43 protein-coding genes, 2 pseudogenes and 1 riboswitch are annotated in these 47,976 nt (G+C 73.1%); of the genes and pseudogenes, 27 read left to right on the top strand and 18 right to left on the bottom strand.

Annotated features, from left to right (window positions below; genetic code table 11):
* Window positions 1–144 precede the first annotated feature (144 nt).
* Genes ACZ6TV_RS33920 through mmsA form a run of 3 tightly spaced genes read right to left on the bottom strand, consistent with a single transcriptional unit; the run spans window position 145 to window position 4,173 of the window.
* The gene (locus tag ACZ6TV_RS33920) at window positions 145–1,254 is read right to left on the bottom strand and encodes a substrate-binding domain-containing protein (RefSeq protein ID WP_465301676.1); all 1,110 of its coding nucleotides are present in this window, start codon (window positions 1,252–1,254) and stop codon (window positions 145–147) included.
* A 55-nt stretch (window positions 1,255–1,309) separates the two neighbouring features.
* A complete protein-coding gene (gene mmsB, locus ACZ6TV_RS33915) occupies window positions 1,310–2,608 on the bottom strand; it encodes a multiple monosaccharide ABC transporter permease (RefSeq protein WP_465301674.1) in 1,299 nt (432 codons plus the stop codon).
* Window positions 2,605–4,173 carry a multiple monosaccharide ABC transporter ATP-binding protein gene (gene mmsA / locus ACZ6TV_RS33910; protein WP_465301672.1) on the bottom strand — a complete coding sequence of 523 codons (1,569 nt, stop codon included), beginning with the start codon at window positions 4,171–4,173 and terminating at the stop codon, window positions 2,605–2,607. Before mmsA ends, mmsB begins: the two co-directional genes overlap by 4 nt.
* 293 nt (window positions 4,174–4,466) lie before the next feature.
* Here mmsA and ACZ6TV_RS33905 point away from each other — a divergent pair, with 293 nt between their 5' ends.
* Window positions 4,467–5,774, top strand: a complete 1,308-nt coding sequence (locus ACZ6TV_RS33905) for an ROK family transcriptional regulator (RefSeq protein WP_465301670.1) — start codon at window positions 4,467–4,469, stop codon at window positions 5,772–5,774.
* Between the two features lie 4 nt (window positions 5,775–5,778).
* Complete coding sequence (locus ACZ6TV_RS33900; protein ID WP_465301668.1) at window positions 5,779–7,473, top strand: magnesium and cobalt transport protein CorA; 1,695 nt, start codon at window positions 5,779–5,781, stop codon at window positions 7,471–7,473.
* Between the two features lie 131 nt (window positions 7,474–7,604).
* Here ACZ6TV_RS33900 and ACZ6TV_RS33895 read toward each other — a convergent pair whose 3' ends face one another.
* Entirely contained in the window at window positions 7,605–8,426 is an 822-nt protein-coding gene (locus ACZ6TV_RS33895; protein WP_465301666.1) for an ABC transporter permease, read from the bottom strand.
* On the bottom strand, window positions 8,423–9,271 hold the full coding sequence (locus ACZ6TV_RS33890) for an ABC transporter ATP-binding protein (protein WP_465301664.1): 849 nt from the start codon (window positions 9,269–9,271) through the stop codon (window positions 8,423–8,425). Before ACZ6TV_RS33890 ends, ACZ6TV_RS33895 begins: the two co-directional genes overlap by 4 nt.
* Before the next feature lie 85 nt (window positions 9,272–9,356).
* Here ACZ6TV_RS33890 and ACZ6TV_RS33885 point away from each other — a divergent pair, with 85 nt between their 5' ends.
* The 5 genes from ACZ6TV_RS33885 to ACZ6TV_RS33865 all read left to right on the top strand — a co-directional run bounded on the left by ACZ6TV_RS33885 (window position 9,357) and on the right by ACZ6TV_RS33865 (window position 13,157).
* Window positions 9,357–10,481 carry a sensor histidine kinase gene (locus ACZ6TV_RS33885; protein WP_465301662.1) on the top strand — a complete coding sequence of 375 codons (1,125 nt, stop codon included), beginning with the start codon at window positions 9,357–9,359 and terminating at the stop codon, window positions 10,479–10,481.
* Complete coding sequence (locus ACZ6TV_RS33880; protein ID WP_465301660.1) at window positions 10,478–11,131, top strand: response regulator transcription factor; 654 nt, start codon at window positions 10,478–10,480, stop codon at window positions 11,129–11,131. Before ACZ6TV_RS33885 ends, ACZ6TV_RS33880 begins: the two co-directional genes overlap by 4 nt.
* Before the next feature lie 133 nt (window positions 11,132–11,264).
* Window positions 11,265–11,960, top strand: coding sequence for an HAD family hydrolase (locus ACZ6TV_RS33875; RefSeq protein WP_465301658.1), 696 nt, complete (start codon window positions 11,265–11,267; stop codon window positions 11,958–11,960).
* Window positions 11,961–12,040: 80 nt separating this feature from the next.
* Entirely contained in the window at window positions 12,041–12,442 is a 402-nt protein-coding gene (locus tag ACZ6TV_RS33870) for a hypothetical protein (protein WP_465301656.1), read from the top strand.
* A 67-nt stretch (window positions 12,443–12,509) separates the two neighbouring features.
* Window positions 12,510–13,157, top strand: coding sequence for a hypothetical protein (locus ACZ6TV_RS33865; RefSeq protein ID WP_465301654.1), 648 nt, complete (start codon window positions 12,510–12,512; stop codon window positions 13,155–13,157).
* Here ACZ6TV_RS33865 and ACZ6TV_RS33860 read toward each other — a convergent pair.
* Entirely contained in the window at window positions 13,144–14,079 is a 936-nt protein-coding gene (locus ACZ6TV_RS33860) for an NADP-dependent oxidoreductase (protein WP_465301652.1), read from the bottom strand. The genes ACZ6TV_RS33865 and ACZ6TV_RS33860 overlap by 14 nt on opposite strands.
* 99 nt (window positions 14,080–14,178) lie before the next feature.
* Here ACZ6TV_RS33860 and ACZ6TV_RS33855 point away from each other — a divergent pair, with 99 nt between their 5' ends.
* Window positions 14,179–15,141 carry a GlxA family transcriptional regulator gene (locus ACZ6TV_RS33855; protein WP_465301650.1) on the top strand — a complete coding sequence of 321 codons (963 nt, stop codon included), beginning with the start codon at window positions 14,179–14,181 and terminating at the stop codon, window positions 15,139–15,141.
* A gap of 39 nt (window positions 15,142–15,180) precedes the next feature.
* Here the strand turns inward: ACZ6TV_RS33855 and ACZ6TV_RS33850 are convergent, their stop codons facing one another.
* Complete coding sequence (locus ACZ6TV_RS33850) at window positions 15,181–16,128, bottom strand: GlxA family transcriptional regulator (RefSeq protein WP_465301648.1); 948 nt, start codon at window positions 16,126–16,128, stop codon at window positions 15,181–15,183.
* A 71-nt stretch (window positions 16,129–16,199) separates the two neighbouring features.
* Between ACZ6TV_RS33850 and ACZ6TV_RS33845 the strand changes: the two genes are divergently transcribed.
* The 5 genes from ACZ6TV_RS33845 to ACZ6TV_RS33825 all read left to right on the top strand — a co-directional run bounded on the left by ACZ6TV_RS33845 (window position 16,200) and on the right by ACZ6TV_RS33825 (window position 20,269).
* Window positions 16,200–16,973: an MBL fold metallo-hydrolase gene (locus ACZ6TV_RS33845; protein ID WP_465301646.1), complete on the top strand. Its 774-nt coding sequence runs from the start codon at window positions 16,200–16,202 to the stop codon at window positions 16,971–16,973.
* Window positions 16,974–16,982: 9 nt separating this feature from the next.
* Window positions 16,983–17,669 (top strand): metallophosphoesterase family protein, encoded by a 687-nt coding sequence (locus tag ACZ6TV_RS33840; protein ID WP_465301644.1) that lies wholly within the window; start codon window positions 16,983–16,985, stop codon window positions 17,667–17,669.
* Between the two features lie 9 nt (window positions 17,670–17,678).
* Window positions 17,679–17,880: riboswitch (cobalamin riboswitch) on the top strand.
* Between the two features lie 36 nt (window positions 17,881–17,916).
* Window positions 17,917–18,537, top strand: coding sequence for a 5,6-dimethylbenzimidazole synthase (gene bluB, locus ACZ6TV_RS33835; protein ID WP_465301642.1), 621 nt, complete (start codon window positions 17,917–17,919; stop codon window positions 18,535–18,537).
* Between the two features lie 167 nt (window positions 18,538–18,704).
* On the top strand, window positions 18,705–19,058 hold the full coding sequence (locus ACZ6TV_RS33830) for a YciI family protein (RefSeq protein WP_465301640.1): 354 nt from the start codon (window positions 18,705–18,707) through the stop codon (window positions 19,056–19,058).
* A 53-nt stretch (window positions 19,059–19,111) separates the two neighbouring features.
* The gene (locus ACZ6TV_RS33825; RefSeq protein WP_465302043.1) at window positions 19,112–20,269 is read left to right on the top strand and encodes an RNA polymerase sigma factor; all 1,158 of its coding nucleotides are present in this window, start codon (window positions 19,112–19,114) and stop codon (window positions 20,267–20,269) included.
* A gap of 282 nt (window positions 20,270–20,551) precedes the next feature.
* Here ACZ6TV_RS33825 and ACZ6TV_RS33820 read toward each other — a convergent pair whose 3' ends face one another.
* The 8 genes from ACZ6TV_RS33820 to ACZ6TV_RS33785 all read right to left on the bottom strand — a co-directional run bounded on the left by ACZ6TV_RS33820 (window position 20,552) and on the right by ACZ6TV_RS33785 (window position 31,348).
* A complete protein-coding gene (locus ACZ6TV_RS33820) occupies window positions 20,552–22,978 on the bottom strand; it encodes a glycoside hydrolase family 2 protein (protein WP_465301638.1) in 2,427 nt (808 codons plus the stop codon).
* 114 nt (window positions 22,979–23,092) lie between these two features.
* Window positions 23,093–24,169, bottom strand: a complete 1,077-nt coding sequence (locus tag ACZ6TV_RS33815; RefSeq protein WP_465301636.1) for a LacI family DNA-binding transcriptional regulator — start codon at window positions 24,167–24,169, stop codon at window positions 23,093–23,095.
* 42 nt (window positions 24,170–24,211) lie between these two features.
* Window positions 24,212–25,483, bottom strand: coding sequence for an LLM class flavin-dependent oxidoreductase (locus ACZ6TV_RS33810; protein WP_465301634.1), 1,272 nt, complete (start codon window positions 25,481–25,483; stop codon window positions 24,212–24,214).
* Complete coding sequence (locus ACZ6TV_RS33805) at window positions 25,480–26,304, bottom strand: LLM class flavin-dependent oxidoreductase (protein ID WP_465301632.1); 825 nt, start codon at window positions 26,302–26,304, stop codon at window positions 25,480–25,482. The genes ACZ6TV_RS33810 and ACZ6TV_RS33805 overlap by 4 nt, the downstream gene beginning before the upstream one ends.
* Entirely contained in the window at window positions 26,304–27,920 is a 1,617-nt protein-coding gene (locus ACZ6TV_RS33800; RefSeq protein ID WP_465301630.1) for a dipeptide ABC transporter ATP-binding protein, read from the bottom strand. The genes ACZ6TV_RS33805 and ACZ6TV_RS33800 overlap by 1 nt, the downstream gene beginning before the upstream one ends.
* 1 nt (window position 27,921) lies before the next feature.
* The gene (locus ACZ6TV_RS33795; protein WP_465301628.1) at window positions 27,922–28,797 is read right to left on the bottom strand and encodes an ABC transporter permease; all 876 of its coding nucleotides are present in this window, start codon (window positions 28,795–28,797) and stop codon (window positions 27,922–27,924) included.
* Window positions 28,798–28,802: 5 nt separating this feature from the next.
* Entirely contained in the window at window positions 28,803–29,723 is a 921-nt protein-coding gene (locus ACZ6TV_RS33790) for an ABC transporter permease (protein ID WP_465301626.1), read from the bottom strand.
* Window positions 29,724–29,725: 2 nt separating this feature from the next.
* On the bottom strand, window positions 29,726–31,348 hold the full coding sequence (locus ACZ6TV_RS33785; RefSeq protein WP_465301624.1) for an ABC transporter substrate-binding protein: 1,623 nt from the start codon (window positions 31,346–31,348) through the stop codon (window positions 29,726–29,728).
* A gap of 208 nt (window positions 31,349–31,556) precedes the next feature.
* On the opposite strand from ACZ6TV_RS33785, the gene ACZ6TV_RS33780 reads away from it, so the two are divergent.
* From ACZ6TV_RS33780 to ACZ6TV_RS33745, 8 genes are read left to right on the top strand one after another with little or no spacing between them, the layout of a single operon-like run.
* The gene (locus tag ACZ6TV_RS33780; protein ID WP_465301622.1) at window positions 31,557–32,399 is read left to right on the top strand and encodes a glutathione S-transferase C-terminal domain-containing protein; all 843 of its coding nucleotides are present in this window, start codon (window positions 31,557–31,559) and stop codon (window positions 32,397–32,399) included.
* Window positions 32,396–33,544 (top strand): LLM class flavin-dependent oxidoreductase, encoded by a 1,149-nt coding sequence (locus ACZ6TV_RS33775; RefSeq protein WP_465301620.1) that lies wholly within the window; start codon window positions 32,396–32,398, stop codon window positions 33,542–33,544. Before ACZ6TV_RS33780 ends, ACZ6TV_RS33775 begins: the two co-directional genes overlap by 4 nt.
* The gene (locus ACZ6TV_RS33770; protein WP_465301618.1) at window positions 33,541–34,875 is read left to right on the top strand and encodes an NtaA/DmoA family FMN-dependent monooxygenase; all 1,335 of its coding nucleotides are present in this window, start codon (window positions 33,541–33,543) and stop codon (window positions 34,873–34,875) included. The genes ACZ6TV_RS33775 and ACZ6TV_RS33770 overlap by 4 nt, the downstream gene beginning before the upstream one ends.
* Window positions 34,868–35,953 carry an LLM class flavin-dependent oxidoreductase gene (locus ACZ6TV_RS33765; RefSeq protein ID WP_465301616.1) on the top strand — a complete coding sequence of 362 codons (1,086 nt, stop codon included), beginning with the start codon at window positions 34,868–34,870 and terminating at the stop codon, window positions 35,951–35,953. The genes ACZ6TV_RS33770 and ACZ6TV_RS33765 overlap by 8 nt, the downstream gene beginning before the upstream one ends.
* Entirely contained in the window at window positions 35,950–36,990 is a 1,041-nt protein-coding gene (locus ACZ6TV_RS33760; RefSeq protein ID WP_465301614.1) for an LLM class flavin-dependent oxidoreductase, read from the top strand. Before ACZ6TV_RS33765 ends, ACZ6TV_RS33760 begins: the two co-directional genes overlap by 4 nt.
* Window positions 36,987–38,129: an LLM class flavin-dependent oxidoreductase gene (locus ACZ6TV_RS33755; protein WP_465301612.1), complete on the top strand. Its 1,143-nt coding sequence runs from the start codon at window positions 36,987–36,989 to the stop codon at window positions 38,127–38,129. Before ACZ6TV_RS33760 ends, ACZ6TV_RS33755 begins: the two co-directional genes overlap by 4 nt.
* Before the next feature lie 33 nt (window positions 38,130–38,162).
* The gene (locus tag ACZ6TV_RS33750; RefSeq protein ID WP_465301610.1) at window positions 38,163–38,495 is read left to right on the top strand and encodes a PadR family transcriptional regulator; all 333 of its coding nucleotides are present in this window, start codon (window positions 38,163–38,165) and stop codon (window positions 38,493–38,495) included.
* Entirely contained in the window at window positions 38,492–39,256 is a 765-nt protein-coding gene (locus ACZ6TV_RS33745; protein ID WP_465301608.1) for a permease prefix domain 1-containing protein, read from the top strand. The genes ACZ6TV_RS33750 and ACZ6TV_RS33745 overlap by 4 nt, the downstream gene beginning before the upstream one ends.
* A gap of 23 nt (window positions 39,257–39,279) precedes the next feature.
* Here the strand turns inward: ACZ6TV_RS33745 and ACZ6TV_RS33740 are convergent, their stop codons facing one another.
* On the bottom strand, window positions 39,280–40,038 hold the full coding sequence (locus ACZ6TV_RS33740; protein WP_465301606.1) for an SDR family NAD(P)-dependent oxidoreductase: 759 nt from the start codon (window positions 40,036–40,038) through the stop codon (window positions 39,280–39,282).
* 59 nt (window positions 40,039–40,097) lie between these two features.
* A complete protein-coding gene (locus tag ACZ6TV_RS33735) occupies window positions 40,098–40,946 on the bottom strand; it encodes an RNA polymerase subunit sigma-70 (RefSeq protein ID WP_465301604.1) in 849 nt (282 codons plus the stop codon).
* Between the two features lie 97 nt (window positions 40,947–41,043).
* Here ACZ6TV_RS33735 and ACZ6TV_RS33730 point away from each other — a divergent pair, with 97 nt between their 5' ends.
* The 5 genes from ACZ6TV_RS33730 (at window position 41,044) to ACZ6TV_RS33710 (ending at window position 46,300) form a co-directional block, all read left to right on the top strand.
* Window positions 41,044–42,171 carry an ROK family transcriptional regulator gene (locus tag ACZ6TV_RS33730; RefSeq protein ID WP_465301602.1) on the top strand — a complete coding sequence of 376 codons (1,128 nt, stop codon included), beginning with the start codon at window positions 41,044–41,046 and terminating at the stop codon, window positions 42,169–42,171.
* Window positions 42,172–42,259: 88 nt separating this feature from the next.
* Window positions 42,260–43,051, top strand: a complete 792-nt coding sequence (locus ACZ6TV_RS33725; RefSeq protein ID WP_465301600.1) for an ABC transporter permease — start codon at window positions 42,260–42,262, stop codon at window positions 43,049–43,051.
* Window positions 43,048–43,830, top strand: coding sequence for an ABC transporter ATP-binding protein (locus ACZ6TV_RS33720; protein WP_465301598.1), 783 nt, complete (start codon window positions 43,048–43,050; stop codon window positions 43,828–43,830). Before ACZ6TV_RS33725 ends, ACZ6TV_RS33720 begins: the two co-directional genes overlap by 4 nt.
* Window positions 43,827–44,828 carry an aliphatic sulfonate ABC transporter substrate-binding protein gene (locus ACZ6TV_RS33715; protein ID WP_465301596.1) on the top strand — a complete coding sequence of 334 codons (1,002 nt, stop codon included), beginning with the start codon at window positions 43,827–43,829 and terminating at the stop codon, window positions 44,826–44,828. Before ACZ6TV_RS33720 ends, ACZ6TV_RS33715 begins: the two co-directional genes overlap by 4 nt.
* Window positions 44,714–46,300 (top strand): sulfatase-like hydrolase/transferase, encoded by a 1,587-nt coding sequence (locus tag ACZ6TV_RS33710; protein WP_465301594.1) that lies wholly within the window; start codon window positions 44,714–44,716, stop codon window positions 46,298–46,300. The genes ACZ6TV_RS33715 and ACZ6TV_RS33710 overlap by 115 nt, the downstream gene beginning before the upstream one ends.
* A 57-nt stretch (window positions 46,301–46,357) precedes the next feature.
* Here ACZ6TV_RS33710 and ACZ6TV_RS33705 read toward each other — a convergent pair.
* Window positions 46,358–46,663: pseudogene (locus ACZ6TV_RS33705) on the bottom strand (IS5/IS1182 family transposase); the annotation flags it as partial.
* Window positions 46,664–47,078: 415 nt separating this feature from the next.
* Here ACZ6TV_RS33705 and ACZ6TV_RS33700 point away from each other — a divergent pair.
* A pseudogene (locus ACZ6TV_RS33700) lies at window positions 47,079–47,796 on the top strand (IS5 family transposase); the annotation flags it as partial.
* Window positions 47,797–47,976 lie beyond the last annotated feature (180 nt).

The following is a 47,976-nucleotide window of genomic DNA, read 5'->3' as shown; positions in this document are numbered from 1 at the left end:
CTCCCCCCCCCTCCCCCCCTCCCCCCCCCCCCCCCCCACCCCCCCCCCTCCCCCCCCCCCCCTCCCCCCCCCCCCCCCCTCTCCCCCCCCCCCCCCCCCCCCCCCCCCCCCCACGACTTCAGGTGCTGTGTTGTGGTGTCGGTCTTACTTGGTGAGCGGCGACAGCTTCGGGTCGTTGGCGTACGCCTCGGCGGCGTTGGCCTTCGTCACGATGACCGGCGCGAGCAGGTACGACGGGATGACCTTGACGCCGTTGTCGTAGGACTTGGTGTCGTTGATGGTCGGCTCGTTACCGGCCTGCAGCGCCTTGACCATGGTGATGGTCTCGGCGACCAGCTTGCGGGTGTCCTTGTTGATCGTGGAGTACTGCTCGCCGGCCATGATCGACTTGACCGACTCGACCTCGGAGTCCTGACCGGTGACGACCGGGACCGGCTTGCTGGCGGCCTTCACCGAGGTGATGATCGCGCGGGCCAGGGTGTCGTTCGGGGAGAGCACACCGTCGAGGGTCTTGCCGGCGCCGTAGGTCGAGGTCAGCAGCGAGTCCATGCGCTGCTGCGCGCCCTCGGCCTTCCAGCCCTGGATCGCGGTCTGCTTGACGTCCGTCTGGCCGGAGCCGACGACGACGTCACCCTTGTCGATGGCCGGCTTGAGCACGTCCATCGCACCCTTGAAGAAGACACCGGCGTTGTTGTCGTCCGGCGAGCCGGAGAACAGCTCGATGGTCCACGGGCCGGTCGGCTTCTTGGCCTTCATGCCGTCCAGCAGGGCCTGACCCTGCAGCTGGCCGACCTTGAAGTTGTCGAAGGCGATGTAGTAGTCCAGGTCCGGCGTCTGGGTGATGAGCCGGTCGTAGGCGATGACCTTGGCGCCGGCGTCCTTGGCCGCCTTGACCTGGGTCGAGAGCTGCGCGGCGTCGGTCGCGCCGATGACGATGACCTTCGCGCCCTTGGTGACCATGGCGGAGATCTGCGCCTGCTGGTCCGCGACGGTGGTCGACGCGCCGGCGTACTGCACGTCGGACTTGAAGCCGGCGTCCTTGAGGCCGTTGGTGAACAGGTCACCGGCGAGCACCCAGTTCTCCGACGTCTTCGACGGCAGCGCGACGCCGATCAGGGAGTCGGCGGCGAAGCCCTTGGCGGGCGTGTTGCTGCCGGTGCCACCGTCACGCTCGGAGTCGCCACAGGCGGCCGAGCTGAGTGCGAGCAGAGCGACCGCGCTGACGGCGAGGCTCCTGGTGAGGAACTTGCGCATGTTTGGCAGTGCCTTTCTTCGGATGGTGGTGCGGGTGTTGGGGCGGGACAGGGTGTCAGCCGGCCACCGGGGTCTTGGCGGCCTCTTGTCCGGTTCCGGCTGGTGCGGACGGACCTCCGGATGACTCCCGGCGGAAGGGTTTGCTCAGCGATCCGATGATCGAGAAGCGACCCTGGCTCTTGTTGTAGACGTCGAACGCGACGGCGGCGAGCAGGAACAGACCCTTGATGATCTGGGTCCAGTCCGCACCGGTGCCGATCAGCTGCAGGCCGTTGGTGAGCAGGGCCATGACCAGACCGCCGACGATCGAGCCGCTGATGGTGCCGAGGCCGCCGGAGACCGCCGCGCCGCCGATGAAGACGGCCGCGATGGCGTCCAGCTCCCAGCTGAGGCCGTCCTGCGGGCCGGAGGCCCCGGAACGGGCCACGAAGATCATGCCGGCCAGTGCGGCGAGGACCGACATGTTCATCATGACGAAGAAGTTGACCCGCTTGAGCTTCACGCCGGACAGCTCCGCGGCGCGGGAGTTGCCGCCGACCGCGTAGATGTAGCGGCCACCGGCCGTGTTGCGGGTGTAGAAGGAGTACGCGAGGACCAGGACGGCCAGGATGATGCCCGAGATCGGGAAGCTGGTGCCCACCCGGCCGCCGGCGAAGCGCAGCGTGGCGAAGACGATCACGCCGAGCATGACGACCAGGCGGATCAGCGACACCCACAACGGCGTCGGGTCGGCGTTCATCGCGAAGCGGACCTGGCGGGCCCGGTACTCGCGGTAGACCACGGCGAGACAGGCGACGAGCCCCAGGATCAACGTCGGATTGTTGTACCCGGTGTTGGGACCGATCTCGCTGAGGTAGCCGGCGCCGATCTTCTTGAAGGCCTCCGGCACCGGCACCGAGTCGGCGTTGCCGATGTACTGGTTGGCGCCGCGGAAGAGCAGCATGCCGGCCAGGGTCACGATGAAGGCGGGCACGCCGATGTAGGCCACCCAGAAGCCGTGCCACGCGCCGACGATCGCGCCGACGCCCAGGCCGAACAGGATCGCCGCCCACCAGGGCAGGTCCCACTCCTTCATGACCTTGGCCACGATGATGCCGACGAAGGCGGCGACCGACCCGACGGACAGGTCGATGTGACCGGCCACGATGACCATCAGCATGCCGATGGCCAGGATCAGGATGTACGAGTACTGGCTGACCACGTTGATGAGGTTGCCGGACTGCAGGGTCAGCCCGTCGGTCCTGATCTGGAAGAACAGGATGGTCGCCAGGAGCGCGAAGATCATCCCGAACTGCCGGGCGTTGGAGGTCGAGCCCCCGAAGAGGTTCTTCTGCAGGTCTTTGAATCGGCTCATGGCGTCGGCATCTTCTTCACACTCGGCGAGGTCTTCGTGGAGGTCATCTGCTTCATGAGGAGTTCGGGGTTGGCGTCGCGGCGGTCGATGTTGCCGGTGATCGTGCCTTCGAACACCGTGTAGATGCGGTCGCACAGACCGATCAGCTCGGGCAGCTCGGACGAGATGACGATGACGCCCTTACCCCGGTCGGCCAGCTGCTGGATGATGCCGTAGATCTCGTACTTGGCGCCCACGTCGATGCCGCGGGTCGGCTCGTCGAGGATCAGCAGGTCCGGGTCGGTGAACATCCACTTCGCCAGGACGACCTTCTGCTGGTTGCCGCCGGAGAGCTTGGTGACGCCCTCGTCGACCGTCGGCGTCTTGACCCGCAGGCTCTTGCGGTACTCCTCCGCGTAGGTGTGCTCCTTGACCTGGTCGAGCACGCCGTTGCGGGAGATCTTGGACAGCTTGGCCGCCACCATCGACGTCTTGATGTCGTCGAGCAGGTTGAGGCCGATCGCCTTGCGGTCCTCGCTGACATACGCCAGGCCCGCCTTGATGGCGTCGGAGACCGACTTGAGCTCGATCTCCTTGCCGTCCTTGAAGATGTGGCCGGACAGCCAGTGCCCGTAGGACCGGCCGAAGATGCTCATCGCGAGCTCCGTGCGGCCGGCGCCCATCAGACCGGCGAAGCCGACGATCTCGCCGCGCCGGACGTTGAAGCTGGAGCCCTTGCACACGAGGCGGTCTGCGGAGATCGGGTGCCGGACCGTCCAGTCGCGGACCTCGAAGAACACCTCGCCGATCTTGGGCGTGTGGTCGGGGAACCGGCTGCTCAGGTCGCGGCCGACCATCCCGCGCACGATGCGGTCCTCGTTGACCCCTTCGCCCTTGACGTCGAGGCTCTCGATGGTCTTGCCGTCGCGCAGGATCGTGATGGTGTCGGCGATCGCCTCGATCTCGTTGAGCTTGTGCGAGATCATGATCGAGGTGATGCCCCGCTCCTTGAAGCCCTTGAGCAGGTCGAGCAGGTGCTGGGAGTCGTTCTCGTTGAGCGCGGCGGTCGGCTCGTCGAGGATCAGCAGCCGCACGTCCTTGGCGAACGCCTTCGCGATCTCGACCAGCTGCTGCTTGCCGACGCCGATGTCCTTGATGAGGGTGTCGGGGTCTTCCTTGAGGCCGACCAGCGCCATCAGCTCATAGGCCTTCTTGTTGGCGGCCTGCCAGTCGATCGCGCCGAACCTGCGGGGCTCGTTGCCGAGGAACAGGTTCTCGGTGATCGACATGCCCGGGACGAGCGCGAGCTCCTGGTGGATGATCACGATCCCGGCGTGCTCGCTGGAGCGGATGTCCGGGAAGCGGACCTCGTTGCCCTGGTAGAAGATGTCGCCGGTGTATGAGCCATATGGGTAGACACCGCTGAGGACCTTCATCAAAGTGGACTTGCCGGCACCGTTCTCGCCGCAGATGGCGTGGATCTCGCCGGCGCGGACCACCAGGTTGACGTCCGACAGAGCTTTGACGCCGGGGAACTCCTTGGTGATCGACCGCATCTCCAGCAAGACCGGAGCGCTGCTCGTCATGTTGCCTCCGGGGGAACGCCAGTTGGCACATTTGTTGTGGCGACCAACTTATTTCAGATCGCAGACTTTGCAAAGCCGCCAGCTGGACTGGTTGGTAACAATCCGGTAATGACGCAGCCTCGCGAGCCACGGTCTCGTGTCAGGGCGGTGAGCTGCGTGTGTCCGAGCGTAAATCAAATTGTTTTACAAAGTCAACGTCCTGGGAGAGGATGTGATGAGCAACTGTGAGAAGGCGGTAACGCGTGCGACAGGTAGGGACCAACCTCCCTAAAGTAGGACAATATAACCGGGCTGTGGTGCTGGATCAGATTCAGCTCGCGGACGGGGTCAGCCGCGTGGAGATCGCACAGCACACCGGGCTCACCCCGCAGACCGTGTCCGGCATCGTCCGGCGGCTGATCGACGAAGGCATCGTCCACGAGGACGGCGCCCGCACGTCCAACGGCGGCAAGCCCCGCACCGTCCTGCGCCTCAACGCCGACGCCGGCCGCGCGGTCGGCCTGCACTTCGACCCGGTCGAGCTGGCCGCGGTCGTCGTCGACCTCCTCGGCCGCCCCCTCGTCACCGCCCGCCGCCCCACCCCGCGCCCCCTCGAGCCCGCGCTCGTCACCGCCGCCATGGCCGAGCTCGTCGACGAGGTCCTCCTGGAGGCGGGCGTCCAGCGCGGCCAGGTCCTCGGCCTCGGCCTCGCCGCTCCCGGCCCCATCGACCAGCACGTCGGCATGGTCATCTCCCCGCCGCAGCTCGCCAACTGGAGCCGCGTGCCGATCAAGGAGATGCTCGCCACCGCCACCGGCCTCGACGTCACCCTCGACAACGACGCCACCGCCGCCGCCGTTGGCGAGCGCTGGGCCGGCGCCGGCCGCGGCGTCGCCAACTTCGCCTACTTCTTCCTCGGCACCGGCGTCGGCGGCGGCCTCGTCCTCGGCCACCAGGTCTTCCGCGGCGGCTCGATGAACGCCGCCGAGTTCGGCCACACCACCGTCGCCGACGACGGTCCCGGCTGCTACTGCGGCAACCGCGGCTGCCTGGAAAGCCTGGTCAACCCACCCGCGATCGTCGCCGCCGCGCACCGGCTCCTCGCCGCCGCCGATCCTGGTCCTGTCGCCGCGGACCCGGTCCTGGCCGCCGGTTCGGGTCACGCCGCCGGTTCGGGTGCCGGCGCCGCGGATGTGCGGCTCGTGGCCGACGCGCGGCTCGGTGGGGCGGGGCCGGGCGAGTCGTCGCTCGCCGCGATGTTCCGGGCCGACCCGTCCACTGTGGACCATCAGGCGGTCTGCCTCGCCGCGGCGGCCGGCGACCCGCTCGCGGCGTCGGTCATCGACGAGGCCGCGGAGCACCTCGCCACCGTCGTCGTCAACGTCGTCAACATCGTCGATGTCGACCTGGTCATCCTCGGCGGCCACGGCATCCGCCACGTCGAGAGCCGCTTCCGCCACGCGGTCGTCCGTGCCCTCGCCACCCGGCCCCTGGCCAGGCACATCCGCGTCGTCGACGTGGCGCTGTCCCCGCTCGGCGTCGACGCCGCCGTCGTCGGTGGTGCCGCGCTGGTCCTGCACTCCACCTTCTCCCCGCAGGTGTCCTCGCTGCTGCAGGCGTGACCGGATGCCCGGCCGCTTCGACCCGCGCACCCTCGCCGCGTACGCGTGGGTCTTCGACCTGGTCGCCGCCGACGACGAGGTGCGGTCCGCCGCACTGCGCCGCCACACGGCACTGCTCTGGCGCCCCAACGAGCCCGGCCCGACCGGCACCCTCGCCGACCCGGTCGACGCGTTCACCGAATGGCAAACCGCCCTCGGCGCCGACGAGCTGCGCGCGCTCGAGCCGTACGCGCTGCTGCTCATGCAATGGCGCCAACGGTTCCCGGCCGAATGGCGGCGCGTCGCCCGCCTCTGGCCGCCGGTGTCCTGGCCTGTCGAGGCCTTCATCCGCCACGGCGCGTCGGCGGCGAGCCGTGCGGCACTGGAGGACCTGGTGCTGGACGCCGTCCACGGCACCGGCGGGGGACGGGGGCTCGTCCGCCTGGCCCGGTTCCTCGACGGCCCGTCGTTGCGCGACCGGCTGCGCGCGGCGGCCGGCTCGGCCGACCTGACCGTCCGGCTGCGCGCGGGGCATCTGCGCTGGCTCGTCGAACATCCCGGCGAGACCCCGACCACCCGGTCGTGGCGCCGCTGGCGACGCACGCACGGCGTCCCCGTCACCCGTCCGCGTCCCGCACCGGAGCTCGCGGCCATGCCGGCCACCGAGGCGGCGGCGGAACTCGCGACCCTGGACACACTGGCCCTGACCGCCGCCTTCGAAGCCCTCGAACCAGCCGTGGCGGCCCGCATCGCGGCGGCCATGCTACCGGCGCCGTCCTCCGCAGCAGCCGTGCCGGCAACGTCCTCCGTGGCGGCCATGCTGCCGGCGTCGTCCTCCCCGGGAGCCGTGACCGCCTCCTCCGCGGGAGCCATGGCGGCGTCTTCCGCGGGAGGTGTGACGCCATCCTCCGCAGGAGCCGTGGCGGCGTCGTCCTCTGCGGGAGCCGTGGCGGCGTTGTCGTCCGTGGGAGCCGTGGCGGCGTTGTCGTCCGTGGGAGCCGTGGCGGCGTTGTCGTCCGTGGGAGCCGTGGCGGCGTTGTCGTCCGTGGGGGCCGTGGCGGCGGCGATGGCGGCGATGGACGCCCGCACGGCGGCGTGGATGTGCAACTCGATGCCGGAGTCTCTGGCCGCCGAGCTGCTCGCGGCCATGCCACCGTCCGCGGCCGCGGACCGGTTCCCCAGGCCGAAACGCGACAAGGTCCTGCTGCTGATGAGCGTCGAGGACGCGGTCGCCCGGCTGTGCGCCATGTCGCCGCTGCGGGCCGCCCAGCAGCTGTGGTGGCGGCCCGCGGACCTCGCCGCGCGGCTGCTGACGGCGATGCCCCCGGACACCGCCGCGGCTGTGCTCGCCCGGGTCCACCGTGGATGGGGGCCTGCGCCGATCCTGGCCGCGCTCCCCACGGGAGCCGCCGCCGACCTCGTGGACAGGATGCCGCCGAGAGACCGGGACCGGGTCCGCTGGATCGTCGAGCGCGAACGGTTCGCCTGCGCCAGCAAAGCCGCTGCCGAAGCCGCCACCCGGGAAGCCGCCGTCGAACTGGCCGCCCGGGATGCCGTGGCCGGACAAGCCGCAGCCGGACGGGTCGTGGCCGGACAATCCGTGGCCGGTGAAGGCACGCCCGAAGCGGCCACCGGTGAAGCCGCCGGTCAAGCGACCACCCATGAAGCCGCCGGGGAAGCGGCCACCGGTGAGGCCGCCGGGCAAGCGACTCCCCGGTGAGGCCACCGACCAGGCGACCCCTCGGTGAAGCCGCCGGCCAAGCGGCCACCGGTGAGGCCGCCGGGCAAGCGACTCCCCGGTGAGGCCGCCGGCCAGGCGACCCACCGGTGAAGTCGTTGCCGGGGGCGGGATCAGGTGACGTCGCGGCGGGTGAGCAGCAGGGCGGCCGAGCCGATGAAGACGGCCGTCCAGGCGACCAGGACCAGCGCGGCCGGGACACCGTCCAGAGTGGACAGTACGCCGGGGGTGCCACCGGCGGCGAACGGGACGGCGCCGGCGGCACCCGCCAGTGAGCCCGCCGCGGTGCCCGGCAGCAGGTCCGCGACCGCGCCGACCGGGGCGAGGACATCGCCGGTGCCGCGCAGCAGGTTCTCCACCGCCAGGGTCCAGACCATCCCCAGGCCCACGGCGAGGGCGGGGCCGCGGGCCAGGACACCGAGCATGACCCCGCAGGCCGTCCACGTCGCGTGCATCAGCAGCGCACTGCCGGCGGCGCGGGCCAGGGACGAGGCCGGCGGGAGGGCGAGGGACTGCGACTCGGCGAGCCCGACGGCGGTCGCGGCGGCGAAGTTCACCGCGAACGTCGCCGCGACCAGGCCGGCGACGAGGACGCCGAGCGCGGCGAGCAGGCCGGCGAGTGCGCGCGGCCGCGACGGCGCCGTGGTCAGGACCGTCTTCCAGGTGCCCCAGCCGTAGCCGCTGCCCGCCGCGACGGCGCCCAGGATCAGCAGGATCGCCCCGCCGAACATCGGCATCCCCTCGACCGTCGTCACCGGTACCCCCGCGGGCAGGAGCCCGGCGAGCAGCGGCGCGTCGTCGCTGACCGCCCGGCTGCCGGTGCGCAACGACAGGTAGTCGAAGACGTAGCCGAACAGGAGGTCCAGGGCGAGGCCCACGCCGAGCAGCACCCACACGACCGGCCACTTCCGCAGCCGCAGCAGCTCCGCGCTCATGCCGCACCGCCGGTCAGGTCGAAGAAGACGTCCTCCAGGGAGCGTTCGGCGGCGCGTACCTCGTACACCAGCACCCCGGCGGTGACGAGGGCCCGCACCAGCGGCGGGGCTTCGGCCGCGCAGCGCACCACGTCGCCCGAGACGGTCGCCGCGGGGTCGAGCGCCGACGCGACGGCCAGCGCCGTGTCCAGGGGTTCGGCCCGCACGCACAGCGTGACCCCGCCGCGGATCGCCGCGACGGTGCTCTCCGCGACCAGCCGGCCCGCGCTGATGACGCCGACCCGGTCGCAGACCTCCTGGACCTCGCCCAGCAGGTGGCTGGACAGCAGCACCGTGCGGCCCTCTGCGGCGAGCTCGCCCAGCAGCCGCCGCATCGCCGCGGACCCGCCCGGGTCGAGGCCGTTGGTGGGCTCGTCGAGGACGAGCAGCTCGGGGTCGCCGAGCAGCGCGGCGGCCACCCCGAGCCGCTGCCGCATGCCGAGGGAGCAGGCCCGCAACGGCGCGGTGCCGTCGAGCCCCACCCGGTCGAGCGCGGCGCCGGCGGCCGCGTCGGGCAGACCCCGGTGCCGGGCCAGGACCCTGAGGTTGTCGCGGCCGCTGAGGTACGGGAAGAGCCCCGGCCCCTCGATCAGCGCTCCGGTGTGCCGGGCCGCGACCGTCGTGGTGCCGGACGTCGGCCGGACCAGGCCGAGGATCATGCGCAGCGTCGTCGTCTTGCCGGCGCCGTTGGGGCCGAGGAAGCCGTACACCTCTCCCTTGTGGACGGTCAGGCTGACGCCGTCGACCACGGCCCGGGTGCCGTAGCGGCGGGTCAGCCGGTCGGTGGAAACCATCGTCTCGCTCATGGGTCGAGCATCGGCGCCGGCGTGCGGTGCCGCGTCAGCGTGCGGTCGGCATCGCACGTACGTAAATCCGCGTATCCTCGCACCGATGTGGTCCAGGGTGTGGCCGGCGCTGCTCATCGCCGGCACCGGTCTCGCCGGCACCGGCGACGCCGGGGAGGGCGAGTTCGGCTGGACCCGCGCCCCCGACCTGGTCGCCTACCTGCTGGTGGTCGCGGCCGCGCTGGCGGCGCTGCCGCTGCGGCGGCTGCCGTCGGTCACCCTCGCCGGGTGCGGTGCCGCGGTCGTCGCCTACCTGGCCGCCGGCTATCCGGTGGGGCCGATCCTCGTCGCGGTGCCCGTCGCCGCCGCCGGGGCGGCCGTGGCGTGGCCCGCCCGGCGGTCGGTCCCGGCCAACGTAGTGCTCGGTCTCGCCGTGTACGTCGCCGGTGGGCTCCGCTTCGGTCTGCCGTACAGCGGCATCGCCGGGACCTGGCCGCTGCTGGTCCTCCTCGCGGTGGCCCTGCCCGCGGCGATCGGCGTGAACGTCCGCACCCGGCGCGACGCCCTCGCGGAGGTGCACGAGGCCACCATGCTGCGCGTCGTCGCCGACGAGCGGACGCGGGTGGCGCACGAGCTGCACGACTCCGTCGGGCACGGCCTCGCCGTCATCGCGATGCAGGCCGGGGTCGCGCTGCACGTCCTGGACCGCGACCACGCCAAGGCGCGGGAGTCCCTGGAGGCGATCCGGGCGACGAGCCGCGAGTCCCTGGAGGCGATGCGGACCGAGCTGGGCCTGCTGCGCGCCGGCGACGGACCGCCGGGCGAGGACGGACCTCTCCGGCCGGCGCCCGGGCTCGCCGACATCCCGTTGCTCGCCCAGCGGATCGGGTCCGGCGGCCTGGTCGTCCACACCGACGTCTGGGTGGGCGAACTGCCGGAGGAGGTGGACGTCGCGGCGTACCGCATCGTGCGCGAGGCGCTCACCAACGTCCTGCGGCACGCGGACGCGGGCGTCGCCCGGGTCAGGGTCGCCCGCGACGGCGACGACCTGCTCGTCCAGGTCACCGACGACGGCAGGGCCACGGGCCCGATCGTCGAGGGCAGCGGGATCGCCGGGATGCGGGCCCGTGCCTCACGTCTCGGCGGCACCCTCGACGTGGCCGTCCTGCCCGGCGGTGGTCTCGAGGTGACGGCGCGTCTGCCCCTGGAGCCGCCGCGGGAGGGCGCGTGATCCGGGTCGTGGTCGCCGACGACCAGGCCCTGATCCGCATGGGCCTGCGGACCCTGCTGGACGGCGAGCAGGACATCGAGGTCGTCGCCGAGGCCGCCGACGGCCGGGAGGCGGTCGCCGCGGCGCGCCTGCACCACCCCGGTGTCGTCCTGCTCGACGTGCGGATGCCGACCCTCGACGGCCTGGCCGCGCTGCGGCAGATCACCGCCGACCCTGCGCTGGCCGCGGTACGGGTCGTCATGCTCACCACGTTCGAGCTCGACGAGTACATCTTCACGGCGCTGCGCGACGGCGCCAGCGGCTTCGTGCTCAAGGACGCCCCGCCGGAGGACCTGCTGCGCGCGGTGCGGGTCGTCGCCGCCGGCGAGTCGCTGCTGTCGCCGTCGGTCACCCGCCGCGTCATCGACCGTTTCGGGGCCACCGCGACCCCGCCGCCGGTGCCGCACCCGCACCTGCACCTGCTCACCGAGCGGGAACGGGAGATCGTCGCGTGGGTCGCCACCGGTCGCTCCAACGACGAGATCGCGGCCGCGCTGGTCGTCAGCCCGGCCACCGTCCGCACCCACGTCGGCCGGGCCATGCTGAAGCTGCACGCCAGGGACCGTGCCCAGCTCGTCGTCTTCGCCGTCCAGTCCGGCCTGCGCATCTGAACCGGCACGCGCGAACCGCGCCGGTCGCGAACTGCCCCGCGGCGAGCGCCCGCACCACCGCGCCGCCGGGCAGGATCTCCACAGCGGCCACGACCGCGCTGCCGGCGAACGGCGGCCGCCGTAGAGTGCGTGGGTGACGTTGCGCGGAGTTCTGCTCGACCTCGACGGGACGTTGCTCGACCATGAGGCCGCGGTGACGAACGCGCTGCGGCGCTGGCTGCCGTCGATCGGCGTCGCTCCGTCGGCCGGGCTCAGGGCGCTGTGGTCGGCGGTACAGGAGCGGCATCTGGCGGACTGGCGGGCCGGGCGGATCACGTTCCAGCAGCAGCGCCGCCGTCGCGTCCGTGACTTCCTCGCCGCGATCGACCGGCCCTGCGACGGCCCCGACGAGGAGCTCGACGCCGTCTTCTCCGGGTTTCTCCGCCTGTACGAACTGTCGTGGACCCCCTACGACGACGCCCTCCCCGCCTTGCGGGCGCTGCGGCGGGCCGGGCTGCGGACCGCGGTGCTGACGAACGGGATCGAGGAGCAGCAGACCGACAAGCTCGCCAGGATCGGCCTGCGCGAGCTTGCCGGCCCGGTGTACACCGCCGAGACCCTGGGCCTGTTCAAGCCCGACCCCGCCGTGTTCGCCGAGGCGTGCCGCCGCTGGGGGCTGCCGCCGGAGTCGGTGGTGAGCGTCGGCGACCGTCACGACCTCGACGTGCTGCCCGCCAGGTCCGCCGGCCTGCACGCCGTCCACCTGGACCGTGACGGGACCGGCCCGGCGGGCGAGACGCACCGCGTCACGTCCCTCGCCGGCCTGCCCGCCGCGCTGCTCGCCCCCTGACGCTCCAGACCCCGGTGCGGGTTGTCCAACGGTGTCCAACGACAGCCTATTGACGGATGTCATATCGACAGAATGCGTCCATGGCGGCGGCGCAGCTGGTACATGATGAGCCCGGATGGAACTATCGGGAGCGGACCCGGCAGGGCGGGGTGCTGCAGCGCACCGGCAGGTTGCGGGCCTGGCGCGAGGACGGCGGGCGGCTGCTGGCGATGCTCACCGTGCACCCGTACTTCGAGGACTACGGATGCACGATCCCGGCGCAGGTGCGGGCGCGGTTCCCGTTCTCGGGGCGGCTCGTCGACGTGGTGTCCTACGAGCCGGGCTGGTGGGGCGGGCGCTGCCGCTACCACATGGCCGACCCGGCGTATGCGGCCGTGCAGCGGTGGAAGTCGGCGGACGCGCGGGCCGTCGCCCGGCGGCTGGGGGCGGGGTTCCTGATCGACGACGAGGCGGACACGACGTTCGGGCAGCTCGGCGCGTGACCGCTGAATGGGCGTAAATTCGGGCAAAGCCGCATGAAGGGCCTGGTGCGCCCGTAGCGTCGGGTTGATGAGGATGGTTCACAGGCTGGCGGCCGGACTGGCCGCCCTCGCGGTGACCGGTGCCCCGGCCCTGACCGCGACCGCCGCACACGCTGCCGCGTCCGAGGATCTCAAGCCGGCGCTGCTCACTCCCGCAGACCTGCCCGAAGGGTTCGTGCCGATCGCCGCTGCGACCGACGACGACGGCGCCGTCAGCATCGGGGGCAACTTCCCGGGATGCCCGTCCCTCGCGCCGGTGACCGGCGACGGGACCGCGTCCGCCGCCGTCACCTACAGCAAGGGTGTCGTCGGGCCGTACCTGACGCAGGCGCTGGTGCACTTCCCGGCCGGCGGCGCCGCGCCCGCGATGGACCGGCTCGCCGAGGCCGTCACCACGTGCAAGTCGTTCAGCCAGGAGCTGGCCGGCATCTCGGTGCGCTTCACGCTCGCCCCGACGCAGGTCCCGGCGACGCTCGGCGAGCGGGCGCTCGGGGTGCGGATGACCGGCGACACCGACTTCGGCATCAAGGTCACCGCCGACATCATCGCGGTCCGGCGCGGCGAGTTCGTGCTGTGGCTCAACGACATGACCGTCGGCGACGCACCCGCCGGCATGATCGCCACCCTGGCAAAACCCGCCGCGGACCGGTGCGCCCAGCGGGTCAAGGGCTGCTGACCGTCAGGACCACCTTCCCGGTGGCGCGGCCCGTGGCGACCCGCGAGTGGGCCGCGGCGACGTCCTCCAGCGGCAGCACCGAGTCGACGACGACCCGCAGCGCGCCTCGCTCGACGAGCTCCGCCAATGACCGCAGGCCCGCGTGGTCGGGCTGCACGATGAGGAACCCGGCCCGGCGGCCCTGCCGCCGGGCCTCGTCCGCCAGGTAGGCCTCGGCGGGCGAGGCCAGGGACACCAGGATCCCGCCGGGCCGCAGCGTGGCGAGGGACCGCGGACCGTACTCGCCGCCGATCGGGTCGAGCACCACGTCCAGGTCGCCGGCGGCGTCCTCGAACCGCTCGGCCGTGTAGTCCAGCACCTCGTCCGCGCCGAGCCCGCGCACCAGATCGTGTTTCGCGGCGCTCGCGGTACCGACGACGTAAGCGCCGCGCGCCTTCGCGATCTGCACCGCGAGGTGCCCCACGCCACCCGCCGCCGCGTGGACCAGGACCCGGTGCCCGGGCCGGACGCCGGCGGTCTCGACGATCGCCTGCCACGCGGTGAGCCCGGCCAGGCCGAGCCCGGCCGCCTCCACGTGCGACAGCCCGGCCGGCTTGCGGGCCAGGTGCCGGGCCGGCGACGTCACGTAGTCCGCGTACGTGCCGGCGGCCTCCGGCAGGCGCGGCATCCCGAACACCTCGTCACCGGGGCGCAGCCACGTCACGCCGAGGCCGACCTCCTCGACGACCCCGGACACGTCCCAGCCGAGCCGGACCGGCGCGCCGAGCAGCCCGCCGGTCGCGCGGTGCCACAGATCGGTCGGGTTGACCCCGGTCGCGTGGACCCGCACGAGGACCTCCGAGGTCCCCGGTGCCGGCCTGTCCACCTCCAGCAGCCGCAGCACCTCGGGCCCGCCGAACACGTCCTGACCGATCGCGCGCATCGCTTCCCCCATCGCTCGTGTTGCCGTCGCGGTCCAGCCTTGCCGTGCCGGGCAGCGCGCACGAGTGGCCGCATCGCCAGTATGTGCAAGGATCTGGCCATGGCAGTGACCCCGGCCGCGCACCGTGTCGTCGTGCTCGCCCTCGACGGCGTGTATCCCTTCGAGCTGAGCATCCCGAGCCGGATCTTCGGCACCGCCGGCCCGCTGTACGACGTGCTGACCTGCAGCCTCGACGGCGCCCCGGTCCGCACCGGCTACGACTTCAGCGTCGGCGTGCGGCACGACGCGTCCGTCGTCGGCACCGCCGACACCCTCGTCGTGCCGCCGTTCGTGTGCGCGCCGGACGGCCGCCGCGACTGGCTGCCCGAGCCCCTGGCCGCCGCGCTGCGCCTGCTGCGGCCCGGGACCCGGATCGTGTCCATCTGCACCGCCTCCTACGTCCTGGCCGCCGCTGGCCTGCTCGACGGGCGCCGGGCGACGACCCACTGGAACGACGCGGAGCACTTCCAGCGCACGTTCCCGGCCGTCGACGTCGACGCGTCGGTGCTGTTCATCGACGACGGCGACGTCCTCACCGCCGCCGGCGCGGCCTCCGGCATCGACGTGTGCCTGCACCTGATCCGCCGCGACCACGGCAGCGCGGTCGCCAACCGGGTCGCCCGGCTCTGCGTCGTGCCGCCGTGGCGGGAGGGCGGGCAGGCGCAGTACATCGACCGCCCGGTGCCGCCGCCGGCGGCCGCGACCACGGCCGCGACCCGGCAGTGGGCCCTGGGCCGCCTCGACCGGCCGATCTCCCTCGCGGAGCTCGCCGGCCACGCGCGGATGAGCGTGCGCACGTTCTCCCGCAGGTTCCGCGAGGAGGTCGGCCTGACGCCGGGACAGTGGCTGACCCGCCAGCGGGTCGAGCACGCCCGGCGCCTCCTGGAGACCACGGACCTGCCGGTCGACCGGGTCGCCGCCGAGGCCGGCTTCGGCACCGCCGCCTCGATGCGCCAGCACCTCGCCGGCACCATCGGTGTCCCGCCGATGGCCTACCGCAACACGTTCCGCGGCACCTCGTGACCGGCACCCGGATCGGGACCGCCGGGCGGCGGGTGACGGTCAGGCGGTGCGGAAGCTCGCCCGGTAGGACTGCGGTGGGACGCCGACGTGCCGCCGGAAATGCGGGCGCAGCGCGACGCCGTCGGTGAAGCCGCAGGCCCGGGCGACCGCGTCGACGTCGAGGTCCGTGGTGGAAAGGATGTGCTGCGCGCGCAGCACCCGCTGCTGCAGCAGCCAGCGCAGCGGCGACGAGCCCGTCGACTCGCGGAAGCGGCGGTCGAACGTGCGCCGGCTCAGGTGCACCGCGGCCGCGAGCCGGTCGACGCCGAGCGTGCCGTCCTCCAGGTGCTCCAGGGCGTGCCGCATCGCGTCGGCCACCGCATCCCCGGCGCGCAGCCGCGGGACCGGCCGCTCGATGAACTGCGCCTGCCCGCCGGAGCGGTGCGGCGCGACGACGAGGGCGCGGGCGGCCGCGTCCGCCACCGCCGGGCCCCGGTCGCGGCGCAGCAGGTGCAGGCACGCGTCGAGACCCGCGGCGCTGCCGGCGCTGGTGACGACCGACCCCTCGTCGACGTAGAGGACGTCCTCGACGACGTCGACGGCCGGGAAGCGGGCCGCGAACGCGGGCAGGTGCTTCCAGTGCGTGGTGGCCCGCCGCCCGTCGAGCAGGCCCGCCTCGGCGAGCACGAACGCGCCCAGGCACAGGCCGACGACGGTGGCGCCCTCGGTGTGCGCGCGGCGCAGCAGGTCGAGGATGCCGGGCGCGACCGGGTCGCCGCCCGGCGGCCGCCACCCGGGCACGACGACGACGCCCGCGGTGTCCAGTTCGGCCAGGTCGTGCGGGGCGGTGATCGCGATGCCCGCGGTCGTCGACAGCGGACCCGGGTGCTCGCCGGCGGTCAGCAGGCGGCAACCGGCGACGCCGAACACCCGCGGCGCGACCGCGACCTCCAGCATCGGCGCGCCGTCGCCGATGAGCACCCCGACCGTCGCAGCGTCCCGAGCCATGGCTTGATCGTATCGGCGGATGGCGTTCCAGCCACTGACCGTCGTGCGCGGGCGCCGCGAGACTGGCCGGCATGACCTTCCAGATCCGCCGGTTCGGCGGCCCGACCGCGGTGTTCACCTACGGCGGCCGCACGTTCATCACCGACCCCACCTTCGATCCGCCCGGCGACTACCCGCTCGGCACGCGCGTGCTGACCAAGACCGCGCCCGCGGCGGGGACCCCGGCCGACGCGGGCGCCGTCGACGTCGTGCTCCTGTCCCACGACCAGCACCCCGACAACCTCGACCACTCCGGCCGGGTTTTCGCGGCGTCGGTACCGGTGGTGCTCAGCACCCCGTCGGCGGCGGCCCGGCTGGGCGCCGGCACCGTCGGGCTCGACCCGTGGACGCACGCCGACCTGCCCCGTCCCGGCGGCCGCCAGGAAGGAGAAGGGCACCGGGGTCGCCCGCGCGGGGACGTCCGGGTCACCGCCGTCCCCGCGCAGCACGGACCCGACGGCACCGAGCACCTCACCGGCCCCGTCACCGGCTTCGTCCTGCAGGCCGAGGACCAGCCGACCGTCTACGTCAGCGGCGACAACGCCTCGCTGCGGGTCGTCGCCGCGATCGCGGAGCGGTTCCCGGTCATCGACGTGGCCGTCCTCTTCGGCGGCAGGGCCCGCACCGCGCTGCTCGGCGACGCTGACCTGACCCTCGGCGCCGCCGGCATGCTCGAGGCGGCCCGGCTCCTCGGCGCCACGACCGTGCTGCCCGTGCACGTCGACAGCTGGGCCCACTTCACCGAGGGCATCGAGGACGTCCGCGCCGTGTTCGGCGCCGCGGGTAGCGCGCACCTGCTGGGGTAACCGGCAGGGGTGCTCATCGCCCACGTCAGCGACCTCCACATCGGGTCGCAGCCGCCGGACCGGTTCGACCGCGTCATCTCGTACCTCGGCGGCCTCCGCGGACCGCTGGACGCCGTGCTCGTCACGGGCGACATCGCCGAGCACGGCGCCGAGGCGGAATACGCGGCGTTCGACCGGCTCCGGCGGCTCGGCGTGCCGGTCCTCGCGCTGCCCGGCAACCACGACGACCCCGCCGCGTTCCGGGTCGACCGCGCCGAGACGGTCGCGGGGGTGCTGTTCGCGCTGTGCGACTCGTCCGTGCCCGGGCGCGCCGAGGGCCGGCTCGGCGACGACACCCTCGAATGGCTCGACGACACGCTCGCGGCGACGGCCGGCACGCCCGCGTTCGTGTGCTGCCACCACCCGCCGGTGCCGGTCGGCAAGCCCTCCGCCGACCGGGTCCGCCAGCTCGGCGCCGGCCGGCTCGCCGGGATCATCGGCCGGCACCCCGGCGTCCTCGCCGTGCTGTGCGGTCACGTCCACAGCGCCGCCGTGAGCACGTTCGCCGGCGTGCCCGTCATCACCGCGCCCGGCGTCGAGTCCACGATGCTGCTGCCGTGGGAGCCCGGGGACCGGCCCGAGCCACCGCCGGCGCTCGCGTTCCACCTCGTCGAGGACGGCCGGCTCACCACCCACTTCCGGACCGTGACGCCGTAAGCTCGCAGGTGGCATGAACTGATGCGAGGTGCCCCGGAAGGGGAGAATCGGGAAGCCGGTGTGAATCCGGCACGGGCCCGCCGCGGTGATCGGGGAGCTGCCGTCCAGGCGCATCCTCGCGGTGCGCGGTCACTGGCCCGAGGGCTGGGAAGGCGGACGGTGCAGGCGTTGATCCGAGAGTCCGAAGACCGGCCTCGCGATCACCGGCCGTCCACCTGGGCGGCCTGAGCAGCGGGAGCCTGCCCTCATGAGCACCGACCTGTACGACGTCGTCCACCGCCGCCGCGACGTGCGCGGCCAGTTCACCGGCGCGCCGATCCCCGGCGACGTCCTCGACCGCGTGCTGAGCGCCGCCCACGCCGCGCCGAGCGTCGGGCTGTCGCAGCCGTGGGACTTCGTCCTCGTCCGCGACCCCGGCGTGCGGGCCGCGTTCCACGAGCACGTCCGGGCCGAGCGGGACACGTTCGCCGCGACCCTCGACGGGCCGGCGGCCGCGACCTTCGCCCGGATCAAGATCGACGGGGTGCTGGAGTCGACGCTGTCGGTGGTCGTCACGTACGACCCCTGCCGCGGCGGGCCCGCGGTGCTCGGACGGCACGCGATCGCCGATGCCGGGCTCTACTCCGTCTGCCTCGCCATCCAGAACCTGTGGCTGGCCGCGACCGCCGAGGAGCTCGGGGTCGGCTGGGTGTCGTTCTACCGCGAGCCGTTCGTGCGGGACCTGCTCGGCATCCCCGACGGGATCCGGCCCGTCGCGTGGCTGTGCCTCGGGCCGGTGACGCACCTGGAGGCGGTGCCCGACCTCGAACGGCACGGCTGGCGGCGCCGGGTCTCCCTCGCGGAGGCGCTGCACCACGACCGCTGGTAGCCGGCGAGCACCGGGCCGGCGCGCTCCGACCGCACACTGGAGAACCGCGCACTGGAGAACCGCGCACTGGAGAGCCGCGCACTGGAGACCGGCGGGCCCACCTGTCGATTTCGGCGCCGCGCCGATCGTCGTCAAGGTAAAAGGACCCCGAGCGAACAGGACGGACCATGGCGAAGTACCTCATCCTCATCTACGGCGACGAGCAGCGCTGGGACGCCGAGACCGAGCAGGAGCGGCACGAGAAGGGCGAGGGCCACCGGGCGTTCGCCGGCACCGCGACCGTGCTCGCCGGGCACGAGCTGGAGTCGTCCTCGACGGCGACCACGCTGCGCGGCGGCCCGATGATCACCGACGGGCCGTTCCTGGAGGCGAAGGAGGCCCTCGGCGGCTTCTACGTCATCGACGCCGCCGACCTGGACGCCGCGATCGCCGTCGCCTCCCTGCTGCCCGAGCTGTCCTCGGGCCACGGCGGCGTCGAGATCCGCCCGATCGTGGACCACGACCGGCCGGAGCACGGGTGACCGCCGGACCACCGGTGGGCATCGCCGAGGTGCACCGTCGCGAGTGGGCCAGGGTGCTCGCCGCGACGGTGCGCGTCACCCGCGACCTCGACCTCGCCGAGGAGTGCGTCCAGGACGCGTTCGCGCGGGCGCTGCACACCTGGCCGGCCACCGGCGTTCCGGACCGGCCCGGCGCGTGGCTCACCACCGTCGCCCGCAACCGGGCGCTCGACGTGCTGCGCCGCGAGTCCGCGCTGCGCCGGGCGCTGCCGCTGCTGGTCACCGAGGACGTGACGCCAGGGCCGGGGGAGGACGACGACCGGCTCCGGCTCATCTTCACCTGCTGCCACCCGGCGCTCTCCCGGGAGGCGCAGGTCGCGTTGACGCTGCGCCTGGTGTGCGGCCTGACGACGGCCGAGGTGGCGCGGGCGTTCCTCGTGCCGGAGCCGACGATGGCGGCCCGCGTCACCCGCGCGAAACGGAAGATCAGCGCGGCCCGCATCCCGTTCCGGGTGCCGTCGCCGGACGACCTGCCGGAGCGCGTCGGTGCCGTCCTCGACGTCATCCACCTCGTCTTCACCACCGGTCACGCCGCGCCGGTCGGCGACACGCTGGTCCGGCAGGACCTGGTCGACGCCGCGATCGCGCTGGCCCGGGTACTGCGGCTGCTCGTCCCGCACGACGCCTCGGCCACGGCCCTGCTGGCGCTGATGCTGCTCGTCGACGCCCGCAGGGAGTCCCGCGCCGCCGGCGGCCGGCTGGTCCTGCTGTCCGAGCAGGACCGCACCCGCTGGGACACCCGGCAGATCCGCGAGGGCACCGACCTGCTGACCGCCGCGCTGCGCCGGCACCCGCCGACCCGCTACGCCGTGGAGGCCGCGCTCGCCGCCGTCCACGCCGAGGCGCCCTCGTGGGAGGCGACCGACTGGCCGCAGATCGTCGCGCTGTACGACGTCCTCCTGCGCCTCTGGCCGTCGCCGGTCGTCTCGCTGAACCGCGCGGTCGCCGTCGGCCTGCGCGACGGGCCGGCGGCGGGCCTGGACGCGCTGGCACCGCTGCTCGGGGTGCCGGAGCTCGCCACGTACGCCTACCTCAGCGCCGTGCGGGCCGACTTCCTGCGGCGGCTGGGCCGGTTCCCGGAGGCCGCCGACGCGTACACCGAGGCCCTGGCGCTCACCGGCAACGACGTGGAGCGCGCGTTCCTGGAGTCCCGTCTCGCCGAGGTGCGCTGAACGGGTTCACCCGCGGGACCACCCTGCGGGGCGCCCGTCGCGGGGTATGTGTGCTGCTCACCCCGCCGACCGGCCGTGAGGAGCACACCATGCCTGTCCGCGACCCGATCCCCCCGCCCGCCGGCCGTCACGCGACCGGGAGGTCGGTGCCGGTCGCCGGCCCCGGTGGCCCGCCGGTCCCACCCGCCCCAGGCGGAACACCGCAGCGGACCGAACGGGCCGAGCGGACTGAGCGGGCCGAGCGGACTGAGCGGACCCAGCCCGGGAGCGGGCCGGAGCGCGTCAGCGGGCGATGAGGTCGTTGGCCGAGCGGAGGACCGGCGCGGTGCGCCAGGCCGGGTCGTCGGCCGGGGGCAGCGCGCCGCCCGTGACGCGCAAGGTCACCGATTCGCCGGGCAGCAGGGTGACGAGCTGCTCGTCGACCGTCGCGGCCGGGTCGAGGCGGTCCGCGAACAGGGCCAGGTCGCGCACGAACGTCCGCGCGGTGACCGAGACCTCGGCGCCGTCCGCGGTGGGGCGGACCACGACGTCCGCCGCCGCGGCCGGGTAGGCGAGGTCGGCGTCCTCGGCGAAGCACCACACCGCGCGGTCCGGGCCGGCGTCGGCGACGATGAGCTCGGCGGCGGCGTCGCCGGCCGTGGTCAGGTCCGCCGGCAGCGGCAGGGTGACCGCGCCGCCGGCGGGGACGTCGACGGTCAGGGTGCTCTTCGCGTGCAGGTCGCCGGTGAAGCTGATCCGGCGCACGTCGACGTGGGCCTGCCACGGCGTCGTGGCGTCGTTGACGGCGACCAGGGCCGGTGCGCCGTCGCGCGGCTGCAGGGTGAGCAGGCGTTCGCCGTACACCCGCCGCAACGCGAACCAGAGCGGCTTGCGCCGGCCGTCGCCGTCGACGGCGGACCACGACGTGACGGGCCAGTTGTCGTTGAGCTGCCACAGGATCGTGCCCATGCACAGCGGGCGCAGCGACCGGAAGTGTTCGATCCCGAACGAGATCGCGCGGGCCTGGTTGAGCTGGGTGGCCCAGTGCCAGTCGTCGAACGACGACGGGGCGGGGAAGTGGCCGGTGAGGCCGCGGGCGAGCTTGCCGTTGCCGTCGCCGGCCTTCTGGTGGTGCAGGACGCCGGGTGACGTGGGCGTCAGCGGGTCGTCGGACACGGCGCGGCGCAGCGTGGCGTAGGCCGGCGGGGCCTGGAAGCCGAACTCGGCGAGGAACCGCGGCCGGTAGGTGGCGTAGTGCCGGTAGTCGTGGGTGTTCCACACGTCCCAGATGTGGGTGGTGCCGTGTGCGGGGTCGTTCGGGTGCACGCCGGCCGTGCCGGAGTAGGGGCTGCCCGGCCAGTACGGGCGGGTCGGGTCCACGGCCCGCACGATCCCCGGCAGGACGTCCAGGTAGTAGCCGGCGCCCCAGGTGCGGCCGTCCAGGGCCGCCTGCCAGTCCCAGTCGTGCCAGCCCCAGATGTTCTCGTTGTTGCCGACCCACATGACCAGGCTCGGGTGCGGCATCAGCCGCTCCACCTGCTCGCGCGCCTCGGCCGCGACCTCGGAGCCCAGCGGCTCCTCCTCCGGGTAGGCGGCGCACGCGAAGAGGAAGTCCTGCCCCACGAGCACGCCGAGCTCGTCGGCGAGGTCGTAGAAGTCGTCGCTCTCGTACCGCCCGCCGCCCCACACCCGCAGGTAGTTGACGCCGGCGTCGACGGCCTGGCCGATCCGGGCCGCGTAACGGTCCCGGTCCACGCGGGTCACGAACGCGTCGTCGGGAATCCAGTTCACGCCGCGGACGAACACCGGGGTGCCGTTGACGACGACGGTGAACGCGGTGCCGTCGGCGTCCGCCGTGGTGTCGAGCTCCACGGTGCGGAACCCGATCCGCCGCTGCCAGAAGTCGCCGCTGGACAGGGAGACGGTCAGGTCGTACAGGGCGGCGTCGCCGTGCCCGCGGGGCCACCACAGCCGCACGTCCGGCACCGTGACGGTCACGACCGTCTCCGTCTCGCCCGCCGCGAGGTCCGCCAGCACCGTCATGCCCGCGACCGACGCCGTCACGGTCAGCGGGTCGTCCGCCGCCCGCTCGACGGTGACGTGCACGTCGACGCGGCCGGTGCCGCCGGTGACGCTCACCTGCGGCCGCACCGACGCGAGCCGGGCCACGGACCAGGACTCCAGGCCGATCGGCTGCCAGATGCCGGCGGTGACGAGGGTCGGGCCCCAGTCCCAGCCGAAGTTCGACGCCATCTTCCGGATGTACTGAAACGGTTCGTCGTAGGCGTTGGGCCGCTCGCCGAGCGCGTCGCGGACGGCGTGGGCGTAGTCGTACGCCGAGTCGAAGCGCACCTCCAGGCGGTTGCCGGTGGGGCGCAGCACCTCGCGCACGTCGAAGCGGTAGCCGCGGTGCATGTTCGCCGTCCGGCCCAGCTCGACACCGTTGAGCGTGACGGTCGCCACCGTGTCGAGGCCGTCGGCGACCAGGTCGACCCGGTCGCCGGTGGCCTCGCCGGCGTCGAACGTCGTCTCGTAGACCCACGGGGTCCGGCCGATCCAGGCCAGGTCCAGCTCGTTGGCGTCCAGGTAGGGGTCGGGGATCAGCCCGGCCGCGAGGAGATCCGTGTGCACGCAGCCCGGCACCGAGGCGGGCACGGACGCCGGCACGGGAGCGTCGGGCGAGGGCGTGCGCAGGGTCCACCCGGAGTGAAGGGGACGCAGGACTGGCATGTGGGGTGCTCCCGTGGTCACGACCGACTGAACCGGATAAGTACGCGAAGCATGACCCTAAGTTGGTGAAGTAAGGAGTGTCAACAGTGGTGCGCTGAAGCGGTTGCGAACGTCTCAGGCGGTGCGGCCGGGGCGCAGCGGCAGGGTCGACTGGCGCGCGGTGAGGGTGCCGGGCGGCAGCGTGACGTGGCTGATCCCGCCGCCGCCGATGGTGACGAGCAGGGCGCGGGCGGCCAGCTCCGCCTGCTGCGCCGGGGTCTGCTGCACGGCGGTGATCGCCGGCACGGTGATCTGGCACAGGTCGGAGTCGTCCCAGGCGACGACCGACACGTCCTGCGGCACCGACAGGCCCATCTCGTGCGCCACCTTCAGCGACGCGGCGGCCATCACGTCGTTGTCGAACACGACGGCGGTCGGCGGCTCGGCGCCGCTCATCAGGTCCCGCATCGCCCGCATGCCGTCGACGGCGCTGTAGTTGGTGTAGACGACGCGATACCGCCCGACGTCGAGCCCCGCGTGCGTCAGCGCCGCGAGATAGGCGGCGTCGCGCTGGCCGGTGTGGAACAGCTCCTCGGTGCCGGCGACGCGGGCGATCGTGCGGTGGCCGAGGGCCCGCAGGTAGCCGACGATGGCGCGGGCGGTGCCGGGCGTGTCGGCGTCGACGGTGCTGCAGCCCTCGAGGCCGGGCCGGCCGCCGATGACCGCGGCGGGCAGGCCGATCTCGACGAGGGCGTCCAGCCGCGGGTCGTCCTTGCGCAGGTCGGTGAGGATGACGCCGTCGACGTGCCGGCCCGCCCACCACTTGCGGTAGACGTCGATGGTGTCCTCGATGCGGTCGACGAGGTGCAGCACGAGGGCGATGTCGTTGCGGTTGAGCTCGGCCTCGACGCCGCTGAGCATCTGCGTGAACCACGAGTCGACGATCATCACCCGTGGCGGGCGGACGAGGACGAGCCCGACCGCGTTGGCGCGGGCGGTGCCGAGCGAGCGGGCGGCGATGTTGGGCGCCCAGCCGAGGTCCCGGGCGGCGGCGAGCACGCGCGCCCGGGTCTGCTCCGACACGCCGGGCCGGTTGTTGAGCGCATAGGAGACGGCGGCCTCGGACACCCCGGCGTGGACGGCGACCTGGCGGATCGTGACCCGCGCCTGCCCGGCCGCCTCCGCGCCGCCGTCCTTCGCTGCTGCGGCCACCTGTGCTCCCTCTCTCAGTGCACTGCACGTGAGGGTACAGGTTTACACGGGCGGCAGGTCCAGGTGCGAGCGGAGCGTGGTGCCCTCGTAGGCGGTGCGGTACACGCCGCGCTCCTGCAGCTGGGGGACGAGCCGGTCCACGATGTCCTCGACGGTGCCGGGCAGCAGTTGCGGCAGGAGGTTGAAGCCGTCGACGGCCCGGTCCCGCGCGTAGCGGGCCCATTCGTCGGCGATCCGGCCGGGTGTGCCGACGAACGTGTTGTGCTTCGGGGTCACCTCGATCACCAGGTCGCGGATCGACAGCCCGCGCTCGGCGGCCAGCGAGCGCCATTCGGCGATCCGTCGCAGCTTGCCGGTGCGCAGCTCGATCGGGATCGTGCCGCGCGAGGGGTCGAGCTCGCCGTCGGCCGGGTCGATGTCCGGCAGCGGACCGTCGGGGTCGTAACCGGAGAGGTCCTTGCCCCAGTACTGCTCCAGGAACGCGATCGCGCGCGGCCCGGTGGTCTGCTCTCGGGTGATCCAGCGGGCCCGGTCCCGCGCCTCCTCCGGGGTGTCGCCGAGCACGACCGACGCGCCCGGCAGGATCCGCAGCGAGTCCTCGGACCGGCCGTACCGCGCCAGGCGGGCCCGCAGGTCGGCGGCGTACGCCACGGCCTTGTCGTAGTCGGTGTTGGCGGAGAAGACGACGTCGGCGTGGCGGGCGGCGAGCTCCCGGCCGCCGTCGGAGTCGCCGGCCTGGAAGAGCACCGGCCGGCCCTGCGGGCTCGGCTCGACCCCGCCGGTGGCGTCGAGGGTCACCAGGTCGGTGTCGCGGATGACGTGCTCGTTGCGCCACAACGCCTTCGCCGTCGCGACGAACTCGGTGGCCCGCTCGTAGCGGCGTTCGTGCGGCAGCCAGCCGCCGTGCCGGAAGTTCTCGCCGGTCCACGCGTTGTCGGTGGTCACGATGTTCCAGCCGGCGCGGCCGCCGGAGACCGCGTCGAGGCTCGCGAGCCGCCGCGCGAGGTCCGCCGGGTAGTTGTAGGTGGTGTTCTGCGTGGCGACGAGCCCGATGTGCGTGGTCTGCGCGGCGAGCGCGGCGAGCTGGGTGATGGCGTCGGGGCGCCCGGCGACGTCGAGGTCGTGGACGGTGCCGCGGTTCTCCCGCACGCGCAGGCCCTCGCCGAGGAAGAACGCGTCGAACAGGCCGCGTTCGAGGGTGCGCACCACGCCGGTGAACGTGTCGATGTGGGTGTGGTCGGCGAAGTCGGGCTCGGTCCACAGCAGGTTGGGACCGACGCCGGTGAAGAAGACGCCGAGGTGCAGCCGGGTCATGAGGTCACCGCGAATCGGTTCAGGGGGCGGGGGAGTCCGAGGGTCTCGCGCAGGGTCGAGCCGTGCGGGCCGGCGGTGACGGCCGGTGGCGCACCGCCGTGGAAGTGCACCCCGTCGACGAGGCCCTCGACGAGGGACGGGTCGAACGACGCGGGCACGTCGGCGAACACGAGCGCCGCCCCGGCCGCGCGGGCCGCGGCGGCCCGCGCGGCGATCACGGCGACGCCGGTGGCCCGGACCAGTGCCACGTCGAGCGCCCCGGTGACCGCCCCGGGCAGGGTGTCGGAGCCGATCACGACGACCTGGCCCTGCGGCGGGCGCGGGGTGATGAGCGGCCCGACGATGGAGAAGCCGGATCCTTCGAAGTCGACGTGGTGCACCTTGTGCGGGTCGAGGAACCGGCCGGTCGCGACGTCGCGGATGATCGCGTCGTCCTCCCAGGAGTCCCAGAGCCGCCGGGCTACCTCGACGACGTCGGCGACCTCGCCGTCGCCGGCTTCCGTCCTGCCGACGGTGGCGAGGTCCCCGGCGGCCGTGGTGGCGCCGACGACCCAGCCTGCCCGGCCCAGCGACGCGTGGTCGAGGGAGGCGAGCTGGGTGGCGAGGTGGAACGGCTCGGTGGTGGTGGCGTGCAGGGTCGGCGCGAGCCCGATCCGGGTGGTGCGGCGGGCCAGGTACGCGGCCCGGACACCGGCCTCGATCCCGGGCCGTCGTGGCGTGTCGGGGAACGTGACGAACGCGTAGCCGGCCCGCTCGGCGTCGAGCACGGCCCGTTCCAGGGCCGCGACGCCGGGCGCGTCGACCTCGGTGGCGAACAGCATCAGTTGGTGCCTCCTTCGGCTCCGGCGGTCAGCGCCGGCAGCGCGGCGAGCAGGGTCCGGGTGTAGGTGTGCTCCGGCCGGGCGAAGACGTCCTCGACCGGGCCGTGCTCGACGACCCGGCCGTCGTGCATGACGAGCACCCGGTCGGCGAGGTGGTGGATGACGCCGAGGTCGTGGGAGATGAACAGCAGCGCGGTGCCGTCGGCGGCGCGCAGGTCCGCGAGCAGGTCGAGGACCTGCGCCTGGACGGACACGTCGAGCGCGGACACCGGCTCGTCGCAGACCAGGACGTCGGGGCGGGGGCCGACGGCGCGGGCGATCGCGACGCGCTGCCGCTGCCCGCCGGAGAGAGCGCGCGGGTGGCGGCGTAGGTGCGCGGCGCTCAGCCCGACCCGTTCGAGGAGCTCGACGACCCGGTCCCGGCGGGCCGCGCCGCGCAGCCGCAGGGGCTCCGCGACGAGCTTCTCCACGGTGTACCGCGGGTCGAACGAGCTCAGCGGGTCCTGCGAGACGACCTGGAGCCTGCGCCGGTCGGGCCGCCGCCGCCGCTCGGGCACGCCGGTCCAGGGCCGGCCGGCCAGGTGGACGCTGCCCCGGTCGGGTTCGAGGAGGCCGAGCGCGATGCGGGCGACGGTGGTCTTGCCGGAGCCGGACTCGCCGACGACGCCGAGGATCTCGCCGCGGGCGAGGGCGAAGCTCACGTCGTCGACGGCGTGCCGAGCGCCGTAGTGCTTGTGCAGTCCTTCGGCGCGCAGCACGATCCGGTCGCGTTCGATGTACGGCGCCGGCAGCGGCTCGCGGGTCGTCGCGCTGAGCCGGTGGCCGCGCGACGCCGCGGTGGGGACGGCGGCGAGGAGCATCCGCGTGTAGTCGTGCTCCGGCGCGGTGAGGATCCGCGCGGTGGGGCCCTGCTCGACGATGACGCCGTCGTGCATGACGATGACCCGGTCGGCGATCCCGGCGACGACGGCGAGGTCGTGGCTGACCAGCAGCAGCGTCGAGCCGGCCGCGCGGCGCTCCGCGAGCAGGCGCAGCAGCTGCGCCTGGACGGTGACGTCGAGCGCGGTGGTCGGTTCGTCGGCGATGAGCAGCGGCGGGTCGGCGGCGATCGCGGACGCGATCAGGGCGCGCTGGCGCAGCCCGCCGGACAGCTGGTGCGGGTACTGCTTCGCGCGGGCCGCGGGCTCCGGGACGTGAACCGCGTCGAGCAGCGCGGTGACCTGGGCGTCCCGGGTGGCGGCGGCGCCGACCCGGTGGGTGCGCAGCACTTCGCCGATCTCCTGGCCGACGGTGTTGAGCGGGTCGAGGGAGACCAGGGCGTCCTGCAGGACCAGCCCGGCGACCCTGCCCCGCAGCCGGCGCCAGTCGCGGTCGGTGTACCGGGTCGTGTCGCGCCCGTCGATGTCCAATGTGGACGCGCTCACGTCCGCGCCGGGGCCCGCGAGGCCGACGAGGCTGCGGGCGGTGACGCTCTTGCCGGATCCGCTCTCCCCGACGATCGCGACGCACTCGCCGCGCCCGATGGTGAAGCTGATCCCGCGCACGGCGTGCACCGGATCGCCGCCCTGGCCGGGGAACGTGACGCGCAGGTCGGTGACCGAGACCAGCGGGGTCATGTCAGCGCCTTCCTTCGAAACGGCGCTGGAGCCGGCGGCCGGCAGCGGTGAGCGCGATGACGGTGACGGTGAGGGTCGCGCCCGGAAGGATCGCGGCCCACCACGCGACGCGCAGGTAGTTGCGGCTCTCGGCGAGCATCGCGCCCCACTCCGGCGACGGCGGTTGCGGCCCCATGCCGAGGAACGACAGCGCTGAGGCGTTGACGATCGCGCTGCCCAGGCCGATCGTGGCGAGGATCGGCAGCGGCCCGAGGACGTTCGGCAGGATGTGCCGCCAGACCAGCCGGGTCCGGGACAGCCCGAAGGTGACGGCCTGCTCCACGTAGCCGGACCGGCGCACGAGCAGCGTCTGGGCGCGCACGATCCGGCCGTACCGTGGCGCGAACGACAACGCGATGGCCATGACGAGACTCGGGGTGCCCGGCTCGGTGAAGGCGATGAACAGCAGCGCCAGCAGCACCTCGGGGAACGCGGACAGCACGTCGAGGGCGCGGCTGAGCACCTCGTCGGCGGCCCGCGGGGCGAGCCCGGCGAGCAGCCCGAGGATCCCGCCGGCGAGCACCGACAGCAGTGTCGCGGCGACGCCGATGCTCAGCGAGTACCGCGCGCCGTGCACGACCCTGGTGAAGACGTCGCGGCCGAGCTGGTCGGTGCCGAACCAGTGCGCCCCGCTCGGCGCCTCCAGGGCGTGGAAGGGGTCGGCCGCCAGCGGGTCGGCGCCGGTGAGCAGGCCGGGCGCGACGGCGGCGACGCCGACGAGCAGCAGCACGACCGCCGCGGCGACCAGCCCCGGCGCGAAGGCCCGCCGTCGTGGGGCCGGCAGGGCCGGGGCGCCGGCGAGCACCGTCGCCGTCTTCTCGGGCAGGGCGATCGACATGCGGGTCAGCCTTTCCGCAGGCGCGGGTCGATGAGCAGGTACGCCAGGTCCGCCGCGGTGCTGAGCACCACGTAGATGGCGGCGGCCAGCATCACCACGGCGAGGACCACGGGGATGTCCTTGTTGCCGACCGCTTCCGTGGCGACCTCGCCGAGGCCGGGCCGGCCGAAGACCCGCTCGACCACGACGGCGGCGCTGAGCAGGAAGCCGATCAGCGTGCCGGCCAGGGTCACCGCGGGCAGCAGCGCGTGGCGCAGGCCGTGCCGCCACAGCAGCGCGAGCCGGGTCAGCCCGCGGGCCCTCGCGGTGACCGCGAACGGCTCGTCGAGCGCCCGTTCGAGCCCTTCGCGGATGACCTGGCTGAGCAGCCCGCCGATCGGCAGCGCGAGCGCGACCGCGGGCAGGACGAGCGCGGACGCGTCCCGGTCGCCGGAGACGGGGAACCAGCCGAGCTGGAAGGAGAAGACGCTCAGCAGCAGGATGCCGATGAGGAACCCGGGCGCGGACACGATGGACATTTCGAGGCCGGAGACGAGGCCGCGGATCCAGCGGGCCCGGCCGGTGGTGAGGATCGCGAGGCCGACCGCGATGACGGCGCTGAACGCCGCCGCGAGGAGGGTCAGCTTCACCGTGGGCCAGACCTGGCTGCCGATGACGTCGACGACGGGCCGTTGCAGCACGTACGAGCGGCCGAAGTCGCCGTGCAGGAGCCGCCACAGGTAGTCGACGTACTGCACGACCGCCGGCCGGTCCAGGCCGAGGTCCCTTGCGATCTGGGCGCGGATCTGCGGCGTGTCGGGGCCGTCGCCGACGAGGGTGTCGACGGTGTCGCCCGGGGCGAGCCGCAGCGCGAGGTAGGCCGCGGAGGCGGCGGCCCAGAGGACCACCGCCCCGCTGCCGAGCCGCCGCAGGATCGGCTTGAGCATGGTTACTTGCCGATCCACACGTTGTAGGCGCTTGCCGGCACGCCCGCCGTCGGCTCGAAGCCCACACCGCCGACCTTCTTCTGCGCCGCGATCTGGTCCGCCGGCGCGTACAGCGGCAGCAGCACCGCCTGCTCGGTGAGCACCTTCTGCACCTTCGCGTACGCCTCCTTGCGCTTGCCCGCGTCGCCGGTGGCGGCCGCCTCGCTGACCAGCTTCTCGAGGTCCGGGTCGGTGAAGCCGTGCCGGTTGATCGGGGCGCCCTTCGGCACGATCAGGTTGATCGCGGCGCCGGCGTCGGTGTCGGCGCGGGAGTTGTCGAAGACCTCGAACTCGTTCTTCGCGATCGCGTCGGCGGCGGTGCCCTGGTCGACGACCTTGACCTGCAGGTCGATGCCCGCGGACTGCTTCACCGCGGCCTGCACGGCCTGGGCGAGGATGTCGCGCTTGTCCCGCACGAACGGCGCCGACAGCACGATCCGCGCCGACAGCCGCCTGCCGTCCTTGGTGCGGTAGCCCTCGCCGTCCCTGGTGCTCCAGCCGGCCTCGTCGAGCAGCCTGTTTGCCTCGGCGGGGTTGTTGCCGTAGGTCTTCTCCACCGACGCCTCGTAGAACGGGCCGGACGGGCTGAGCAGGCTCCAGGCCCGGGTCGCGGTGCCGCGGTAGACGCCCTGCAGCACGGCGTCGACGTCGACGGCGTCGCGGAACGCCTTGCGGACCCGGATGTCGTCGAACGGCGCGTGGGTCAGGTTGAAGTAGAGGTTGTACGCCGTGCCGCTGTTGAGCTGCTTGGCGAAGCGCAGGTTCGGGTCGGCCTTGACCAGTTCCTGTTCGGTGGCGGGCACGCCCTCGATGACGTCGACCTGGCCGGAGGTGAGGGCGCCGACGCGGACGCTGGACTCCTTCAGGAACCGGTAGGTGATCTCGTCGAGGTAGGCGGGGCCCTGGTGGCCGGCGTTGGACGGCGCCCACGCGTAGGCCGGGTTCTTCGTGTAGTGCACCTCCTGGCCCTTCGTGTAGCGGTCCAGGATGAACGGCCCGGTGCCGGCGACGGACGGGCCGCCGGCCTTCAGGTCGGGGCTCTTGAGCGACTTCGGCGACACCTGCGCGCCCTGCGGCGAGGCGAAGAAGTCGAGGATGACGACGTCGGGCTGCTTCAGATGGACGGCGATCGTCCTCGGGTCGACGACCTCGGCGTCCTTGAAGTGCTTCAGCTGGGTCGATGCGACGCCCGGTGCGTAGCCGGCGACGAGCAGCTGGTCGAGGTTCGCCTTGACCACCGACGCGTCGAACTGCTCGCCGTCGTGGAACGTGACGCCGTCGCGCAGCTTGAACGTGTAGGTGAGCCCGTCGGCGGACGCCTCCCACGACGTCGCCAGCCACGGCAGGTAGCCGCCCTTGTCGTCGTGGGTGAGCAGCGCCTCGAAGCTGTTCCACACCAGCAGGCGGGCCTTGGCCTGGGCGTACTGGTGCGGGTTGAAGGTGATGGGCTCGGTCTCGATCGCCCAGGTGAGCTTCCCGCCCTGGACGGGTGCGCCGGTGCCGGCGGCGGCGTCCTCGGCGGCGGCACCGTTGCAGCCGCCGAGCAGTAGGGCCGCGACGGCTAGGGACGCAAGGTATCTACGCATGGGACATCCTCGAAAGATGGCGTGCGACGGGGAGGGGTGCGCCACGGGCTGTCAGCGGCGTCTTGTCGGGTCAGTGCAGCAGTGGCTGTGCGTGACTGTCAACGGTCGATGGGCAGTCCTGTCGGCCATGTCACGTAGCCCTGGATAAATTCCTAGTATCCACGTAGGATTGGTCGGCTATCGAGCTCCGGATCGACGGAGGACCACCATGTCGAAACTGCCCCGCTCAAGCCGTCTGGCCAGCCCGGTCGACACCACGGCGCACGGCGTGTACCGCATTCCCCAAGCCCCTGACGACCCCCGCCCGTTGTACCGCTTCAGCGATCACGTGGCCGACGACCCCCAGTCGGGGCGCTACCACGTCTACGCCGGGTGGTTCTGCCCATGGTCGCAGCGAGTGACGATCGCCCATGCGCTCGCGGGTCTCCACGACGTCGTCACCGTCTCCTACGTCGACAACGCGCGCGACGGCCGCGGCTGGGCGTTCCGGGAGCGGCACGGGCCCGACCCGGTCAACGGGTTCACGCTGCTGCGGCAGGCGTACGAGGCGACCGAGGAGGACTTCGACGGCCACGTGTCGGTGCCGACTCTGTGGGACCGAGCCACGGCGAGGGTGGTCAGCAACGACTTCAAGGGCATCGGCATCGACTTCGCCACCCGCTTCCGGCACGTGGCGACCCCGGTGCTGGACGCCTACCCGCAGGCGCACCGCGAGGAGATCGAGCAGCTCGACGCGTGGCTCGGCCCGGCCGTCAACCGCGGCGCGCCGGACAGCACCGCGTTCCTGGACGCGCTCGGCACCCTCGACGAGCGGCTCGCCACCAGGCGGTACCTGCTCGGGCCGGCGATCACCGAGGCGGACATCCGGCTGTACGTCACCCTCGTGCGGTACGGCGCCGGGCTCGCCGACTTCCCGCACCTGTGGGACTACGCCCGGGACCTCTACACCGTGCCCGCGTTCCGGGACACCACCGACTTCTCCGCGTTCTCCGCACCCGTGGTCCTCGACTGGGACGCCCCGGCGCACCGGACCGAAGGGATCCCGGCATGAGCGGGCAGCTCAACCTGGCGGTGGCGCTGGACGGGGCCGGGTGGCATCCGGCCGCCTGGCGCGACCCGTCGGCCCGCCCCGGCGAGCTGTTCTCCCCGGCGTACTGGCTGGACCTGGTCGGGCTCGCCGAGCGCGGCAAGCTCGACTTCGTCACCATCGAGGACTCCCTCGGCCTGCAGTCCGGCCGCTTCGACGGCCTCGACGGGCGCGCCGACCACGTCAAGGGCCGCCTCGACGCGTTGCTCATCGCCGCGCGGGTCGCCCCGGTCACCACCCACATCGGGCTGGTGCCGACGGTGACCGTCACGCACACCGAGCCGTTCCACGTCTCCACCCAGCTCGCCACCCTCGACCACCTGAGCACCGGCCGGGCCGGCTGGCGCGCCCAGGTGTCCGGCCGGGCCGGCGAGGCCGCGCACTTCGGCCACCGCACGTTCCCGCCGCTGGACGTCAACGACCTCGGCGGACCCGCCGCGCAGGCGTTCATCGCGGAGCTGTTCGCCGAGGCCGCCGACCACATCGAGGTCGTCCGGCGGCTCTGGGACAGCTGGGAGGACGACGCCGAGATCCGCGACGTCGCCACCGGCCGGTTCATCGACCGCGACAAGCTGCACCACATCGACTTCACCGGCAAGCACTTCAGCGTCAAGGGCCCGTCGATCACGCCCCGCCCGCCGCAGGGCCGGCCGGTCGTCACCGCGCTCACCCACACGCCGCTGGGATACGGGCTCGGCGCCGACCTCCTCTACGTGACCCCGGCCTCGGCGGCGGAGGCCGCCGAGCTCGCCGCGGCCGTCCGCCCGGCACGGGTGTTCGCCGACATCGTCGTGTTCCTCGACCCGGACCGCAAGGCCCGCCTCGACGAGCTGGACGGTGCGCCGTACACCAGCGACGCCCACGTCTACGTCGGTGCCGCCGCCGGACTGGCCGAGCTGCTGCTCTCCTGGCACGAGGCCGGCATCGACGGCTTCCGGCTGCGCCCCGGCGTCCTGCCGGCCGACCTGACGGCCGTCGTCGACGAGGTGCTGCCGCTGCTGCGGGCCGCGGGCGCGTTCCGCACCGACTACACCGGCACGACCCTGCGCGGCCATCTCGGCCTGCCCGCCGCGCGGAACCGGTACGCCCGGACGGAGATCAGCGCATGACCAGGAAGAAGCAGGTCGTCCTCGCGGCGCACTTCCCGGGCGTCAACAACACCACCGTGTGGAGCGACCCGGCCGCCGGCAGCCAGATCGCGTTCGAGTCGTTCCGCCGCTTCGCGCAGACCGCCGAACGCGGCAGGTTCGACTTCTTCTTCCTCGCCGAAGGGCTCCGGCTGCGCGAGCAGCGCGGCCGCATCCACGACCTCGACGTCGTCGGGCGACCCGACGCGCTCACCGTCCTCGCGGGGCTCGCCGCCGTCACCACCCACCTGGGGCTGACCGGCACCGTCAACGCCACCTTCAACGAGCCGTACGAGCTGGCCCGCAAGCTCGCCTCGCTGGACCACCTGTCGGGCGGCCGGGCCGGCTGGAACGTCGTCACCTCCTCGGACGCCTTCACCGGCGAGAACTTCCGCCGCGGCGGCTACCTCGACCGCGCCGACCGCTACACCCGCGCCGCCGAGGTGCTGCACACCGCCCGCGAGCTGTGGGACACGTGGCCCGCCGGGGAGGTCGTCGCGGATCCCGTCGCGGGGGTCTTCGCGCGTACCGGCGACCCCGGCGCATTCGTCCACAGTGGACAACACGTCGGCATCGAGGGCCACTTCACCGTGCCGCGGTCGCCGCAGGGGCGGCCGCTCATCATCCAGGCCGGCGACTCCGGCCCAGGGCGCGAGTTCGCCGCCCGCGACGCCGACGCCATCTTCTCCCGGCACGGCACCCTGGAGGCGGGCAAAGCGTTCTACGCCGACGTCAAAGGGCGGATGGCCCGCCACGGCCGGCACCCCGACGAGCTGAAGATCCTGCCCGCCAGCACGTTCGTGCTCGGCTCCTCGCCGGCCGACGCGGACGAGAAGGCACGGGTCGTGCGCCGCCAGCAGGTCAGCCCGCAGACCGCGATCCTGCTGCTGGAGCAGCTGTGGAACAAGGACCTCAGCGACCACGACCCCGACGGCCCGCTGCCCGTCTTCGACCCGGTCCTGCAGGACGACTCCATCATCAAGGGCCGCGCCCGCCTCTTCGACGACCCCCTCGCCACCGCCCGGCAGTGGCGGGCACTCAGCGAGGAGAAGGGGCTCGGCATCCGCGACCTCATCATCGAGGTCACCGGCCGGCAGACCTTCATCGGCACCCCGGCCACCGTCGCGGCGACCATCGACGAGTTCGTGCAGAGCGACGCCGCCGACGGGTTCATCCTCGTGCCGCACATCGTGCCCGGCGGCCTCGACGAGTTCGTCGACCAGGTCGTGCCGCTGCTGCAGGAACGCGGCGTCCTGCGCACCGAGTACACCACCACGACCCTGCGCGGCCACCTCGGCCTCCAGCATGAGTGACCCCGTCTTCCACTGGTTCCTGCCGACCGGCGGCGACGACCACGCCGTCGGCGCCGGCACCCACGGCGGCATCATCGGCGCCCGGGACACCGCCCCGCTGCCGCGCTCCGCGACGCACCGCCCGCCGACCCTGGACTACCTGACGCAGATCGCCCGCGCCGCCGACCAGCTCGGCTACGCCGGCGTCCTCACCCCGACCGGCGTGCACTGCGAGGACGCGTGGCTGACCACCGCCGCGCTGATCGCCGCGACCCGGCGGCTGAAGTTCCTCGTCGCGTTCCGGCCCGGGCTCATCACCCCGGTCCTCGCCGCGCAGATGGCGGCCACGTTCCAGCGGCTGTCGGAAGGGCGGCTGCTGCTCAACGTCGTCATCGGCAGCAGCGCCGCCGAGCAGCGCGGCTACGGCGACCCGCTGGACCACGACGCGCGGTACGAGCGGGCCGGCGAGTTCCTCGACGTCGTCCGCGCCGCCTGGACCGGCGCGCGGTTCGACCACCACGGCCCGCACTACGACATCGAGGGCGGCCTGCTGCGCGAGCCGCCGGCGACCGCACCGACGGTGTACCTCGGCGGGTCGTCCCCGGCCGCGATCAAGCTCGCCGCCCGGCACGCCGACGTCCACCTCACCTGGGGTGAACCCGTCGACTCGGTGGCGGAGAAGATCGCGGCGGTGCGGGCCGTCGCCGACCGGCCCGTCCGCTTCGGCATCCGCCTGCACGTCATCACCCGGGACACCGCCGACCTGGCCTGGTCGGCCGCAGACCGGCTCATCGCCGGCCTGTCGGAGGAGACCGTCCGCGAGCGGCAGGCGAGCCTGCGCGGCCTCGACTCCGTCGGCCAGCGGCGGATGCTCGACCTGCACGGCGGCGACCGCGACCGGCTCGTCGTCGCCCCCAACCTGTGGGCCGGCATCGGCCTGGTCCGCGGCGGCGCCGGCACCGCCCTCGTCGGCAGTCACGCCGAGGTCGCCGCCCGCATCGACGAATACCGCTCCGCCGGGATCGAGGAGTTCATCCTCTCCGGCTACCCGCACCTGGAAGAGGCGTACACGTTCGCCGAAGGAGTGCTGCGCCAATGAAGTTCCTCGCCATCACCCTGATCGTCACCGACGGCGCGAAACCGGCCCGTGAGCGGCTGCGGGAGGTCGTGGACAACGCGGTCCTCGCCGAGCAGCTCGGCTTCGACGGGTTCGGCGTCGGCGAACGCCACGAGCGGCCGTTCATCTCCTCGTCGCCGCCCGTCGTGCTCAGCCACATCGCCGCCCGCACCAGCGCCATCCGGCTCTTCACCGCCGTGACGACACTGAGCCTGCTCGACCCGGTCCGCGCCTTCGAGGACTACTCCACGTTGGACAACCTGTCCGGTGGTCGCCTCGAGCTGATCGTCGGCAAGGGCAACGGCGCCGCGCAGGCGAAGCTCTTCCACGTCACCGCCGACGACCAGTGGGACCGCAACCGGGAGGGCTACGAGCTGTTCACCCGGCTGTGGCGGGAGGACAAGGTCACCTGGTCCGGGCGGTTCCGCCCGTCGCTGGACGAGGCCGAGGCGTGGCCCCGGCCGCTGCAGCCGGACATCCGCATCTGGCACGGCAGCGCCACCAGCAAGGCCTCCGTCGAGCTGGCCGCCCTGCACGGCGACCCGCTCTTCTCCGCCAACGTCACCAACCCCGTCGAGCCCTACGCCGAGCTGGTCGCCCACTACCGGGAGCGGCTCGCCTTCCACGGCCACGACCCGGCCAGGGCGCTCGTCGGCGCGGGCTCCGCCGGGACGTACGTGGCCGAACGGTCCCAGGACGCGATCGACGTGTACCGGCCGATCTTCAACAAGCGCCTGGAACTGTTCAAACGCGTCGGCGTCGAACCCGTCTTCCACACCCTGGAGGACGCCATAGCGCGCAGCTCCATCCTCGTCGGCAGCCCGCAGCAGATCATCGACAAGGTGCACCGGTACCACGAGCGGCTCGGCCACGAGGTCATGCACGTGCAGGCCGACGCCGACGGGCTGACGGACAAGCAGCACCGCGGCTCCCTGGAGCTCTTCCAGGCCGAGGTCGCGCCGGTCCTGCGCCGCGAGATCCCCAGCCGTCCGTTCCCCTCCCTGGCGGTGCCGTCATGACCGTTCCCCTGTCCGTCCTCGACCTCGCCCCGATCAGCTCCGGCAGCGACGCCGGTGCCGCGCTGCGCAACACCATCGACCTCGCCCGGCGCGCCGAGTCGTTCGGGTACCAGCGCTACTGGGTCGCCGAGCACCACTTCGCGCCCGGCGTCGCCAGCGCCGCACCGGCCGTGCTCATCGGCCTCATCGCCGCCGCCACCGACCGGATCCGGGTCGGGTCCGGCGCGGTGCAGGTCGGCCACCAGACCGCACTGTCCGTCGTGGAGCAGTTCGGGGTCGTCGACGCCGTCCACCCCGGCCGGCTGGACCTCGGCCTCGGCCGCTCCGGTCAGCGCCGCACCGAGGCGCTCGCCGCGCTGTCCGCGCCGCCCGCCCAGCCGCCTCCGCCGCAGCCCGCCCGGGTCGTCGACGGGCTGCTCATCCCGCCGCCCTTCGACTTCTCCGGCATCGTCGGGCAGCCGAGGTTCGCCCTGTTCGCGCAGCTGCTGCAGCAGCCGGAGGCGCAGTCACCGGACTTCGCCGACATCGTGGACGACATCCGGGCGCTCATCGCCGGGTCGTACACGCGCGACGGCCTCGACGTGCACGCCACCCCCGGCGAGGGGGCGAAGGTCGAGCTGTGGATCCTCGGCTCCAGCGCCGGGCAGAGCGCCCGGGTGGCGGGGGAGCGGGGCCTGCCGTTCGCGGCGAACTACCATGTGGCGCCCGCGAGCGTGCTGGAGGCGGTGGCGGCGTACCGCGCGGCGTTCCGCCCGTCGGAGGTCCTGGACCGGCCGTACGTCCTGGTCTCCGCCGACGTGGTCGTCGCGCCCACCGCCTCGGCGGCCACCGCGCTGGCGGCGCCCTACCGGCACTGGGTGCGCAGCATCCGCACCGGCGCGGGGGCGATCCCCTTCCCGACCCCGGCCGAGGCGGCGGCGCTGCCCTGGTCCGGCGACGACCAGGCCCTCGTGCAGGACCGCCTCGACACGCAGTTCGTCGGCGACCCGGCGTCGGTGGCCGAGCGGCTGGACACGCTGCGGCGGGTCACCGGCGCCGACGAGCTCCTGGTCACCACCATCACGCACGACCACGCCGACCGGGTCCGCTCCTTCGAGCTGCTCGCCCGGGAGTGGCAGGGCCAGGCGGCCGGCCGTTGACATCTGCCGATATTATACCTAGCGTGTCTAGGCATGGATGTCCGGGGGCACCTTGACCTGCTGTTGCTGACCGTGCTGGCCGACGCCGGCCCCGTGCACGGCTATGCGCTGATCGCCGCGCTGCGCGAGCGGTCGCGGGGCGCGTTCGACCTGCCGGAGGGCACCGTCTATCCGGCGCTGCACCGGCTGGAGCGCGACGGTCTCGTCGTCAGCCACTGGGAGCACGCGGTCCCGCGCCGCCGCCGTGTCTATGCGCTGACCAGCGACGGCCGCCAGGCCCGCGTCGCGAAGCAGAGCGAGTGGGGCACCTTCGTCGCCGGCGTCCAGTCCGTGCTGGGCCCGGCCGCGGGTCCGGTGACGGCATGACCTCCCCGGTCGAGGAGTATCTCGACGAGATGTTCGACCGGCTCTCGGGCACGGGTGCCGCGGGCCGCCGCCTGCTCGCCGAGGCGGAGAGCCATCTGCTCGCCGCGACGGAGGACGGCATCGCCCGCGGCCTCGACCGGGGCGCCGCCGAGCGCGAGGCGGTCGCCCGGTTCGGCCCCGCCGCCACCGTCGCCCGGCAGGTCCCGCCGGGTCCGGCCGGCACCCTGGCCGCCCTGCGCCGGGTCGCCGTCGGCGTCTGGGCCGTGGCCGGGGCGGCCCTCGCCTGGTATGGCACCAGCGGCATCGTCACCTGGCTCCTGGGCCACCCCTTCGCCCGGCTGCTGGTCGCCACCGACCAGTTCGGCAGCCGCCCGGGCATGTGCGAGCGGCCCTGGATCCCGGCCGGGTCCGCGGCGGACTGCGCCGGCTACTACCGCACCACCATCGACGCGGTCCCGGCCGGCGGCGCCCGCTTCCCCTTCGCGGTCGTGGCGGTCGTGGGCGTCGCCATGCTCGTCGCCCTCGCCGCGGCCCGCCGCCGGACCGCGCTCGGCACCCCCGCCTGGACCCCGGCGCGTCCCGCGCTCGGCCTTGCGGTCGCGCTCCCGTTCGGCCTCGCGTCGGCGCTGCTGCTGTTCTACGCCGCCGTGGGCGCGTCCGCCCACGTGCAACCGTGGACCCTCAGCTACGTCACCGCGGGCGTCCTCGCCGCCGCGATCAGCCTCACCTCGGCCCGCCGCCTCCGCCGCACCCCGGCCTGACCCAGGCCTGACCCTCGCGTCCGTCAGTCGAGCATGCTGCCGCAGCTCATGTTGAGCGCGGTGCCGGTCATGGAGCGGGCCAGGTCGGAGGCGGCGAAGACGGCGAGGTTGCCGGTGTCCTCCAGGGTGGCGGCGCGGCCCAGGAGGGTCTGGCCGGTGATGGACCGCTCGATGTCCGCGCGGGCGGGGGAGCCGGCCGGGATGGAGTCGGGCAGGCCACCGGTGCGGAGGGTGAGGACGCGCACGCCGTGCGGGCCGAGCTCGACGGCGAGCTGGCGGCGCAGGTGCTCGACGGCCTCGAAGCCGGCCTGCAGGCCGCCGAGGTGGAAGTCGCGCGGGGGCTCGCCGGAGCCGCCGAAGAACAGCAGGACCCCGCCACCGCCGTCGCGGACCATGTGGCGGGCGGTGGCGCGGGACGTGATGAACTTCGAGCGGACCGACTGCACGACGGGGGCCAGGTAGTCCTCGACCGTCATGTCGAGCATCGGGGTGCCCTGCACGTCCGCGTCGGCGATGACGTTGACGGCGATGTCGATCCGGCCGGCGGTGGCGACGACGGTCGCGGCGTGCCCGTCGACAGCCTGCTCGTCGAGGGCGTCGACGACCGCGGTGTCCGCCGCCCCGCCCGCCGCGCGGACGTCTCCGGCGACCGCGTCCAGCGTGGCCAGGGTCCGGCCGGTGAGGAAGACCCTGGCTCCCGCCCTGCCGAACGCCCGGGCGATGGCGCCGCCGACCGACCCTCCGCCGCCGTAGATGATCGCGTTCCTGCCTGCGAGCAGCATGCCGTTGTCCTTTCCGCTGGTGTACCTGTCACCGATACAACCCCGCGGAAGGGCGGAACTCATCGCACCGGCAGAGAATCGGGCAGGTCGAAGAACGGGAACAGTGCCGGGTCCAGGAACGACACCACCTCGCTCACCCGCCCGCCGGCGAAGGTCACCAGGTCGATGCTGGCGGCCCGGAACGCGGCACCGTCGAGCAGGTACGTGCCGAACGCCGGCCGCCCGTTGGCCCTGGTCGGCAGGAACCGCCACCGGTGCGGGGCGGGACCGTCGAGGAGGAACGTGCGGATGGCCGCGGCGCCGCGGTACACCTCGGGCAGCGGCGGCATCGAGTACTTCGCGTCGCCGGCCAGCATCCCGACGATGGCGTCCACGTCGCCGGCCTCCCACGCGGCCCGGTAGGCGCCGGCGGCGGCCGCGACGTCCGGGGTGGGGGAGGGCGAGGGCGCCGGCAGGATTCTGCGGGCCCGCTGGACGGTGCTGTTGACGGCGGCGACCGTGGTGCCGAGCAGGCCGGCCGTCTCCGCGGCGGAGAAGCCGAGGACCTCGCGGAGCAGCAGCGCGGCCCGCGGGACGGGCCCGAGGTGCTGCAGCGCGGCCACGAACGCGAGCTCCACCGAGATCCCGGTCAGCGCGTCCGGCATCGGCTGCAGCCACAGGGGCTCACCGGTGGCGGGGTCCGCGGCGGGCGGCTCGCGGCGGGCGGGCATGGTCAGGCAGCGGTTGGTGGCGATCCGGTACAGCCACGGCCGCACCCCGGCGGGGTCCTCGAGCCGGTCGAAAGCCTTCCAACCTCGCAGGTAGGTCTCCTGCACCGCGTCCTCGGCGTCGTGCAGCGAGCCCAGCATGCGGTAGCAGTGGGCGAGAAGCTCGCCACGCAGCGGCCCCACCAGCGCCTCGAAGGTCACCACCCCAGCCTAAATTCCTGTATTTCCCATTACATTACTGGGGAACATTCTGTCGGAGGGTTGACGGAAAAATTCGGTCCGTCCTACCGTGTCGAGCGTGACCGTTGAGGGTGTCCACGCGCTGGTCAGGCGCACGCATGAGGAGCGCGTCCTGCGTGTCCTGCGCGAGCACGGCGCCCTCAGCCGCGGGCAGCTCGCCGCGAAGGTCGGCCTGTCCCGCACGACGCTGTCGGAGATCACCGGCGACCTGCTGTCCCGGGGCGCGGTCGTGGTCACCGACACCGACGCGGCCCTGCGGGCGGGCAGCGGCCGGCCGGCGGAGCTGCTGACGCTCGACCCGTCCTCAGGGCAGTTCCTCGGCGTCGACCTGGGCCACACCAGGGTCCGGATCGCCGTCGCCGACGCGGCCCACGAGGTGATGGCGGACGGGCACGCGGCCTACGGGCCCGACACCGGCTGGCCGGAGCGGATCGGGATCGCGTTCGCCCTCATCGACCGGGTCGGCGCCCGGTCCGGGGTCAGCTTCCGGGCGCTGCAGGGGATCGGCGTCGGCGTCGCCGGCCCCTGGCCGGCCGAGCCCGCGGTCGCGCAGGCGTTCCGGGAGCGCTTCGGGGCGCCGGTCATCGCCGACAACAACACGAGGTTCGCCGCGCTGGCCGAGGCCATCACGGACGGGCCGGACCTGCACGACGTGCTGTACATCAGACTCGCCGACGGCATCGGGGGCGGGCTCGTCGTCGGCGGGCGCCTGGTCGCCGGCGGGCACGGGGTCGCCGGCGAGTTCGGGCACGTCCCGGCGGCCACCGGCACCGCCGCGGACGACTGCCGCTGCGGCCGCCGGGGCTGCCTGGAGACCGTCGCGTCGGTCCCGGCGGTGCTGCGCGCGTGCCGCCGCGGCGGCCTGGACGTGCGCTCCCTCGACGACCTCGGCGCGGCGCTGCGGCGCGGCGAGCCGGTCGCGGTCGCGGTGCTCGACGAGGCCGCGGACGCCGCCGGCCGGATACTCGCCGCGGCGGCGCTCGTGCTCGACCCCGCGCAGATCGTCGTCGGCGGGCCGCTGATCCGATGTCACCCGGGCGTCGTCGAGCGGATCGGCGCCGCCGTCGGCGCGCTGGTCGGCGCCGGGACACACATCAGGGCGGCCAGGCTCGGCGACGACGACGGGGCGCTCGGCGCGATCGCCGCCCTCTACCGCCAGACCCCGCTGCTCGCCGGCTACCACTGACCCCGATCCCGCCGCCCGGCCGTCCCCTGTGGACGGTGCCGCACCGTGCCCGAAACCGAGGAGCCACCATGACCAGACCGGGACGCCGATGAGCGTCGACGGTGCCGCACCGGCGAAAGCCACGCCCAGGACCAGGCGGACGGCCCTGAAGTGGTCGCTCAACGCCGCCTCGGCGGCCGCCGGGGCCGCGGCCTGGTGGATCTACGCGACGACCGACCCGACGGTGCCCGCGCCGCCGGCGGTGCTCGGCAAGGCCTTCGAGCTGCTCGGCGACGGCACCCTCGGCGCCGACGTCCTCGCCAGCCTCCGCCGGGTGCTGATCGGCTTCGCGCTCGGCACCGGGCTCGCGGTGCCCGTCGGCTTCCTCATGGGCTGGTACACCGTGGCCCGCGGGCTGATCGAGCCGTGGGTGCAGTTCTTCCGCACCATCCCGCCCCTGGCCATCATTCCCCTCGCGATCGTGCTGATGGGCATCGGCGAGACCCCGAAGCTGTTCGTCATCCTCCTCGCCGCGTTCCTCGCCTGCGTCATCGCCACGTTCCAAGGCGTCGTCGGCGTCGACCGGACCCTCATCAACGCCGCGCGGGTCCTCGGCGCGCCCACCCGGGTCATCTTCGCCAGGGTCGTCGTGCCCGCCTCCACCCCGTTCATCCTCGTCGGCATGCGCGTCGGGCTCGGCTCGTCCTGGGCCACCCTCGTCGCCGCCGAGCTCATCGCCGCCCAGGAGGGACTCGGCTACCGCATGCAGAGCGCCCAGCTGTACTACGACCTGCCGACCATCTTCGTCGGGCTGATCAGCATCGGCGTCCTCGGCCTGCTGATGGACCGGCTGCTGCTGCTCGTCGAGCGGCGCGCCACCGCCTGGCAGGAGCGCCGGTGAACGCCCGCATCTCCATCCAGGACGTCGAGCGCACCTACCCGTTGCGGGGCAAGGACTTCGTCGCGCTCGGCGGGGTGTCCCTCGACGTCGCCGACAACGAGTTCGTCACCATCGTCGGCCCGTCCGGCTGCGGCAAGAGCACCCTGCTGAACATCGTCGCCGGCCTCGACCACCCGACCGGCGGGCAGGCGCTCGTCGGCGGGAAACCCGTCACCGGGCCCGGGCCCGACCGGGGCGTCATCTTCCAGCAGTTCGCCCTCTTCCCGTGGCTGACCGTGCGCAAGAACGTCGAGTTCGGGCTGCGGACCGCCGGTGTACCGAAGGCCGAACGCCGCCGCCGCGCCGAGCACTTCATCGAGATGGTCGGACTGACCCAGTTCGCCGACGCGCTGCCGAAGACCCTGTCCGGCGGGATGAAGCAGCGCTGCGCCATCGCCCGCGCCTACGCCGTCGACCCGTCGATCCTGCTGATGGACGAGCCGTTCGGCGCCCTCGACGCGCTCACCCGGGTGCGGCTGCAGGAGCAGCTCCTGCAGACGTGGAGCCGCGACCGGCGCACCGTCATGTTCATCACCCACGACGTCGACGAGGCGGTGTTCCTCGCCAACCGGGTCGTCGTCATGGCCGCGAACCCCGGCCGCATCGTCGAGATCGTCGACGTCGACCTGCCCTCACCGCGCACCGAGGAGATCCGGCTCGGCCCGGACTTCGCCCGGCTGCGCAACCGCGTGTGGAGCGCGGTCCACCACCAGCCGTCCCCCGAGAGGAACTCCTCATGATCTCCCGTCGCAGTTTCGCCACGGTACTGGCGGCCGCCACGCTGATCGGCGTCGCCGGCTGCGGCTCCGCCGGCGAACCGGCCGGCCCCGGCGAACCGACCAAGGTGACCTTCGGGTACATCGGCGACTACAACGGCACCAGCCTCCTCGCCGTCGCCGGCAAGCAGGGCCTGTGGAAGAAGCACGGCATCGACGCCACCGTGAAGGTCTTCACCAACGGCCCGGTGCAGGTGCAGGCGCTGCAGTCCGGCGACCTCGACTTCGGCTACATCGGGCCCGGCGCCTTCTGGCTGCCCGCCTCCGGCCAGGCGAAGATCATCGCCATCAACACGCTCGGTGCCGCCGACCGGGTCATCGCCCAGCCCGGCATCACCTCGATCGAGCAGCTGCGCGGGAAGAAGGTCGGCGTCCCCGAAGGTACCTCCGGCGACATGATCCTCACCCTGGCCCTGCAGGCGGCCGGGATGACGAACAAGGACATCCAGCGGGTCCCGCTCGACGCGTCCACGCTCGTGTCCGCGTTCTCCTCCAAGCAGATCGACGCGGCGGGCTTCTGGTACCCGGCGATCTCCACCATCAAGAAGACCGTCCCCGGCCTCGTCGAGCTCGCCAAGAACGACGACTTCACCGCCAAGGTGTCGTTCCCCAACGCGTTCGTCGCCGGCAACAAGGTCGTCGCCGAGAAGTCCGCCGCCGTCACCAAGGTCCTGCAGGTGCTGCGCGAGGCGACCGACTACCGCGCCGCCCACCCCGACGAGACGGCCGCCGCCACGGCGGAGATGCTCAAACAGCAGGTCGACGCTGTGAAGGCCGACGCGGCCAACAGCAGGGCGCTGACCACCCAGGAGCTCGACGCCGCCACCAAGGACGGCACCGTGGCGAAGTGGCTGACCGGCATGGGCGACTTCTTCGTCGGCGCCGGCAAGCTCAAGGAACCCGTCGACCCGAAGACCTACTACCTCGGCGACCTGTGGACCGGGGCGGCGGCCGCCAAGTGACCCGCAACATCCTGTTCCTCATGACCGACCAGCACCGGGTGGACACGCTCGGCGCCTACGGCAACCCGCTCGCGCGGACCCCGGCGCTGGACGAGCTCGCCCGGACCGGGACCCGCTTCGACCGGTGGTACACGCCGACGGCCATCTGCACCCCGGCCCGGGCGAGCCTGCTCACCGGGCAGGCGCCGTTCCGCCACAAGCTCCTCGCCAACCAGGAGCGCAACGTCGGCTACAGCGAGGACCTGCCCGACGGCACGTTCACGTTCCCGCAGGCGTTGCGGGCCCACGGGTACGACTGCGGCCTCGTCGGCAAGTGGCACGCCGGCACCTCGAAGACCCCCGCGGACTACGGCTTCGACGGGGTGCACCTGCCGGGCTGGCACAACCCCGTCGAGCACCCCGACTACCTGGCCTACCTTTCGGAGCACGGGCTGCCGCCGTACCGGATCAGCGACCACGTGCGCGGGACGCTGCCCAACGGCGGGCCCGGCAACCTCCTCGCCGCGCGGCTGCACCAGCCGGTCGAGGCCACGTTCGAGCACTACCTCGCCACCCGGACCATCGAGATGCTGCGCGGCCACGCCACCTCCGGCCGGCCGTTCTTCCAGGCGCTGCACTTCTTCGGCCCGCACCTGCCCTACATCGTCCCCGACGAGTACTTCGACCTCGTCGACCCGTCCGATGTGGAGCTTCCCGCGTCGATCGCGGAAACCTTCCAGGGCAAGCCCCCGGTGCAGCGCAACTACAGCGCACACTGGACGTTCGACACCATGCCGCTGGAGGTGACCCGCAAGCTCATCGCCGTCTACTGGGGATACGTCACCCTCATCGACCAGCAGATCGGCCGGGTCCTCGCGGTGCTGGACGAGCTCGGCCTGCGCGACGACACGTCGGTCTTCTTCACCTGCGACCACGGCGAGTTCACCGGCTCGCACCGCCTGCACGACAAGGGCCCGGCGATGTACGAGGACATCTACCGCACACCCGGCATCGTCAGGGTGCCGGGCGCGCCCGCCGGCCAGGTCCGCGACGAGTTCGTCAGCCTCACCGACTGCACCGCCACCATCCTCGACCTCGCCGGCGTCCCCTCCACCGGCGCGGTCGACTCACGCAGCCTGCTGCCGCTCGTCCGCGGCGGCACCCCGGACTGGGCACCGGACGTCGTCGCCGAGTTCCACGGCCACCACTTCCCGTACCCGCAACGCATGCTGCGCGACGAACGCTACAAACTCGTCGTCAACCCCGACTCCACCAACGAGCTCTACGACCTGCACCTCGACCCCGACGAACTGACCAACGTGTACGACCTGCCGTCCCTGGAGCCGGTGCGCTCCCGCCTGCTACGCCGGCTGTACACCCTCCTACGCGACCGCGGCGACAACTTCCACCACTGGATGGCCTCCATGTACGACGTCGGCACCCTGCACCACGACCCGACCCTGAGCGGCCTCGACGACGCCTCGTACGCCTGACAACTGACAGCGCGGCACCGCTGGCGTTGACGAGGCCGCGGTGGGCGTCGGGCGAGATCAGGGTGGTGGCTCGCGGCTTCTTTTGGCGTAACGGGTTGCCAGGCCGCGCCGGCGTTCACCACGTTGCGCTGCCGGTGGAGGACCTTGTCGAAGTTCGGTGCTCGCCCGCCGCGGCTGCCCTTGGCGGCCCGGCGGGCGATCTGGTCACCGCGTTCAGGAGTGATTCGACGAATGCCGCGGCGACGCAACACCGGCGCGTGGAGTCGTGGGCGTAGCCCTGCCAGCGATCAGCCCCTCCGGCCGTTTGCGTGGCGTACCCGGACCGGGTGCGTCGACCGCGCTGCGGCCCAGTAACGCCGGCAGCGTGATCACCGCCCACGCCGCATCCGTGGACGTGACCTGACGTTGTGGCCTCGGGCACGATCCAGACGTTGGCGCCGGAGGACCCGCGGGCGGTGCATCGCCGGTTCACCGAGTGGATCGGGTGCGGGCCATGGGGACAGGTCCATCACGAGCTGCCGCACCGGCTGCCCGTGGCCGCTGGGACCGACCGGACGCTGGAAAGTCCGTCCCCCACAAAAGTCTTGGCGGCGTCGGTCAGGGCAGGTCGTGGGTCGAGCCGGGCAGCCCGTCGGAGATCCATCGTCGTGAGGTTCCACGGCGCGGGGCGACTGGTTGCCGGCGCGGTGGCTGCAGGTGGGCCTGTCTGCCCCCGCTGGTGGTCAGGTAGGCGGTGATCGCGCCGTTGGTGCCGGAGGCTGGGTAGCGTTCGGGCAGGTGGCGGGATCTGCCGGAACGGTACGGGCCGGGGTGGACGTGCCGTGAACGGTTGCGGCGGTGGACCGCGGACGGCACCTGGGATCGGATCCTTGCTGTGGCGCAGATCCGCGACGACGGGGCGCCGATGGACTGGGTGATCTCGGTGGTCCGAGCCGCATCAGCACGCGGCCGGGGCTCGGAAAAGGGGATCCGTTGGCTTGGCCGCCGCCGGTGCGACGGTCGGTGCGCAGGACGGTGAGGCGATCGGCCGGTCCCGGGGTGGACTGAGCACGAAGATTCATATCGCGGTCGACGGGTATGGTCGGCCGTTGTCGATCCTGCACATCGGGTCAGGCCGCGACAACCCGCAACCGCTGCGGCTGCTGGACGCGATCCGTGTCAACCAACCCGGTCCGGGCGCACTTCGGAAGCGTCCCGGACATGCGCCTGGCCGACAAGGGCTACACCACGACTCGACCCGTGCTGCGTTGCGCCGCCGAGGGTTCCGGCACACCATCCCGCAACGCAAGGACCAGATCGCCCGCCGCGCGGCCAAGGGCAGCAACGGCGGACGACCACCGGACTTCGACAAGGTCCTCTGCAAACAGCGCAACGTCGTGGAACGCCGCTTCAATCGGTTCAAGCAGTGGCGCGACCTCGCTACCCGCGACGCCAAACGCGCCAGCCTCTACCGCGCCACCCTGGTCCTCATCGCTGCCGTCATGTGGCTCCCATGATCGGCAGGACACGTCCTAGGTGACTGGTGTTAACGATGGTCTGGCCCGGAGGGCCAGACCATCGTTTTATGTCTATTTCAGGTAATATGCGTGGGTGGCGTTGGGTAGGGCTTCGCAGCAGTTGGACCTTCTCGATCCGGTCGCCCGGTTCTGCGAGGAGACCCTTGCCGGCAATTCGAT

The sequence above is a fragment of the Dactylosporangium sp. NPDC051087 genome (assembly GCF_055586325.1).
Note: the sequence above shows the minus strand (reverse complement) of the source record. Positions and strands in the feature narration are given on the sequence as shown.

Excerpts from the sequence above, each read along its gene's own strand:
- ACZ6TV_RS33920 (WP_465301676.1), bottom strand. The coding sequence starts at position 1,254 with ATGCGCAAGTTCCTCACCAGGAGCCTCGCCGTCAGCGCGGTCGCTCTG.
- mmsB (WP_465301674.1), bottom strand. The coding sequence starts at position 2,608 with ATGAGCCGATTCAAAGACCTGCAGAAGAACCTCTTCGGGGGCTCGACC.
- mmsA (WP_465301672.1), bottom strand. The coding sequence starts at position 4,173 with ATGACGAGCAGCGCTCCGGTCTTGCTGGAGATGCGGTCGATCACCAAG.
- ACZ6TV_RS33900 (WP_465301668.1), top strand. The coding sequence starts at position 5,779 with ATGCCCGGCCGCTTCGACCCGCGCACCCTCGCCGCGTACGCGTGGGTC.
- ACZ6TV_RS33895 (WP_465301666.1), bottom strand. The coding sequence starts at position 8,426 with ATGAGCGCGGAGCTGCTGCGGCTGCGGAAGTGGCCGGTCGTGTGGGTG.
- ACZ6TV_RS33890 (WP_465301664.1), bottom strand. The coding sequence starts at position 9,271 with ATGAGCGAGACGATGGTTTCCACCGACCGGCTGACCCGCCGCTACGGC.
- ACZ6TV_RS33885 (WP_465301662.1), top strand. The coding sequence starts at position 9,357 with ATGTGGTCCAGGGTGTGGCCGGCGCTGCTCATCGCCGGCACCGGTCTC.
- ACZ6TV_RS33870 (WP_465301656.1), top strand. The coding sequence starts at position 12,041 with ATGGCGGCGGCGCAGCTGGTACATGATGAGCCCGGATGGAACTATCGG.
- ACZ6TV_RS33865 (WP_465301654.1), top strand. The coding sequence starts at position 12,510 with ATGAGGATGGTTCACAGGCTGGCGGCCGGACTGGCCGCCCTCGCGGTG.
- ACZ6TV_RS33860 (WP_465301652.1), bottom strand. The coding sequence starts at position 14,079 with ATGCGCGCGATCGGTCAGGACGTGTTCGGCGGGCCCGAGGTGCTGCGG.
- ACZ6TV_RS33855 (WP_465301650.1), top strand. The coding sequence starts at position 14,179 with ATGGCAGTGACCCCGGCCGCGCACCGTGTCGTCGTGCTCGCCCTCGAC.
- ACZ6TV_RS33850 (WP_465301648.1), bottom strand. The coding sequence starts at position 16,128 with ATGGCTCGGGACGCTGCGACGGTCGGGGTGCTCATCGGCGACGGCGCG.
- ACZ6TV_RS33845 (WP_465301646.1), top strand. The coding sequence starts at position 16,200 with ATGACCTTCCAGATCCGCCGGTTCGGCGGCCCGACCGCGGTGTTCACC.
- bluB (WP_465301642.1), top strand. The coding sequence starts at position 17,917 with ATGAGCACCGACCTGTACGACGTCGTCCACCGCCGCCGCGACGTGCGC.
- ACZ6TV_RS33830 (WP_465301640.1), top strand. The coding sequence starts at position 18,705 with ATGGCGAAGTACCTCATCCTCATCTACGGCGACGAGCAGCGCTGGGAC.
- ACZ6TV_RS33820 (WP_465301638.1), bottom strand. The coding sequence starts at position 22,978 with ATGCCAGTCCTGCGTCCCCTTCACTCCGGGTGGACCCTGCGCACGCCC.
- ACZ6TV_RS33810 (WP_465301634.1), bottom strand. The coding sequence starts at position 25,483 with ATGACCCGGCTGCACCTCGGCGTCTTCTTCACCGGCGTCGGTCCCAAC.
- ACZ6TV_RS33805 (WP_465301632.1), bottom strand. The coding sequence starts at position 26,304 with ATGCTGTTCGCCACCGAGGTCGACGCGCCCGGCGTCGCGGCCCTGGAA.
- ACZ6TV_RS33800 (WP_465301630.1), bottom strand. The coding sequence starts at position 27,920 with ATGACCCCGCTGGTCTCGGTCACCGACCTGCGCGTCACGTTCCCCGGC.
- ACZ6TV_RS33795 (WP_465301628.1), bottom strand. The coding sequence starts at position 28,797 with ATGTCGATCGCCCTGCCCGAGAAGACGGCGACGGTGCTCGCCGGCGCC.
- ACZ6TV_RS33790 (WP_465301626.1), bottom strand. The coding sequence starts at position 29,723 with ATGCTCAAGCCGATCCTGCGGCGGCTCGGCAGCGGGGCGGTGGTCCTC.
- ACZ6TV_RS33785 (WP_465301624.1), bottom strand. The coding sequence starts at position 31,348 with ATGCGTAGATACCTTGCGTCCCTAGCCGTCGCGGCCCTACTGCTCGGC.
- ACZ6TV_RS33780 (WP_465301622.1), top strand. The coding sequence starts at position 31,557 with ATGTCGAAACTGCCCCGCTCAAGCCGTCTGGCCAGCCCGGTCGACACC.
- ACZ6TV_RS33775 (WP_465301620.1), top strand. The coding sequence starts at position 32,396 with ATGAGCGGGCAGCTCAACCTGGCGGTGGCGCTGGACGGGGCCGGGTGG.
- ACZ6TV_RS33770 (WP_465301618.1), top strand. The coding sequence starts at position 33,541 with ATGACCAGGAAGAAGCAGGTCGTCCTCGCGGCGCACTTCCCGGGCGTC.
- ACZ6TV_RS33765 (WP_465301616.1), top strand. The coding sequence starts at position 34,868 with ATGAGTGACCCCGTCTTCCACTGGTTCCTGCCGACCGGCGGCGACGAC.
- ACZ6TV_RS33760 (WP_465301614.1), top strand. The coding sequence starts at position 35,950 with ATGAAGTTCCTCGCCATCACCCTGATCGTCACCGACGGCGCGAAACCG.
- ACZ6TV_RS33755 (WP_465301612.1), top strand. The coding sequence starts at position 36,987 with ATGACCGTTCCCCTGTCCGTCCTCGACCTCGCCCCGATCAGCTCCGGC.
- ACZ6TV_RS33750 (WP_465301610.1), top strand. The coding sequence starts at position 38,163 with ATGGATGTCCGGGGGCACCTTGACCTGCTGTTGCTGACCGTGCTGGCC.
- ACZ6TV_RS33745 (WP_465301608.1), top strand. The coding sequence starts at position 38,492 with ATGACCTCCCCGGTCGAGGAGTATCTCGACGAGATGTTCGACCGGCTC.
- ACZ6TV_RS33740 (WP_465301606.1), bottom strand. The coding sequence starts at position 40,038 with ATGCTGCTCGCAGGCAGGAACGCGATCATCTACGGCGGCGGAGGGTCG.
- ACZ6TV_RS33725 (WP_465301600.1), top strand. The coding sequence starts at position 42,260 with ATGAGCGTCGACGGTGCCGCACCGGCGAAAGCCACGCCCAGGACCAGG.
- ACZ6TV_RS33715 (WP_465301596.1), top strand. The coding sequence starts at position 43,827 with ATGATCTCCCGTCGCAGTTTCGCCACGGTACTGGCGGCCGCCACGCTG.